Below are 56,198 nucleotides of genomic sequence, written 5' to 3'. Positions count from 1 at the left end.
CGGCGCACGCCTGCCGGAAGTCGTACGCCTCCAGGGCCGCCGCGATCCGGGCCGGGCTCTCCTCGCAGGCCCGCGCCAGCTCCGGCGCGACGGGGCCGATGCCGTGGCCGACGGGCGGGCGTCCGTCCCGGTAGCGGTGGACCATCGTCACCACCCGGTGGACCAGGTTCCCGATGCCGCCCGCGAGGTCGGCGTCCGCGCGGGCGACCAGGCGCTCCCGGGTGAAGTCGGCGTCCCCGGTGCGCGGCACGTCCCGCAGCAGCCACCAGCGGACCGCGTCCGCCCCGGTGTCGGCGGCCAGCTCCGCCGGGTCCACGCCGGTGCCCGCCGATTTGCTGATCTTCCGTCCGCCGACGGTCAGATAGTCGTGGACCAGGATGTCCGTGGGCAGCGGCAGCCCCGCCGAGAGCAGCATGGCGGGCCAGTACACCGCGTGGAAGCGGATGACGCCCTTGCCCGCAAGGTGGACGCGCCGCCCCTCGCCCGCCCACCACTCCTCGAAGGCCGGGTCGCCGGTCCCGTAGCCGAGGCTGGTGACGTAGTTGCCGAGCGCGTCCCACCACACATAGACGACCTGGTCCGGGTCGCCGGGGACGGGGATGCCCCAGCCGCGGGCGCGGCGCTGGGAGCGGGAGACGGAGAAGTCGCGCAGTCCGCCGTCGATCAGGGCGAGGACCTCGTTGCGGCGCGAGGCGGGTTCGATGCGCAGGGTGCCGTCCGTGATCAGGGCGCGCAGGGGTTCGGCGTAGCGGGAGAGCCGGAAGAACCAGTTCTCCTCGGCGACCGTCTGCGGTGCGGTGCCGTGGTCGGGACAGCGCCCGCCGTCGAGGTCGCTCTCGGCCCAGAACTGCTCGCAGCCGACGCAGTACAGGCCCTCGTAGTGCTTGCGGTAGAGGTCGCCGGCGTCGGCACAGCGCCGCCACAGGCGTTCCACGCCGGCGCGGTGGCGGGGGTCGCTGCTGGTGCGGATGAAGTCGTCGAACGACAGGTCCAGCGGGCCGCGCAGCCCGGCGAATGCGGCGGCGTTGCGGTCGACGAAGTCCTGCACGGGCACGCCCTCGGCCTCGGCGGCCAGTACGTTCTTCAGCGAGTTGTCGTCCGTGCCGGTCAGCAGCCGGACCTCGTCGCCCGCCTGCCGGCGGTGCCGGGCCAGCACGTCCGCCTGCACCAGTTCCAGGGCGAAGCCCAGGTGGGGGCGGGCGTTGACGTACGGGATGGTGGTGGTGACGTAGGTGCGCGCGACAGCTGGGCGCGCGGTGGTGCCCGGGGTGGCGGTGGCAGTGTCGGTGTCGGTTGTGGCGTCGGTCGTCATGGAAACCCTCTCCTCCTTGTCCCGGGGAGCGGGCTCCGGCTGCGCACACGCGGACGAGGCCCCTTCCCGGGGCCTCGGCACGTCACACGTCCGACTCAGCAGCCCCGTCGGCGGGGCATCATCGAGAACGGCGCATGCGTGATCATGCGGGGAGGCTAGCAGCGGGCGCCCGGTCCGCCCCACCGGGTTTCCGGTCGCCCCCACCGAGTTTTACCGGCACGGCCGGCGGACCGCCGTCACCGTCACCATCCTCCCCATGGGCGGCAGCAGCCTGCTGGTGGGTCTGACGCCGACGTACGCGGCGGCCGGGGTCCTCGCGCCCGTGGTGCTGGTGACCGCGCGGCTGTTCCAAGGGCTCTCCATGGGCGGGGAGTTCGCCGCGTCCGGTGTGGCCGCGCTGATGATGAGCACCCTGGACGAGGCGGCGATGGACGGCTGGGGGTGGGCGGGCACGGCGGTCTCGGCGGCCCTGTGCCTGGTGTCGTCGGCGGTGTACCTGCGGCTGCCGGAGACGGCGCACCGGGAGCTGGAGCGGTGAGGGGGGCCGCGCCGGGTGCCGGCCGCGCGCCCGGCGTCAGTCCCTCCGTATGTGCGCGGGCAGTTCCACCCAGTGGTCTGGCGGCCCGCTGACGGCACGCGCGTCCGTCAGGCGCAGCCCCGCGTAGGCACAGGCGTGGGCCACCGCACGGTAGTGGTACAGGTATGCGAAGAAGACCTCCTCGGCGGCGTCCCAGACGGTCGGGCCCCCTCCGGGGTGGAGGTCGAAGCCCTCCTGGACGCCGTCGCGGACGATGCTGCCCTGGTTGCCGCTCTTGGGGTTGGCGTAGAGGCCGTAGCAGACGGTGCCTGCGGAGAGCCGGTTCATCACCTCGGTCATCTGCGGTGCGTAGCCCCACGGTTGTGTGACGACGCAGCCTCCCGGCACGGTGGTCACACCGACGACGCGCATCTCCGGATCCACGTCCCACCACCCTCCGTCCCGCACGGCCTCCGCCATGCCCTCGGGCTCGGTGACCTCGCCCTCCAGCCGGCGTATCGCCTCCGCCGCGTCGATCCCCGCCACACAGGCGAGGCCCGCGCCGTCGTAGTAGACGCTCCCGAGTGCCGCGACGAGGCGCCCGCGTTCCCGGGCCATGGCCTGCTGAGCCTCGGTCAGCCCGGGTTCCCCCTCCGACAGCGCGAAGAGGCCCGGCGTCGGCCCGGCGAGGGCGAGCCGACCCGCCGACCATCCCCCGAGCTGCTCCCGCCAGGGGTCCGCCCCTGCGGCGGCGAGGGCGGCGGCGTTCCCGGGGAGGTCGTCGACGACCGCGTGCCAGAGCGCCGTGGTCCCGTCCTCGTCCACCGCGTCGACGTCGGCGACGCGGCGGGCCAGTTCGGCGACGACCTCGGGCGAACCGACCGTCGCCACATGGTGGAGCAGCGGTGTCCCTCCCCTGCCCTCCGGGTCGGCGCCCCGGTCCAGCCGCCGGACCACCTCGTCGTGGTCCGTCCAGCCGTCCCGGGCCATGCCCTCCCAGCCGCTCGGTCCGTTGCCTCCCCGTCCCCGTCCCCACCCCAGGAATACCCCGTTGCTCATCCCGACCTCCCCCGAAGGCCCCGGGCCCGGCCGTGTGCCGTTCCCTCTGCGACCCACGGTCTCAGACACCACTGACAACGGGCCTGCGCCCGGCCGGCCTCACACGTCCGGCCCCGCGCTCCGGCAGCGCCACAACGCATGGAACCATGGCCATGAACAGGGCACTTACCCCACACCGCCCTGTTCGAGGGGGAATCGGCATGACCGTCACCTGGCGCGGCTCCACGCACTACGCGTTCCTCGTCGTCGCCCTGTCCTGGCTGATCGGCCTGGGCGTCGACCTCACCTTCGCGGCGGCGTCGGGCGGATACCAGGGTCTGCGCACGGTCAGAGCCGCGGACTCGTGGGAACTCCTCTTCCCCGCCACGGCCTTCGTGGCCCTGACCCTGGCCCGCCGTCTGCTGCCACCGCTCCCGCGCTGGCGCGTGATCCTGACCGACGGCGCCCTCTACACGGTGGTCCTGCTGGTCTGCGCGGGCATCGCCTCCTGGGCTGCGGGCTACGACGTCCCGGTCGACGGGGCGTTCGCGATGGGCGTCGTGTCCCTGTTCAACCTCCAACTCCCCACCGCCTGGCTCCTGTCCACCTGGCGCGCGGGCCGCCTGGAGGTGGTGGCCGGAGGGACGGGTGCGAGACTCAATGCGGGGACACGCCGGGGACCGAGAGGGCCCCAAACTGGTGGGACCGCCTCGTGGACGACCTTCGACGAGCGAGGGAAGCGCTGCACCGATGCAGGACCGCATTGACCCTGTGCAGGCCCCCGACTCCCACGTCCGCCTTCGCCTCCGCCTCCAGCGCGATGCCATCGACCTCCTCGGCCGCGCGCTGCACGGCACCACTGAGGACGCTGCCGAGCCTGAGGACGGAGCCGCCCACCGCTTTGTGCCGAACCGGTCCGCTGACGTTGCCGCTGAGGTTGAAAGGGTGGGGTGACGGGGCTACGGGGTTTCCAGCCCGAGTCCGGTCTCGGCGATGAAGCCGTCGAGGGTCTCGGGCCGGTGCTGGATGCCGCGTAGGCGGTTCTTCACGAGTGGGGTGAGGTCGTCGATCGTGCGGGGTGCGAGGTTGGCCAGGGATTTCTTCAGGTGGGCCCATACGCTTTCGACGGGGTTGAGGTCGGGTGCGTAGGGCGGGAGCTTGACGATGGTGAGCCAGTCGTTGTTGCGGTCGCAGAACTCCCGCCAGGCCTTGGCGCGATGGGTGCTGGCGTTGTCCCACACCACGATCAGCGGGGCACCGCCGAGCTGTCGCCGGGCGGAGGCCAGCAGGTCTCCATGCGCCCAGGAGCCGGGCTGCCCCCCCTACCCGCGACCACTGCCCCGTCCGCCACCGCTCGACGGCGCGCTCGACGGCATGGTGCGCGGGGACTTGTGGTGACCAGCCCAGCCGGTGCAACAGATACGACACCCCGCGGGGGGTGTACCGGTGCCCCAACAGGCGGTGACTCAGCTCCGCGACCCTCGCGAGCGTCCACCGCTGGCCCTCGCTCCAGCCGTCCGCGCCGGGCCGGCCTCCGACTCGGCCTGCAACCGTTCGGCCTGGGCATCGTCCAGGCGGCACGGAAAGCCGCCGGCTCCTTTGGAGGCCAGTGCCGCCCTTCCACCATCGCGCCAGGCGGCGTATCAGGCGTACGCCGACTTCCGCGACACCCGTAACCTGCGGGCCACCTCCGCCGGCCGCACCTCCAGTTCGATCATCTCCACGGCCTCAAACGCACCGCCCCACGCTTCGCCCCGCCCCGCAGTAGTCAGACCGCCGCCATCCGCGTACCTCATGACGAGGATGCAGCACCGCCAACGCCCGCTGTCACCCACCCTTTCAACCTCAGCGTCAAGACGCCAAGAGGCCGCCATCGGGATTGGCCGATGGCGGCCTCTTGGCTTGCCGCATGCTTCCTACCCAAGGACTCTCTGTTAATCCAGAGCCAAGGGGCGTCACCCGGGGAGGGCTAGCGCATCAGGAACGAAATTCGCGAGACCACAAATTCTCCGTAGGAAAATTCGCGCCCCAGCTCTACGAATCTCGCATACAAATCATGGTCGATCTCACACGAATACTCCATGAGGAATCTCAGGAGGACCCTAAAGGCGAGCTCCGGGCAGATATCCGAGGCGCACACCCTCAGCGCCGATACGGCGCCCGGGATACCCTCCATTGGATTGTTTGTGATCGCCTCATCCAGAGCAGGCTCAAGCTCGTCGATTTCCGCGACAACCCTGCCCGTGAAGGCGCCGTACGCACTTTCACCGACTTCGAGGTTTGCTTGTACGCCGGCTTGAGCGAGGCCCCTTGCGCAGATATCTGCAACTTCCCGGAACCAGTCCAATCCACTGACCGAATCGCCGTTGAGGCGATGATAGGAGCCAGTTGCACCTTCCCAGAGGGTGGCAACAGTGTCAGCGTCACCACTGGCTGCCATCCTGAGTGCATCCTCGGCGAGCGCCAGAACGAACGGATCTGACGTCTGGGCGACGTAGCTCATGACCACATCGCGCGCGCTCCCCGATTGCCTCCAGTCTTGATGGAACATAGAGGCTAGATGCGTGACACCGAAGTCATCCTCGGTAAACCTGATCCCCACAGAGAACACCTATCTCGGATATGCGGTCGACACGTAATATCCTCCCGGATGCCCAGCCGCACGCTGAAGGATTATTGTATACGCGTTACTTGTGGGGGTAATACTTCCGCTCGCGTCAGCCCTCACCCCAATTGGGTTATTGGCACCGAATCTCCCCTTGATTTCAAGCGGCCCTACGCCACCACCTCGAAGCCAGTTACCGATGCGCTTCTGATTCGACGCAATACCGTAGTCGACGACTTGCTGGGCAGTCTGGAGATCGGTAAAGCGAGACTTCACTCCCGAGGTTTGCGCCATTTGAATGAGCTGCTGATCACTTACATTCACATGCTCGTCGAGAACGTGCGCGGCAGGGAATCGAGCGTCATCAGCAGTCAGGTTGCTGCAGTTGTGCACCAGGACCGGTGTAGCCCCCGCCAGCACATAGTACGTGTGGATGTCGCGAACCGTCAGGTCATTGGTGCGCTGGCGCTGCTCGAAGGCGCGGGACGCGGTGAGCTCGGCCGTCCCGCCGTCGGCGGTGCGGAGGGTCATCCCCGGCTTGAGGTCGCCGGCCTTGATCCACTGCCGCTCGGAGGGGGACCAGAAGGGGTGGTTGACGGTGGAAGTGAGGCCAGCAGTGGAGGGGTTGCCGTCCGTCTTGACTGCCGCGTTCAGCGGCCCGCGAGCAACCGACTTCCCGGTCTTGGCGTGCGCTCCCTGGCGCTGTGTGGTGATGGAGAGTTCGACGAAGTCCTTGTCGTCCTCGGTCGTGATGGTCCGGTCGACCTCACGAGGGCCCGTCTTGCCTGTCTTGGGGTCGGTGGCGACGACCTTGTCGCCGAGCTTGAGGTCCTGGATCTGTTTGGTCTTGCCGTTTGCCGTGAGGACCTTGGTACTCGGCAGGAAGCTGTGTGTTTTGCACCCTACGGGTTGCCCTTCCCCCGGGCGCTTCTTCGCTGCCTCCAGGGCTGATTCCGCTCGGGCCATCGCCTCCTTCGCCTTGGTGATCTTCTTGGACGCGCTGAGCATGTCCATCACGCCGCTGACGATGTCGTCCGCAAGCCCGACGACTCTCTTGGCGAGTTGGCTTGCCTTGTCCCACTTCCAGGGGAGGCCGTACTTGGCCAGGAGCTTCCCGGCCATACCACCGGCGAAGCTTCCGGCTATGTTGAGGAGTGTCTCCCCACAGGAACCGACATCTCCGGTCGAAACGCAGTCGAGTCCAGCGGTGATGCCGAGCTCGTCCATGAGGATCTTGCCAAGAGCCTTGCCCGCCTGCAGGGTGCGCTTCTCGGCAGAGGAGTACTGCTGCTCCGCAGCTTGTTGGTCGGCCCTGGCTCCGTCGACGGCCTTCTCCGCATCCTCCACCTTCACGTCATTGCCACTCTTGAGCGGCTTGCGAGAGCAGGAGCGGGGGTCGATGGCACCACAATCCCTGTACAACCCGGTCGGGTCGGAGAGGGTGACCGGGGAGTTGTCGGCGTAGGCGCGTAGCCGTTGATCTGCTGGGGACTGGTGTAGTCGATGATGGGGTCGACAGAGATGAACTTGCCGAGATGGGGATCGTACGAGCGGGCGCCGATGTGGGTGAGGCCCGTGGAGGCGTCGATGGTGCCGCCGACGAAGCCCTTCTCGCCGGGCCAGGCGCCGTTCGCCCGGCCGCGGTCGACGCCGTAGGGGTCGGAACGGCGCTGGGTCACCGAGCCGGTCGCCGCGTCGATGGCCAACTCGCCGGTGCCGTGGTGGTCGGAGGCGAGGAAGGACAGCTTGTTGTCGCTGGTCCGGATGGCGACGGTCTGGCCGGCGTGGCTGTAGTAGCGGGTGGCCTTGACGGTGCTGGAGCCGGCGGCGAGGGAGAGTTCCATGCCGGGCAGGTAGACGGTGGTCGCCTTGGGATCCTTGCGGATCATGCGGCTGCCGTCAGGACCGTAGATGAAGGTCGTGTCACCCGCCGACGTCTTGATCCTCGCGGGCTGGCCGGTGGCGTTCCAGTCGAGGGTCTGGGTGTTGCCGCCGATCACACGGGTTCTTGTGTTGCCGGCGTCGTCGTAGGTGTAGGTGGACTGGTTGTCGCCGGTCGGGGTGTTCTCCACGACCTTGGTGACCTGGTGCGGGCCGTCGCCCTGGGTACCCGCGCCGCCGTAGGTGTAGGTGCGGGTGATGTCCTTCGCCGGGTTCCCGGTGGTGTCGTGGATGACCTCCTTGGTGCGGTTGCCGATCGCGTCGACGGTGTAGGACTTCCAGTAGGCCGCGGGTCCGCCCAGGCCGTTGGCGCCCGGCGCGGCGTTGCAGGCGGAGGGCTTGGAGCCGTCCAGACCGTTGCTGCCGACGGTGCCCGCGCCTTGGGCGGTGCCGGCGGTGGCGGTGGGGGTCCAGGCATCCTTGAGGCGGGCGCCGGTGTCGTAGGCGAAGCACTGGACGTCGATCGACGCCGAGGAGCCGGTGTCGGCTATCGACAGGACGTTGCCGGACTGGTCGTAGGAGTAGGAGGAACGCTTGGCAGGTGCGGCGGCGCCGGCGATGTCGACGGTCGCGGTACGCAGGCGGCCGGTCCCCGCCTCGTACTCGAAGGTCTTGCCGACCCTCTTGCCGCTGCCGGCGTACAGCTCCATGCCCATGATCTGGCTGATCCCGGAGTATGTGGTCCCGGTGACATAGGAGTTGGTGCCGGTGAGCGTCGTGGGACGCTGGAGTTCGTCGTAGCCGTGGACGAGGGCTTCCGCGGGCAGGCCGCCGGCGGCGGGCAGGCCTGAGCCGCGGACGGTGCCGTCCCGGTTGTACGTGGTGGTGAACTCGTAGGTCCCCCCGAGTGCGCCCTCGGTGGTCGGTACGGCGTAGGTGCTCTTCAGAGGCCGGTAGAAGTCGTCCATCGCCGTGACCGCGGAGCCGATGTACTGCGTGGCGTTCACGTAGCGCATGGAGGCCCAGGCCTGGCCCAGCCAGCCGGCCTTGTCGTACCTGGTCTCGGTGAGTTTGGTACCTGTCGTCGGTTCGCCCTCCCAGGTGAAGGTGGGGCGTGACAGGGAGTCGTACTGGGTGGAGAGCTTCTTGCCGTTGCCGTCGGTGGTCCAGGAGACGCGGTCGAGCTCGTCGTAGTGCGTCTCGGAGGTCCCGGCGTCGGGGTCGACGGCCTTGGTCTTGCGGCCGAGCTGGTCGTACTCGTAGCTCCAGACGTTGTTCTTCGCGTCGGTGACGGTCTTGAGCTGTCCGTTGAGCGTGTAGGTGTACGTGGTCTCGTCGAAACCGAGCAACGGATCGGGGCGGTCACCGTGGTAGTGGCGCAGGGCGGTGGTCCGGCCCTCGGCGTCGGTGACGGACGTGGTGGCGACGCCGCCGGCCGGCGGGTCGACATGCACGAGTTCGCCGTCGTAGCGCGTGGTGCTGCGCCACTGCTCGGTACCGGCATGAAGGCTGATCGCGGCCACGGTGCGGCCGAGACCGTCGTATTGGGTGCGGGTCTGCGCGCCTACTTCACCGTTGGTGACCGGCAGCAGTTCGTCGCCGGGTGCTCCTTCGGCCCGGTAGGTGGCATTGGTCTTGGCGACCTTGCCGGTGGCGTCGTACCAGACGTCGGCCACCATGCGGGTGCCGTCGGGGCCTTCGGTCTGCTTCTGACGGCCGCGCAGGAGACTGTCGAAGAGTTCGTACTCGGTGCCGTACGAGCCGTCGACCTCGACCTTCTCGGTCTTCACGGCCGTGGGCTTGTTGGTGCGGACCAGGTACGAGTACTTGATGCTGGGTGTCTGCGACGTGGCCCGGTCGGGCAGCCAGACGGAGGTGAGACGGCCGATCGCGTCGTGCCCGAGTACGGTGCGCTTGCCGTTGGGATCGGTCTGGCCGGTGGATGCGCCACGGGCGGGGTTGTAGTCGGTACGGGTGACGTGCCCGGCCGCGTTGGTGAGACTGGCGCTGGTCAGCAGCCCGTTGGTCTCGGTGTACTGGGTCTTCGTCTCGTTGTTCTTCGCGTCCTTCTGCCACAAGGGACGTCCGAAGGAGTCGTACCCGGTCGTGCCGGTGGTCTGGTACGTGGCGGTGGTGCCGCTGTGGGCGGTCAGCCTCTCGGTCCTGGTCGCGTCGCCCTTGGTGGGGGCCGCCCCGTAGGCACCGTTGTCGTAGGAGGTGCGCTCGTCGGCCAGGATGTGCTTGGAACGATCAGGTGTGGTGGCGCACTTGACGGTGACGACTTCGCTGCGGGACGGCAGGGACAGGATGTTCTTGTCGGTGTTGTCGGCGTAGTAGGTGCGGGTGCAGGTGTCGTCGGCGGCGGTGGAGACGTCCCCGAGGTCCTCCACCCGGGTGGGCCGTCCCGTGCGGGTCGCGGTGTCGTAGGTCGTGACGGACTTCGTCTCGCGCCAGCCGCCCGCCGACAGCGGGGTGAAGCCCCGCTGGACGCGCGGCTTGGAGATCACCGCGTGGCGGATGCCCCAGTCGCGGGTCTGGGTCGCTGTCGTGTGCTTCCAGGGCTCGCTGATCGTGCGGGAGACGATCTTGCTGCCGTCGTAGGTGACCGCCTCCAGCTCGTGGCCGGTGTACTCCTCGGCGTCCGTGTGCTGGGTGCCTTGGGAGTCCGTCACGCTGACCTTGCGGGTGGCACCGTCGGCGTCCTTGTCGCCGTCCATGCCCTGGAGGTACGTGTAGTCGACGCGCGTGCTCTGCTTGTCCGCGGTGCCGCTGGTGACCGAGACCTTGCCGTAGCCCTGCCAGTTGCCCCAGGTCAGGAACTTGTTCTCGGTGATGCCGTCGGGCTTGGCCTTCCGCCATGCGGCGTTGCCCTGGTAGTTGTAACGCGTCACGCGGCTCTCGCTGCCGCCTGTGCGGTCGGTCTCGATGACCTCGGCGACGACGTACTTGTGGAACCAGTCGGTGGTCGGCTCCAGGTAGCCCGGAGGCGCCCACTTCACCGGATAGCAGCGCTTGACCGACTCACCCGGCTTGGGCAGGTTGGCCTTGGCGCAGTTGGGGTCCGCGTAGTTGATGTCCAGCTGCGAGCCGGTCTCGCTCAGAACCGTCGAGAGCCGGTAGCGGTGGAAGGGCGCGATGTTGTCGCCGACGGCGTCCACCCGATTGGCCCGCTGCTCGCCCAGCAGCTCGATGGCCGGCATCTTGACGGCGGTGCCGTCCCGGCCCTCGTGCTGGATCTTGTGCAGCCACAGCGCCTTGGAGTCGTCGCCGTTGTCGTGGAAGCGGTGGGTGAGCGACCAGTGGTCCACGTCCCGATAGGTGGTCGCGTCCTTGCGGATCCGCGTGGTGATGCCGGTCAGCCGCTTGGTGGTGAAGAACGTCTGGCCGACGGTGCACTTGGCGCCCGACGCGCATTCCTGATCGACCGGGACGTCCGGCCAGTGCGCGCTGTTGGCCTTGGTCCGCTTGGACGTCGCACAGTCGAAGGTGCTGGTGGGCAGGCAACGCTCGGCCACTGTGAAGGTGACACGGGCCGGAGCCTTGGCTTCGTAGACCTTACCGTCACGCTGACCGTAGTCGACGCGCTTGAGGTAGCCGCCGCGGTGGTAGGCGGTGCCGACGACGTCCGTCTTGCCGTTCAGGGCGTAGTAGTTGGTCTCCGGCTGGTAGAAGTAGGACAGCACGTTGCCGTGGGTGTCCTTGACGTAGTCCAGGCTCCAGCGCCAGGCCTGCTTGCAGTGGGCTGCGGTGAAGGTCGTGTTGTAGCAGTGCTCGCCCGGGTCGTCGCCGAAGACCGGGGCGGTCCAGGTCGACTTGGTCTCCTCGGCGCCGCTCGCCCATCCGGGCAGCCGGTTGAGGCCGAAGTGGTACTCGGTGCCGTCGCTCGTGGTGACGATCCAGTGCTCGCCGTCGTTGTCCCCGTTGGTCGCACCGGTCTTCTTCTCGACCTTCGCGCCGTCGTCGCTCGACAGATGCCACGTCTTGGTCTTGTCGTCCTGGATCAGTTCACCGGACTGTCCGTTCAGCAGGATGGTGGCGTTGTCGAACGCCCAGCACTGCTCGCCGGATTCAGGGTGCCCGTCCTCGGAGCACGGCTTGTAGCGGCGTTCGATGTACCCGGGGTCGTAGGAGAAGCCGTCGCCCACCCAGGAACCCTGGTTGTTGGTCACCGAGGTCCGCCCGTCGGCGGCCTGGGAGGAGTAGCCGAGGCCGACCGTCGGGACCAGCCCGCCGGGGGTGGGCACCGCCTTCAGCGGATAGCTCCAGGAGAAGGCGCCCGAGGAGGGAGCCGTGCTCCAGCTCGACGACGGTGCGAGCGCGGTTGCTTTGTAGGTGCCCTGGGGCGAGGACGGGCCTGCCGCCACCGCGAAGAGGCTCGCTGCGCCGGCCGTTGCGGGCGCGGAGCCGGAGGCTCGCGGTGCGGCGGTCACCTCGGCGGACAGGGTCCGAGTCCGCGGGTCGTTGATAGTGGGCAGAACCTTGGGCTTGACTGGGCAGGCCTTGCTGCCCGGGGTCGATTCCGCCGCGCATGCGGGCAGTTCGACCAGGTTCAGACGCGAACCGTAGGAGCCGCCGTACCCCTCCGCGAAGGACGAATAGTCCACCTTCAGGCGCACCGGCGCGGGACGCGATGTCTTGTCGGCTCTCTTCACCTTGAGCACGACACTCGCACCGAGGCGCTTGGCCTCGGCCTCGCCCAGGACGTCCACAGCGATTCTGTTCGGCGTCGTCGCCTTCCCACCCGTCGCGGCAGTAGCCGTGACGGGCAGCGAGCCGACCTTCTTCGCAGGTGGTGCAGTTGCCGCCGTCTCACCAACCGTGATCTCCGCGCTGGCCCTGCCCGGCCAGGAAGGAGTGTCCAGTCGCGGGTCGACGGTCTTCTTCATCACGTCGGCAGGCCGCTTGGCCGCCGCCTTGCCCGGCTTGTTCTCGACGACGGGAACCGGGTCCTCGGCACGCTCCAGCTCCGCCGGCTTGCTCTCGGCGAACGCCACCGGCGGCACGAGCCCGACGCCGAACGCGAGGGTCAGGGCGAGTGCTAGCGAGCCCGCCACCCGTCTGGGTATGAGCTGGTCGGCCAACCGGCCTCGGAAAGGCATCAGTACTCCACACATCGGTAGCGGCGCGACATGCGCGCGGCCACGTCGGCCGAGCGCATGTATCAGGCAAGAAGGAAGGAAGGGAAGGACGCGAGAAGGATGAGGGGCAGGACCGCGCGGTCCCACCCCTCACTCGGCTACATGTCCGGCACGGCGGTCGCCTGCGACATCTGGTTGACCACTGTCGGGTCAACGGCCCCGTCGTAGGCGCGGACCTCATCGATCGCTCCGGCGAAGAACTCCGCAGAGCCCACGGCAGAACGGCCGATCTGCAGGCCCTTCACGGTGGACCACAGCGTCGTGTCCCTGCCGTAGGCGGTACTGGCGAGCCGGCCTTCCACATAGAGACGGATCTCGTTGGCGACGGCGTCGTAGACCACCGCCAGGTGCTGGCCCGAGCCGCCCGTGTCGGGTAGTTCCTGATCGTCCTGGAACACCTTGACCGCCGCCGAGGCGGAGTCTGTTCCGGCTACCGCCAGCTCCCAGCGCGAGTCGCTCCCGCCCTTCGGATCGGGACGGAAGCGCACCTGCACCCGGTTGGCGGCCACACCTGGAAGGGAGAACACCGTTTGCGGGACAGTGCCGTCGATGGCGGTCAGCTCGGCGCGCGCGCTGACGGTGAAGCTGCCCGCTCCGCTGGACGGAGCTGCTGCCGTGGCCGCGTAGTCTCCCGCCCCGTCCAGGAGCAGGTGGCCGCCGCCGACCAGGGCCGGCGGATCAGGCGATGCAAAGGGGTCGTCGGGGTCGCCGGGCTTCGGCTTGTAGACCTTCGCGTTACCCGCCAGCGTCAGCCCCTGCCCGCCACCGGTCTCCGGCGATCTGCCGCCGCCGGCCTCATCGAGCTGCCAGTACCCCTTGCGTGTTGGTTTGACCGTCATGAGTTCCGCGACCTGACCTGCCGGCAGGACTCTGTCGAAGACCCGCACTTCGGCAAGATCGCCCTTGAAGTGGTCGCGGTATCCGCTCTTCGCCAGGGTCCGGCCGATCTGAAGGGGACCGTAGGTCTTCCAGACGGAGCGGCGCTGTGCGGTTCCTACGGACGTCTTGTTCATATACAACCGGAGTTGCGGCCCGCCGGACGCGGTCGCGTCGAACACGCCGGTCAGCAGTATCCAGGCACCGACGGGCGGAGCAATGGCCTTGCCATCCGCTCCCCTGGCCACTGCCTTCCACTCGCCGAGCGTGTCCGCGTCCGTCACCGATGTCCCGAAGGCCCAGGTGCCGGCCGAGGAGTCGTAGCCGAGCCTGAAGCCGGGTACTCCGGTGCCGTCCTGGCTGATGACGGTCATGTCACGGCTCAGATCCGTGGGCCGCGCCCAGGCACTGACGCTGAAGCTCTTGGTGGTGTCGAGGACGGTGCTGCCCGAGTCGAGATAGGCATTCGGTGTGCCGTCGAAGGAGGCCGCGAGATCGGCCTTGCCACCCGGCCCGGTTGCTCCGAAGGCGACTCCCGAGCCCTTGTCCGCCGCGAACGCGCCGCGCTCGTCGTGTGCCGAGGCGCTGCCCGCCTTGTCCGCGAGGTTCCACTGTGCGGCGGCCGGCTTGCCCTCGCTCACGAGGAATTCGTAGCGAGCCTTGGTGCCGGGATTGCCCGCCTTGTCCACTGCGACGACCTCCACCCAGTTCCGGCCCCATGTCGAAGGCGTCCATGTCACCGAGGCCGGCGCGCCCGGCTTGGACGGTTTGGCGAGTGCGGTGGGGTCGGCGTCACTGTTGAAGCCGTACCGGAAGGACACCACGTCGTCGTCCGGAATCGTGTCGTTCGGGTTCGGCGCGAAGGTGAAGGTGCCCGCCGTGCCCACGCCGTCGCGCTCGGTGGTACCCGAGGGGTACTCCAGCGAATTCACCAATGGCTTGCCCGGCTTGGACTTGTCCAGAATGAACTCGCAGCGCTGTGGGTCACCGTCGGTGCTCCACGGACCCCAGCCGTCACCGTCGTGGGCCCGCGCACTCCAGTAGATGACCACGTCTTCCGGAATGGACGTCTTCACGCGGTGCCGAAACGGCGTGGTGGCGGTCGGCGACGAGTACGGGGTGTCGTATGTATAGGAACTCTCGGCCGTTGAGCCCTTGGGCTTCCACGCGACCTTGAACTGGACCTTCACCTTGTCGGTACGACCGCTGCCGTGGTCGGGGTCCGAGGCGAAAGTGGTCAGCATCGGCGGTTCTTGCGCGTACGGACGGGTTGCCCCCCACTTGCAGGAGCCACCCGGGTCCGACGACATCTTGGACGTCGGTATCTGCCGGGGAAGGTTGTTGTAGCTGATCGACAGGTACGCGTTGCCGCAGATTCGCTTCCACTCCGCGAACCGCGACTCGTCCGCAGCTCGCAGCCCCAGAGTCATCGACGACCAGCCGTCCGCCGCGGCCGCCTTGACCGCCCCCGTCAGCTCGCCGGACGGACCACTCTCGAAGTGCAGGTTGGCCTGACTGCTGCACGAAGCCGGTGAGATCGCCTTGTCGACGGTCTCCAGGTGGTCCACCCACTCGTCCTTCGTGTTGCTCCAGTTGCTGGAGGACGACAGAGCGCGGTTCTTACCGCCGACCCGGTACAGGCGGATCGGCTCAGCCTTGGGAGTGGCGCTGTAGATGTGGGCGACCCTCGCGGAGAACGTGGTGCCCAGGATCTGCTTCCCCTTGTAGAACGACATCGGCATCGTGAAAAGCAGCCGGCGTACCCCGACTCCGTTGCAGGAGACCGGGTTGTAGTCGGTGGGGCATTTGCCCACGCCTGCGTCGCCGGAGTACTTCCAGTCCTGCTCGGACGGCATCCCCGACATCACACCGGTCCACGACGTGCGTGACGTGGTCCGCTGGATCGGGTCGATCACCACCGGCCATACCGTGTCGGCGCCTCTGAGCAGAGCCTGGTCCGGTACAAGGGTCAGGGTGTCCTTGCTGAGCTCGACCTCCAGCGGTGCGGTACGGCCGCCGCCTCCGGGCCCCTCGAGGGCCGGATCGGACTGAGCCTCACTCGTTCGCGAAGCCGTCGCGAGCGACCGCTTGGCCGACGACGGGCCGTCAGGACGCGACGCGGTTTCAACGGTGGCGGCCGAGTCCCACATCGCGGGTCGCCCTGCCTCGAAGACCGTCCCCTCGACCGCTTCGTCCTTCGCCACGATGGCGCCGGAGGCGTCCTCGGTCACCTTCAGCCCGGATGTCCTCAGGCCGAGATCGATCGTCGCGATCTCCGGACTCGCCGCAGCCTCCGGTGTCTTCACCACCAGCAGATGCCCGAAACCGTCGGCCTCGGCGCGTACTACGAGGTCGACCCCGGGGTGAACCTCTGAGTACGTCGCGGTGTCCCCCTCGATCCTCGGGGTGGGAAGCATGCCGTCCGGCCAGGTCAGTGACAGCTCCCTGCCCGCCCGCCGCAACGTCACGAACGGTTCGTTCTCCCTCCCTCCCGCGAAGGACAGGTCGGCGGTCGCGGCCTTCGGCCCCCACCGTCCGTCCTCCCGCTTCACCAGCGTCTCGTCGACGGCGACCCATTTGCCCGCCCTGACCGTGCGGACGGGTTCCGTGTACTCCCGTGCCTCGAACGTCCCGTCCGGCTGGGCGAAGACCTCTCGGCGCTCCGAGCGCAGCGCCACCACCTCGACCGGTTCGCCGCGCTGGTCCGCCGCAGTCAGCGCCGCAGACTCCGTCCGAGCCGGGCCCGAACTCGCCACCGGCGCCTGGCCGTCCGCGTCCGGGCGCGGCGCACCGTTGACGGTGAGTCCCGCGGCCACCACCGCCCCGGCGAGCGTGGCCGCCACAGTGGCACGCAACACGACCCCACGGCCCGTGGGCCTGGACAAGGTTCCGCCCTCCGCGAGTCGTCGGAGTGCTTCGAAGGCGTGAGAACCGACATGTCTCTGCGTCATCACTTCACCACCGCGCCGAACGCCTTGCCGCCGGCGGGGATGCCACCGGTACCCGGTCGGTGGCTCACTGTGGGAGCGCCAGCGCTGGTCACTTGCCAGGAGAAGCCGTGTACCGCTCTGGAATCCGGCTCCCCGTAGGGAACCCCGACGTAGAGAAGACTCGGTGTGGACGCAAGACTCAGGCCCACGTACATCTGCGGCCCTGCCGCGTCGCCCACACCGTGACCTGGTTCGATCCAGCGGTCGTCCGCCCCCGGGGGCCGACCAGCGGCACGATCTGGACACCACCGCTCTCGCGGTCCTCCTGCTGCGAGTCCTCACCCGGGACACCGATCGCCACCCTCACCGTGTTCGCGCTGCCAGTGGTGTTCGGAGCGGAGTTGACGGCCGCGAGTTGCTGACCGAAGAAGACCCCTGCCTCCGCCTCGCCCTCCACGCCGTCCCAGTTCTGGTCGACCCATGCCGTTTGCGTCGCCGTAGTCGCGGTGACCCGGAAGAAGTGCACCGCCCCCGCGTCCACCGTGGTCACCAGGTCCTCGCCCGGTACCCCCACCGCCAACAGAGACTCAGTGGTGCTGGTGGCACCGGACGGCCGGTAGGGAACCATTGCGAGTGCGGTTCCGAACCGGTCAGCCGTCTCCCCTTCACCGCTGATGCCCTCCTGGTCCTGCGCCAGACCGACAAGTGGCTTGGGCGAGTTGGCTGTCAACGTGTGACTGAACACCGTCGCACCGCCGGCGAAGGTCACTGCGCCGAGCGCCTCGCCCGGCACTCCCACCGCCAGATGGGTCGGCGTGGCGGCGAGCGAGAACCCGAAACGGTCGTCCTGCTCCGCGACGCCCGGCACGTCGCCGGCCACTGCGGTGTCCTGGTGCACCGTCACCTTCGTGAGCGCGGTACCTGACATGTAGTAGACCGCACCGGCGTCCACGATCGTTCCGATGTCCTCACCGGGGCCGCCGACCGCCAGGAACGGAACCCCGCTCGAAGACTTCCCCGCCGCAAGCGAGTAGCCGATCCAGTCTTCGTCCTCGGCAACGCCCCCGAGATGCCTGCCTTCACCCTCGTAGATCTCCTTCGCCGCCACACCGGCTCCGAGCCCGGCGGGAGCGCCGTAGTAGATCTGCACCAGCCCGGCGTCCCGGTGGTTCACCGACCCACCCGACTCCGTCGCCACCTGCAAGTCCTCGTAGGGGATGCCCACCACGAGGTCACTGCAGCCATCGAGGTTCGCGTCGTACACCGCAAGGGAGTGGCCGAACCGGTCGCCGACCTCTGCCGTCCCCGGTGCGCCCGCCGAGTCCTGCGACAGCTGCAGATTGCCCTTGCCGCCGCCGTAGATGACGTGCACGACGCCGGCGTCGGCGTGTCCTGTGACCGTCGCCTCGGGATCGGCTATGACCACATCCCGCTGTCCGTCCCCGTTGAAATCCGACTCCACGCCGGACGGACACGCCATCGCGGCCGCGGCCGGAGTTGCCGCGGTCCGTCCTCCCGCAGCCATCACACACGCCACGCTCACCCCGAGCCAGCGCGCACGTAGGCGCCCCATCCCCGCCCCCGTATGCCACTTGTGAAAGTACTGTGACCAAAAGTGAGCGAAGATTACCGTTCGAGATCAACTTCTTGTCAAGCAGTCACAGAGGTCCGACGTACGTTGACCTGGGAATCAGCCACACATGGGCCGAATCAGTCCTGCACAGGACGACCACAACTCATCCTTCAGGAGGCAACGGACGCACGGCAGTCCACCCTCATCCGGAGCCACCGGCCGCGGGATTGCCCTTGAGCTCGCTCAACGCCAGTGCCGTGACGCACGCACCCCCGCCCACCTCACGACCTGACTCCGACGGTGGAGCCGGCAGCGACTCCACCGTCCCGGCAGCGGCAGGCGCTCAGATGCCCATGGACGCCATCTCGATCGGCGAGCGGTAGTTCGCGGCTGTCGCGACGACGCAGGCGCGGTACGTGCGGTTGTCCTTCACGACCAGGAAGTAGTCGCGGATCTGCTTCCAGTACTGGCGCAGATAGCTCGGTCCGGGGAAGAACGCCGGCGGGCGCGGGACCAGGGCGAACGCCTCCGAGCAGCGGAGGATCTCGCCGGTCGCGGTCGAGAGGATGGCCTCGACCTCGCTGTTCATGTTCCATCCGGCCGCGAGCTGAGGCGTCCAGATCGAGCCCGCGATCTCCCGCAGGCGCTGCTCGTCGGGCGTCGTGTCGTCGGCGGCGGCAACAGCGGGCGTCGTGTCGTCGGCGGCGGCAACAGCGGGTGCCGTGGCGGCGGTGGCCCGGTCCGGTGCGGGCTGCGCGACCGCGACTCCGGCGCCGAGCACCCCGGCCAGCAGCCCCGCGGCCGCGGTGGCCGCGACGGCACCGCGGACGGCCCGTAAGGCGCCTCGGCCCGCGGATCTGGTGCGGGTGAGCGTGGTGGTCATGGTGTGTCCCTCCCCTGGTCCGCCCGCCCCCGGTCGGAGACGGGAGCGGCACGCTCGCACGCGGGCCGGGGACCGTCAACGGCGCCCCCGGCGCAAGCGGCCGGAAACCTCCGCCCCGGCCCGGCGCCCCGCGTCACCCGCCCGCCACGACCACCGTCCGCTGCGCGGAGAAGTCGCCCCACTTGCCGTCCGGGAGGCGGGCGCGGAGTTTGACGCTGTAGCGGGTGCCGGGCGGGTCCGTGACCGTCATGGTGTAGGTGGCCCGCGGTCCGGCCGGCGGGGTGCCCCAGACGATGGTGGTGGCCAGTTCTCCGTTGAGGTGGAGCTGGTGTTCCGTGACCGGTTCCCCCGTGTCCGGCGGGGTCCAGGTCAGGTCGACGGCGCCCTTGCGGGCGGTCGCCGTCAGCCCGGTCGGTGCGGTGTTCGGCTCCTCGTCGCCCGGGGCGCGGTCGGTGGTGAGGTCCACGGGCGGGCTGTCCGGGGAGGAGTTCTCGGCGGCGTCCCGGGCGCGGACGGTGAAGGTGTAGACGGTGCCGGGGCGCAGGCCGGTGACGCGGGCCCGCGTCTCGTCGCCGCCCACGCTGTGGATACGGGCGTCCTCCTGGTAGATGTCGTACGCCGTGACGCCGGTCGCGTCCGTGGCCGGTGACCAGGTCAGGGTGACGGCCCGGGGGCCGTCGACCGTGCCGCGCGCTCCGGTGGGGCGGGTCGGCGGGGTGCGGTCGTCGGGGGTCCGCTCGGGGGTGGTGACGGACGCCGGGGTGCTGGGCCCGGAGAGGTTGCCCGCCGCGTCGCGGGCGCGGACGGTGAAGCGGTACGCGGTCTCGGGCGCGAGGCCGTCCACGTCGACCATGTGCTTGGTGGCGGGGAGGGACATGACCCTGCGGCCGTTCTCGTACACCTCGTACGCGGTGACGCCGGTGTCGTCCTCGGCGTGGTCCCACATCACATGGACGGATGTGGCGCTGCCGGCCTGGGCGGTGAGTCCGGCGGGGACGGACGGCGGCCGGGTGTCCTTCTCCTTCCCGCAGGCGGTGAGGAGAAGGGCTGCTGCACAGGCACAGGCCAACACGGCCGGGGTGGGGGGACGTTGCACGATCGGGCCTCCGCGGGCGGCGAGCGGGCTGACGGGGAGCCATGCTGGCAGCCGGGCGGGTATTGGTCCAGACCTGTACGGCGAAAGGTGCGGGGCCGCAGCGGGCTACCCCCGGGACCGCGCGGGACGTCCACCGCGCCCGTCCACGGCTCCTCCACTCCCCCGCCTCAACTCGCCGTATTCGTCAAAGCTTTGGCTGCCCGGTGAACGCGCCCTAGCGTGCTGACTGTTGCTGGGGAACGGGGGGAACCGGCACACCGGCGCCTGCCTGGAGCGGGCCGCCGGCGCACCCCCGCGGCCTCGGTGAATGCACGTCCTGAACCTGAACAGATCCGGACGAACGATTCACCAGGAGGAACGCACCATGAAGCTCCGCATCGCAGCACTCGCGGCCACCGCCGCGACAACGGCCGTCCTCTCCGTACTGGCGGGACCGGCCCACGCCGTGGACCGCGACGTCACCGTCGCGAGCGCCGGCACCGAAGTCCGCCCGCTCGCCGGGGACGACGCCTGCATCGGGCTCTACGTCGGCGGCATCCTGACCGGGACCGGGTGCTTCGTGTCCTACGGGGACAAGATCTGGGCCGAGGACAACCGCAGCGACGGCCTGCGCGTCGTCGTGGAAACCAAGTTCGACTACAACCGCCCCAACGGCGAGTGCCACCAGTCCGGCGGCGCGGGCGTGGGCGGCTACTGCAACTACAACATGCGGGAGGACGGGAAGGTCAGCTTCCGTGTCCTGACGCGGAACGGGGCCGACGGCCCGAACAAGAGCGTCGGCGCCTGGTCGCCGTGGCTGCGGATCGGCTGACGGGCGGACGACCGCCTGGCGATCTGCCGGGCGGTCTGCCGGCGGGGGCGTGGGCGGGGCACCCCACCCGCTCCGGCCGGGGCACCCCACCCGCTCCGGCCGGGGCACCGCACCCGACCCGGCCGGGGCACCGCACCCGCTCCGGCCGGGGGCGCACACCCGACCCGGCCCGGCCGGCGCGAACGCTCAGGTCAGGCCCCGGACCGCGGGTCCGGGGCCACCCGCAAGGAGATCCGGCCAAGATCGTTTCACGGGATCTTGGCGTGACTCTTATGGCTTCTTGAAGAAACCGGCGGGCGGCCCCTGACGCCCCGCACCCCGTCATACGATCTCCGCCAACCCCCCACGAATCCCGGTGGGCGCGGTCAGCGCCTGCCGGGATTGTGCTTGACGTCGATCATCGAGGTGCATTCACGTATGGGTTCCCACCGGGCCGACAGCCGAGCCGACAGACGACAGCCCCGTGCGCACGCGCGCCCCAAGACCGGGGGGCGGGCACGCGGGGTGGCCCTCGCACTCGGAGCGTTCACGGTGGCCGCCGGTGTCGGCGTCACCCTCACCAGCGGTGGCAAGGGCGGCGAGGCCGCCAGCGTCGCGGCCGACCTCCCCGACCCGAACGCCGGTGCGATATCCGGCACGGACGCGGCGGGCGGGGCCACTCCCCTGGTGACGCCCTCCGCGTCCACCAGCCCCAGCGCCTCGCCGCTCCCGAGCATGACCGCGGCCGAGGCGAAGGAGAAGGCCCGGGCCCAGGCGAAGGCCGAGGCGGAGGCCAAGGAGAGGGCCGAGAAGTCCGCGGCGGCGGCCAAGCGGGCCGAGCGCAAGGCGACGCGTACGCCGGTCGCCGCCCCCTCGACGCAGCAGGCCCCCGCCGGTCCCGGGACGGGCGTCGGCGGTAGCGGCGGCGGCGCGGACCAGGGTTCGGGCGACAGCCCGAACGGGCCGGAGGCCCAGGTCCTGGCGCTGGTCAACAAGGAGCGGGCCGCGGCCGGCTGCGGCCCGGTCACGGCGAACCCGCAGCTCACGCAGGCGGCCGACGACTACAGCGATGTGATGGCCGCGTCCGGTGTCATGTCCCACACCGGCCCCGACGGCTCCACGATGACGAGCCGCGTCGAGGCGGCGGGCTACGCGTGGTCCAACCTCGGCGAGAACATCGCCCGTGGCCAGGCCGACGCCGAGTCGGTGATGGAGTCCTGGATGAACAGCCCGGGCCACCGCGCGAACATCCTGAACTGCTCCTTCGACGAGCTGGGCGTCGGTGTCCACATGGGCGACGGCGGCCCGTGGTGGACCCAGAACTTCGGCGCGGGCCGCTGACCGGCCACCGCCGACGCCCCCACCACCGCCCCTGCCCCTGACGGCGGAGCCCCGAGCGGGGTCCGCCGACGGCAGACGCCCGCCCGGCCGGTCGGATCCCTGCCCCGGCCGGGCGGAGCAGCGCCGCCGCCGGTCCCGTGCACCCGGCGGCGGCGCGCCGTCGTTTCCGGACCGCTCCCGCGCTTCCGCCCCCCGTCGCTCCGCGCGACCACGGAGGTGACTCACTCACGGCCACCGCCCGCGTTGCGGCCCGCCGCGGGGTGGAGTTCGTCGCCGGCGTCCGGGAGTTCCGGGCGGGAGGCGTCGGCGGCGGCCTGCTTCGCACGGCCGGCGGCACCCCGCGTCTCGTACCAGGAGACGGCGAAGGTGACGGAAAGAACCGTCACGATGAACGACAGGGAAGCCCAGATCGGCACCTTGTAGACATCGGTGAGAAGCAGTTTCACGCCGATTCCCGCGAGAATCACGCCGAGGCCCGTCTGGAGGCGCCTGAATCGGCGTGCGGCACCGCTGATGAGGAAGTACGCGGCCCGCATTCCGAGCAGGGAGAAGGCGTTCGCGGCGAAGACGATGAACGTGGTCTCCGTGACAGCGAAAATCGCGGGAATGCTGTCGACGGCGAAGACGACGTCCGTCGTCTCGACGACCAGCAGGGCCGCGAAGAGCGGGGTGGCCATCAGCACGCCCCGGGAGCGGACGAAGAAGTGCTGGCCGTGCAGTTCCTCGGTGACCGGCATCGTCCGCCGCAGTCCGCGCAGCACGATGTTGCGTTCGGGACGCACCTGCGCGGCGCCGTGCCGGAGCACCTTGTAGGCCGTGAACAGCAGCAGGGCGCCGAAGACGTAGAGGGTGACATGGAACGCGTCGAGGAGGGCCGCGCCGACCGCGATGAAGAGTCCGCGCATCAGCAGGGCGCCGACGATGCCCCACATCAGCACACGGTGCTGGTAGCGGTCCGGAATTCCGAAGTAGCCGAAGATGAGGGCGAATACGAAGATGTTGTCGACGGACAGGCTCTTCTCGATGAGGTAGCCCGCGACATACTCCTCGGCCGCGACGTGCCCCTGCCAGAGGTAGAGAATTCCGGCGAAGCACAGTCCGAGGGTGACCCATACGGCGCTCCATATCGCCGCTTCCCTGATCGGGATGACCGCGGCCTTTCGGTGAAAGACGAAGAGGTCCAGGACCAGCACAAGGGCTATGAAGCCGATCAGGGCGATCCAGGCGAATAGCGGGACGTCCATACCGTCCCCGTTCCCGCTTTGCCCTTTCTTTAACATTCGGGGGCGTATGGGTTCCTGAATGCCATGGCCATGCCGGGCCGCGCGCCCGCCCTTCCGGGCCGCACGCCCACCCTTCCGCGCCGCCTACCCCTCCGGCTCCGACTCCGCCAGTGAGAACGAGACCGTCACCCGGGCCCCGCCCAGGGGGCCCCGGGTGATCGTCAGTTCGCCGTCGGCCTCGCGGGCCGCGCGGGCCACGATGTCGAGGCCGAGGCCCGTGCCGCCCCCGCCGCCGGTGCTGACGCCCCGGGTCAGCGCGGCCTCCGGGTCCGCGACGCCGGGCCCCGCGTCGTCCACGATCAGGACCGCGTGCCGGTCCGCGCGTTCGACCCGGACGGCAAAGGCGGTGCCCTGCGGGGTGTGCCGGAAGACATTGCCGATCAGCGCGTCGACGACCGCCGCCAGATCGTCCTCCGGGAAGCGGACGGGCACCGCGCGCGGGGTCAGCGAGCGCTCGCAGACACGTTCCTGCTGGGCCGCGAGCACCGACCAGAAGTCCAGCCGCAGGGCGACGACGTCCGCGAGTTCCACGGGCCTCGTCGGCGCTCCCCCGCCGCTCTGGCCGGCGGCCAGCGGAGTACGGGCGGCCGCGATGATCGAGTCCAGTTCACGTTCGAGCTGTGCGACGGCCTCCCCGATGCGCCGCGCGCCCGGGGTGCCGCTCATCAGGTCCGCCTCCAGATAGAGGGCGGTGAGCGGGGTGCGCAGCCGGTGGGACAGGTCGGCGACCATCTCCCGTTCGACGGCGAGGAGTTCCACCACCCGGTCCGCCATGGTGTTGAACGCCTGCCCGGCCTCCTGGAGCTCCGGCGGGCCGTCCGGCCGCACCCGGACGTCCAGGTCGCCCGAACCGAGCGCCAGGGAGGCGCTCTTCAGACCGCGCGAGGAGCGCACCACCCGGGCGCCGAGCCGGTCCGCGACGAGGACCGAGCCGCCGACCAGCCCGAGGGCGAGCAGCGCCATGACACCCCAGGACGCGGCGACGCCCCGGGTGAGGTCCGCGCCGGGGACGTACGCCTCGACCACCGCGACCCGGTCCTCGGGCAGGACCACCGGCTGGAGGTGGACCCAGCCGTCCGCGGTCTCGACCGAGAGGGTCTCCCGGTTGCCGACCGCCCGCTCCAGGGCCTCGGGCGGGGCGTGGGAGGTGCCGACGAAGCCGCCGTCGGGCAGCCGCACGGCGAGCTGGTCGCGGGAGCCCAGCTCGGTGACGGCCTGCTGCACGTCCGCCCGCTCCGTGGTGAGGGCGAGGACGGGCGAGAGGGCGGCGGCCCGCTGCTCGGCCGCGGTGGTGACGCGGTCGCGCGCCTGCTCGCGGACGAGCAGGGCGAGCGGGATGAGGAAGGAGAGCGCGACCATGGACGTGACGGCCAGGGCGATCCCGGCGAGGGCCCGCCTCATGGCGTGGTGACCAGTTTGATACCGATTCCGCGCACGGTGTGCAGATAGCGCGGATCGGATGCCTTTTCGCCCAGTTTGCGGCGAAGCGCCGAGAGATGGACGTCGACGGTCGGTTCCTCCAGGTAGGGCTGCTGCCACACCTCGACGAGGATGCGCTTGCGGGAGATCACCTGGTCCGCGTTGGCGGCGAGATAGGCGAGAAGATCGAACTCACGCCGGGTGAGGGAGAGTTCACGCCCGGCGAGATGGGCGGTCCGGGCGGCGGGGTCGATCCGTAGGTCGGCGACCTGGACGACGGGCTGCCGGTCGCGCTCCTCGCCGGACGGCGCGGAGCGCCGCAGCACGGCGGCGAGACGGGCGGCGAGCTGGCCGCCGGAGAACGGTTTCACCATGTAGTCGTCGGCGCCCGCGTTGAGGAGCCGGATGGCCTCGGTGTCGTCGTCACGGGCGGTGGCGACGAGGACCGGGACCCGGGATATGCCGCGAATCATCCGCAACACGTCCAGACCGTCCAGATCGGGCAGACCGAGGTCGAGTACGACGATATCGGGCGGGTCCTGGGTGACCTCGCGCAGCGCTTCGAAGCCCTGGTGCGCGGTCTTGACCGCGTAACCGTGGCCCGTGAGCACCTCGATCAGGGCGGCTCGGATCACCGGGTCGTCCTCGACGACAAGTACGGAGGCCATGAGCAGGCACGTTAGCCGGTCCGTCACTATGGTGTCGTGTCCCGTCTCCTGCGCTACGTGATCATCTGGCTGTCCTGCACGGCGGCGAGCGTCACGGCCGTGATGATCACCGTCCACTTCGTGGTCGGTTCGACCCGGCCCACCGCTCCGGTCGCGCAGTCGGCACCGGACGGCTTCTCCCCTGCCCCGACCGCCACGGTCACCGCCTCCCCGTCGCCGTCCCCGAAGCCCAAACCCAAACCGAGCAGCCCCAAGCCCTCGCCGAAGCCGACGCGGACGGCGGAGCGCCCGGCCACGACGCCGAGCCGGCCGGCCCCCTCGACGCCCCCGGCCCCGCCCGCCGGGTCCGGGCAGGGGGCGGGCTGCCAGCAGGAGGGCGGCTCGGGCGTGCACACGATCGCGTCCCAGGGCGGGAAGGCGACGGTCCGCTTCGGCGGGGGCGGGGTGTGCCTGATCTCGGCGGTGCCGAACCAGGGGTTCACGGCGAGCACGACGCAGGGCGAGCAGCGGACCCTGACAGTGACCTTCGCCGCGGACCGGCACCGCTCGGAGATCACGGCCTCGACGGAGCCGTCGGACCGGGCGAGCGTGCGCGAGACCTCGTTCTGACATGCGCGGGACGTTCCGACGTGCGCGAGACCTCGCCCCGAGGGGGGTGCGACCTCGTTCCGAGAGGGGCGACCTCGTTTCGAGAGGGCGGGGCGCGGGGGGCGCTCTGCGGTGACCGGTACACCCGGGGCCACCGCAGAGCGTGTGAAGAATGGTTTCTTCCGACGTCACATCTCGTTCAGCACGCTGCGCCCGCCCCGTCCGGCGTCGTAATCGGCCCAGATGGACTCCAGGTCCCACCGGCGGTCCTCCTCCGCCGCCGCCCGGAGAGGCGCGTCCGGTTCCCACTGCGGAACCGTTTCCTCGGATTCCGGGGCCGCCCCGGAGACCTCGGTGTCCTCAATCCCTCCGAGCCGCCGCTCGAATTCGGCCTGCAACCGGTCCAGGGTGTCGAGAAAGCCGTCCAGCGACTCGTCGGCGAGCAGGTCGAGGCGGTGGGGGTGGTGGCCGGACAGGGAATCGCCGGCTCCACAGGTGCAGTCGGACCGGGTGCTGACATCGAAAGAGACAGGAACGTTCATTGCCATACCCCCACAACGACGTCTGTCCCCAAGGAGAACGAGCCATTCGGGTGACGCTTCCGGCCGGCTGAGGGCATCCGCTCAGAGGTACCGGCGGATGGGCAGCACCGCGCTCTCGCGCACCCGCTGCACCACTGACCGGCGCTTCCACCGGCCGGGGCGGATGCGGTCGCTGACGGCGAGGTCCTCGTCGAAGTGGCCGTCGAGGGTGGCGGTGACCTCGCGGTCGAGGACCGCGAGCATCACCTCCTCGTCGTGGTCGAGGGAGCGGCGGTTGAAGTTGGTCGAGCCGATCAGGGAGGCGACCCCGTCCACGGTCATGATCTTGGCGTGCATCATGGTCGGCTGATAGTGGTGGATCTCGACCCCGCAGGCGGTGAGGGCTTCGTAGTGGTGCTGGCCGGCGAGTTGGCAGACCCGCTTGTCGGTGTGCGGGCCGGGCAGCAGGATCTGCACCTCGACCCCGCGCGCCGCCGTGTCGCAGAGCAGCTCGACGAAGTACGCGTCGGGCGAGAAGTACGCGGTCGCCAGGCGCAGCCGCCGCTGCGCGGACTCGGCCATCACCCGGATCAGGGTCTGCATGTCCTGCCAGCCGAAGCTGGCCGAGCCGCGGACCACCTGGACGATCGAGCCGCCCGTGGCCTCGTGGTCCACGAACCGGTCGCGGTCGTCGAAGAGTTCGGTGTGGCACTCGGCCCAGTTCTGCGCGAACGCGGCGGCGACCCCGTCCACGGCCGGGCCGCGCACCTCGACATGGGTGTCCCGCCACTCGCCGGGGCCCCGCGCGTCGCCGCACCACTCCTCCGCGATGCCGACGCCGCCGGTGAACGCCCGCTCCTCGTCCACCACCAGCACCTTGCGGTGGCAGCGATGGTTCTGCTTGAACGGCGACAGATACAGCGGCTTGCGGAACCAGGCGACGTCCACGCCCGCATCGCTCATGTCGTCCAGCAGGTCCTTCTCGATGAGCCTGCTGCCGAAGCCGTCCAGCAGCAGCCGCACCCGCACCCCGGCCCGGGCCCGCCCCGCCAGGGCCTTCGCGAACCGCCGAGCGATGTCCCCGCGCCAGTAGACGAAGGTCATCATGTCGACGGTGTGCCGGGCGCCCTCGATCGCCGCCAGCATCGCGGGGAAGATCTCGTCCCCGTTGCGCAGCGGGAGCACGGTGTTGCCCTCGGTGGCGGCGATGCCGATGAGGCGTTCCAGTCGTCTGCGGATCCGGGATATCCGTTCGTCCGGATCGGCGGTGCCGACGGCCCCCGGGTGCCCCGGACGGGTGTCGCCGCCGGGCTGCGGGGCCTGCTGGACGGACGTCATACGGACTCCTCTCGGTCGGGGCCCGGTGCGCGGGCCTCTGCCCGTCTACCCCCGCGCGCGCGATCGGCACAGACAGGTGTTCGACGTCACCCGGCGGCCGAGGGGAGGCTGCGCCAGGGGCCCGGGGCGCCTGGCGCGAGTTCCATGTCGGCGCGCACGGCCTTGTAGTAGCGCTCCCGGGCCTCGCGCTGCCCGGTGAGCAGCGCCGACCACTCCTCGGGCGCGCGCCGCGCCTCGCGCAGGAACGCCTCCATCTCCAGGACCACGGTCAGCCACGCCCGCGCGGCGGCGACCACCTCCGGCGAGCCGAGCATCAGCAGGGCCTCGCCGGACGGGTCGCGGGCGTCGCTCGCGTCGGCGAGCAGCGGGGCCGCCTCCTCGGGCGTGAGGGGGTGCGGATGCGGGTCGTTGCCGAGAAAGGCGGCGACGCGGTAGGAGAGCGTCACGGTCTTCTTCAGTGACCGGGAGTAGTCCGAGTAGACGGTGAGACGGCGCTCCTCCCACCGCGCCGCCTGCTCCCGCCCGAACCGGGCCCGGTCGGTGCGGGTCAGGGCCAGATAGGAGCCGAACGCGCCGATCACGACGCCGAGCAGGGCGGGGAGCTGCTGTATGAAGGCGGACATGGGCGTCACGGTAGCGGGCGTGGTACGCCAACGGCGGCGCGAGACCGGGCTGTTGGCCCGCCCCGTCGGCGCGCGCCCGGGGCGGGTCCGGTGAGGTGCCCGGCCTCACCCGTGGCCGGTGGCGGCCTTGAGCTCGTGCGCGGCCGCGTCCGCCGTGCCCCGGTCGGGGTGGTGGTCGCGCAGGGCGGGCAGGACGCGGGCGAGGACGTCCGGTTCGGCGCGGGCGAGCGCGGCGACCAGGGCCCGGCCGCCGCCCGGCCAGGTCCCGGCCGCCGCGTCGAAGGCGGGCAGCAGGGACGCGGGCGGAATGTCCGCGAGCAGGGCCCGGGCGCGCTCCGGGTCCTCCTCCGCCTCGGCCGCCCGCAGGGCGTCGCGCAGGTCCTGCGACCAGCGGCGCTCCAGCTCCTCGGCGAGCAGCACGGCCCGGGCGGTCAGGGGCACGGCGCTCTCGTCGGGGGCGGTCTCGTCGTCGGCGGCGGCTCCGGTTTCGGTCCCGGCCGGCGTCCCGGTTCCGGTTCCGGTGCCGCGGGAGTGGAGCAGCCGCAGCGCGTGGGCGCCGAGGACCGGGTGGGTGAGCGCCGACCGCAGCGCCGTGTCCGGGACCCCGGCGCGCTCCAGCAGGGCGAAGCAGCCGAGGAGCCTGCCCCCGTGGCCCCCGGTCGACCGCTGCGCGGCGATCTCGTCGAGAAGCGCCGCCCACGCCTCGTCGGTACCGCCGTGGCGGGCGGCCCAGTCGCCGAGGGTGGCCGCGCCCACGGCCGGGGGCCAGTTGACGACGGCGGCGACCGTGGTGCGGGCGTCCCAGGCGGCGATCTCCCCGGCGTCCGGGGCGGTCAGTTCGCCGGTGGCGAGGACATGCCGCATCACGGTCGCGCCGAGCGGGGTGAGCCCGTACGCGTCGCCGCGCCGGAAGACGCAGCCGGTGCCGGCCAGGCCGTCGACGAGCTGCGCGAGCGCGCGGGCGGGCGGGTCCAGACGGGCCCGGTCCTCCTCGGTCGGGGTCCCGGTCCCGAGCAGGACGCCGAGCTGCTCGGCGGACGGCGTCTCGTACGCGGCGGGCCGGACGGCGGGCAGCGCCACCGGCTCCTCCTCCTGCTCGGGGGCGACGTCCGCGCCCCCGGCGTCGGGGCCGGACGCGTCGGCGACCTTGCGGACCACGGAGTCGGGGGTGCTGCCGCGCTCGTAGAGCGAGTAGAGGAGGTGGGCGGCGTCCAGGGACCAGTCCCCGTAGGGTTCGACGCTCACGGCCGGGAGGCTCTCGGCGCGGGCGGCGAGGATGTCCGCGGCGAGTTCGACCAGGTCCTGCGGGGTGCCGGAGTCCCAGACGGCGCGGGCGTCCGGGAAGCCGCAGCGCTCGGCGAGGGCGCGGGTCCCGTCGTCGGCCCCGGACCCGGTATCGGCGGCGGGCCCGGTCCCCGACCCGGTGTCGGCCCCGGTCCTGGCGTCCGCCCCGGCCCCGGTCTTGGTATCGGTCTCCGCGAGGGCCTTCGGCAGGGGCGCGGCGTGCAGCAGGGCGCGGACCTCCTCGGGCGCGGCGGCGCGGGCGGGCGGCGGCAGCGGGATGCCGGAGTGGCCGTAGTAGTCGAGGTGTTCGCCGAGCATGCGGTCGGCGAGCTCCCGGTGGGGCAGGGTCTCCGGCCCGGGCGCGAGCCGGGCGTGCGGTCCGGCGAACGCCTCCGTCAGCCCGTATGCGCTCCACCGGTCGGTCAACGCGTCGGCCAACGCGCCCAGTTCGGCGCCGAGCGCGTCCTCGGGGTGGTCGTCGTCCAGCGGCGGGGCGGGCAGCAGCGGACCCGCAGGATGGGGCTCCCGCGTGTCCCGGGCGAAGGCCGCGAGCAGCAGTTCGTCGAGCGCGGCCCGTACCGCGAAGGTCCGGTCGGCGACCTGGGCGCGGCGCACGCCGTCGGGGAGCGCGGTCCGGTCGGTGTGCGGGGCGCGGGCGTACGCGTCGAGCCAGGCGGCGACGGCCGCGGGGTCGCCGGGGTCGGTGCCGTCGGCGCGCAGCAGGGAGGCATACCAGCGGTGCCAGGTCAGCCGCGCGGGGTCGGCCATGGCCCGGCGGAACGCGGGCTCCGCCTGGTCGACGGCCGCGAGGAGGCGGGCGTGGCGCTTGGCGTTGAGCCGTCCGGCTTCCCGGACCCGGTCCGCGAGGGCGCGGAGCACCTCGGGCACGGCGTCGGTCTCCGCCTCGTCCGCCCCGAGGAGGGCGGGCAGGTCGCCGCTGAGCACCTCGGCGACGAGCGCCGGCGTCGGCTCGGGCCCGCCCGCCCGGCGGTCGGCGCCGCGCAGGGCGAGCAGGGCCAGCACGGCGTCGGCGGGCCGGGCGGGCAGCGCCCTCCCGCTGCCCCGCGCGGCGGCCCAGGCGAGGAAGTCGTCGAGTCCGGTGTTCAGCGGGGAGGCGTGCGGGGCTGCGGCGGCGGCCGCGTCGGCGGCAGGCGTGGTACGGGTCACGCGGGGAGCGTAGGGAACGCGGGCGTCCGCGCGCGCCGTTGCGGACCTGCTGTACGCCGAACGGGGGACGCGTTGGTCCGGAAGGCGCCCGGCGGGGCCGGCTCGGGGTCCTGACCTGCGGGGCTGCCGCGCATCCGGGAGAGCGCCATGGGAGCCCCGGCCGGTCGCCCGCATCCCGCCGGTTCTCGCCGTTTCCCGCCGATGAGTTCGCGGGGCGGGCGCGGTCACCCCTGTATGAACGACATGGACGGCATGAACGGCATGGACGGCATGAACGACTCGGCGATGAACACCTCGGCACAGGCCCCCGACCCCGCGCCCGGTTCCGCCCCGGCTTCCGCTCCCCCGGACCGGCCCGACCTCGGACCCGTCGCGGAGGGCGTCGCCCGGCTGCTGCCCGGCGTCCCCGACGAGCGGCTCGACGGGCCGACGCCCTGCCCTGAGTACGCGGTCCGGGACCTGCTGGGCCATCTGCACGGCCTCTCCGCCGCCTTCCGGGACGCGGCCCGCAAGGACCTCGGCCCGAACACCTCCACCGACCCGGGGTCGCACCGCCCGGTCCTGCCCGCCGACTGGCGCACCTCGCTCCCGGCCCTCCTCACGGACCTGGCCGCCGCCTGGCGCGTCCCGGACGCCTGGGACGGGATGACGCAGGCGGGCGGCGTCACCTTCCCCGCGTCGGACGCGGGCATGGTCGCCCTCAACGAGCTGTTGGTCCACGGCTGGGACCTGGCCCGCGCGACGGACCAGCCGTACGCCCCGGACCCGGCGAGCCTCGCCGTCTCGCGCGCGCTGCTGACACCCCAGGAGCCGGACGGACCGGACGGGGCGAGCGAGCCGGACGGGGCGGGGAACGGTCTCTTCGGCCCGGTGGTCCCGGTCCCGGACGACGCGCCGGAGCTGGACCGCGTGGTGGGGCTCAGCGGCCGCCACCCGGACTGGACGCCGCGCCCCTGAGCCCGCACGGGGAGCGGCACTGCGCACACGGCATACGCTGTTGCCCATGACGCAAAGTGTCGGCACGCAGAGCGACGGCGATCTGGACGGCCTGGTGCGCAAACGCATCCGGGCCCTGCGGGTGGCGCAGGGCTGGTCCCTGGAGGAGCTGGCCGGCCGCGCCAACCTCAGCCAGTCGACGCTCTCCCGGATCGAGAACGGCCGGCGCCGCCTCGCCCTGGACCAGCTCGTCACCCTCGCGCGCGCCCTGGACACGTCCCTGGACCAGCTGGTGGAGACCGCCTCCGACGATGTCGTCACCAGCCCGGTCGTCGACGTCGCGCACGGGCAGCTGCGGTGGCCGGTCAAGGGCGACCCGGGCCTGACCGTGGTACGCCGGCGGATGACCGATCCGCCCCCGGACAACCCGGCGCGGATGCGCGCACACCCCGGCCGGGAGTGGCTCGTCGTCCTCTCCGGCACCGCGGTCCTGCTGCTGGGCAACCGCCGGCTGCGCATCGAGACCAACCAGGCCGCGGAGTTCCCGACGATGCTGCCGCACGCCATCGGGGCGGAGGGCGGGCCCTGCGAGATCCTGGGCATCTTCGACCGCGACGCGCGACGCGGGCACCAGCGCGACGAGGTCGGCGGCGGTGGACCCGAGACGGCCGGCGGTCACGGCAGCCCGTGACGACCCCGGTCACCGCGGCCCCCTTGCGCGCACGGCACCCCTGACGGCCATCCTCTTGCGCATACGGCAAGCACCCGTGCCCCAGGCGCATGAGGGTCGTAGCGTGGACGTATGACCCACACCCACCCGCACACCCACGGCGGCCCGCACCCCACGCACCACACACAGCACAAGCAGCACACCGCCGACGAGCTCGCCGACCAGGCGGAGATCCTCGACCTGGACGCGGAGGTCCTCGCCGGGCACATCGCGGCGATCACCGCCTGGCTGCCCGCCGAGTCCGCGCCCCGCCGGATCATCGACCTGGGCTGCGGCACGGGAGCGGGCACGTTCGCCCTGCTCGACCGCTTCCCCGAGGCGCAGGTCACCGCCGTCGACTCCTCGGCAGAGCACCTCCGGCGCCTGCGGGAGAAGGCGGGCGCGGCGGGGGTGCTGGAGCGCCTGCGCACCGTGCAGGCCGATCTCGACGCCGCCGACTGGCCCGAGCTCGGCACACCGGACCTGGTGTGGGCCTCGGCCTCGATGCACCACCTGGCCGACCCGGACCGGGCCCTTCTCCGCGTCCATGAACTCCTCGCGCCGAGCGGGCTGTTCGCCGTCGTGGAGCTGGCCGGCTTCCCCCGGTTCCTGCCCGCCGACGCCCCGGCGGACCGGCCCGGCCTGGAGGAGCGCTGCCATGCCGCGATCGAGCCCCGCCACGCCGAGCACATGCCCCACCGCGGCGCGGACTGGGGGCCGATGCTCACCGCCGCCGGGTTGACCGTGGAGGGCGAACGCACCGTCACCGTGGACATCGACGGCGCCGGTGACCCGACCGTGGGCCGCTACGCGCTCGCCGGCCTCCGGCGCCTGCGGCACAGCGTGGCGGACGCCCTGCCGCCCGAGGACCTGGCCGCGCTCGACCGGCTGCTCGACACCGACGGCCCGCACAGCGTCCTGCGCCGCGACGACCTCGCGGTCCGCACCGAACGCACCGTCTGGGCCGCGCGCCGCCCCCGCTGAACCACCGGGTGCCTGCCGGCGCCCATGGGCCCGGTCAGCCGGCACACCGGTCACCGCCCGGTGGCCCCGGCGCGGGGGTTACCGGGCGGCGCCCAGCCGCTCCAGCACCCGCGCGCGCAGGAGCAGGTACTCGTCCTGCAAGCGGCGCAGCTCGGCGAAGGGCGGCCGGGGCACGACCACCCCCTCCGTCACGACCTCGTGCGGCGCGAACTGCTCACGCGTCAGGTCGATCTCGACGCCCTCCCCCAGGCGGTTCCACCAGTGGAAGTCCACCCGCCGCCCGTCCACCTGCACCTCGCCCCGCAGCAGCTCCCCGCCGAGCAGATCGTTGACCACCAGTGCCGTGACCCCGCACTGATCCCGCGCGGGATTACCCGCCGTCCACCGCGCCCGGTACTCGGGCGTACAGGTGTCGGCGTCCCAACTGCCGCGGACGGCCTGCTCGATGTCGGTGAGGAGAAGCGGTGTTGTTGTCATGGGCGGAGGATGCCACGGGGCACTGACAACGGCCCGCCCCGCACTCTGCTCCACCCTCCTCAGCGCTGCCCGAAGCGGCGGCGTTTCGCGGCGCGGCTCCAACCGCGCGGCGGGCCGGTGGGGGCGGAGGCGTCCGCCGGGGGCGCGTCCGGGCCCCGGTCACCGTCCGGATCGGCGTTACGGCCGGGGTCCACGACGCGGCCCGGGTTCACGACGCGGCCCGGGTCCACGACGCGGCCGGGGTTCCGGTGCGGGCTCGGGCGGTGGATCAGGGTCACCCCCTCGTGGTCCACCGGGTGCCACGCGTGGTCATGGGTCCGGAAGGTGAACCCCTGCTCGTTGTCGGTGGTGTGGGCGAGGAGCGCGCGGCCCTGGCCCGCGTACTGGCGGACCTCGTCCCACAGCACGTCACGGATGCGGGCCGACGGGTTCCCGATGAAGACGCCCGCGGAGATCTCCAGCAGCCAGCGTGTGAGGAAGCCCCGCAGCCCGGCCGGGCAGTTGGTGAGGACGATGACGGTCACCAGCTCACCTCGTCCCAGGCCCGCTCGCCGTCCGGCCCGTCGTGGTTGACCCCGGAGGCGACGACCTGCCCGCCGTCGGTCTGGAGCGTGACGAGGTCCGTCTCCGGTTCCGCGGCGTGCTCCGAGCCGGCCGTGCCGGGCAGCAGCAGCCGCTTGATGTCGTCAACGCAACGGTCCAGTAGCGCGGTCTCGTTGATGCGGTCCCGCAGGGCCCGCCGGGTCCGTGGGCCGATGTCCTCGTCCCCCTCGGCCGCCACGTCGAACGCGACCGGGATGCCGAGCCCGGTCTTGTAGAGGTCGGCGATGTCGAGGACGAACGACAACTCGTGCCCGGAGTGCACGAAGCCGAGGGCCGGGCTGAGGCCGAGGGAGGCCACGACGGCGTGCGCGACGCCGTACATGCACTGGGCGGCCGCGGTGACGGCCTGGTTGGGCGCGTCACCGCTGGTGAAGTCGCCGGGCACGTACCGGCGCCCCCGCCAGGGGACGCCGGTACGGGTCGCCTGTGCGCGGTAGCACTCCTTGACGCGTCTGCCCTCCCGGCCGAGGAGTTCATGGCGGGTCAGGCCGGCCGGGTCCTCGTCCGGGAAGCGCAGCCGGTACATCTCGCGTGCCACGGCGAGGCGGTTGCGCGCGTTGGCCCACTGCCGCGCCTGTGCCTCCATCAGGGCGGAGGAGCGGGTGAGCGCCCGGCCCGCCGCGTAGTAGCGCACGCCCCGCTCGCCGACCCAGCACACGGAGGCGCCGGTCTCGCCGAGCACGCTCATCGCCTGGTGGGTGACGCGGGTGCCGGGGCCGAGGAGAAAGGTGCCGATGGTGGCCGACGGGATGTGTGTGACGCCCTCGGCGTCCTCGGCCGTGATGGCGTTGGCGTCCCGGTGCACCGTGCAGCGCTCCAGGTAGACGAACGACAGCCGCTCCCCGACGCGGGTCAGCTGGCGCGGGGTGAGTGCGCCGCGCCGGGAGACCGTGGTCATGAGGCGCGGGCCGGTGCGGCGGCGGGCATCGGAGCGAGGGTGATCAGCCCGCAGCCGTATGCCCGGGCCCGCCCGACCCCCTGGGTGAGGGTGCGGCGCAGGGCGTCCGGGTCGGTGACCTCCAGCCTGCCGTCGTAGGTGGCGGTCACCAGGGTCACCGGTGCTCCCCGCCGGCGCCCGTTCGTGTCGCGGGTCTTGGCGAACGACAGGTCGCGCCCGCCCCCGACGGTGACCTCGTAGCGGTCGCCGTGGTGTTCGTCCTTGCCGTGGTAGGTCCGGCCGCCCGGCAGGAGGCGCTGGTCCGCGGGCTTCTCCAGGACCCGGAAGCCGCAGCGCTCCTGCCGCTGGAGGAGCCAGCGGATCTGGTGGACGGCGGTGACATGGGCGGTGATCTTGCGCGGTTCGTCCGGGGTGCGGCGGATGGTGTGGACCGGGTTGGCGGTGAGCCGGAACGCCCAGCGGTCGCCGGCGGCCAGCCGGTCCAGGAACGGTGCGTAGGGCCTGGTCTGCCAGCCGGGGCGCGCCGGATCGGCGGCCGCGGCGGCGGGCCAGCCCGCCTGTTCGACGAGGTGGGTCAGATCGGGCCGGCCGGGGCCGACGATGTACAGCAGGACCTCGGCGCGCCCCTGGTGGTCGAGCCGCCAGAGGACGCGCGGCCCGTCGGGGGCGGTGGGCTCCGACGGCAGCAGGTCGGGGAAGGCGGCCATCACGGCCGCGTGCAGCGCCTGCGGTGAGGAGAGGAGGCGTCGGGCGCCGGGGCGGGCCGTGTTCACACGGAAGCGGGTGAGGAACATCAGACGTTCTCCTCCTCCAGGGCGGCGAGGGGGTCGTGCCATACGGGCGCTCCGGACGGAACGGGGACCGGTACGCGGGTGGTGACGACGGTGCGCAGTGCGTGGCGGCGGTGCTCGGCGGCGAAGCTGAGCGGCTGGTCGCGGAGCGTGTCGGCGTCCGCGGTCTCGCCCGCGCCCGTCGCCTCGCGGAGGACGGGAAGTCCGGCGGGCGGATCGTGGCGGCGCTGCCTGCGGTACCAGGCCGACGCCTGCCAGGGCACCTCGGCGAGGACGTCTCCCAGTGAGCGGTCCTGGTGGAGGCCGAGGTCCAGCGGAGCGGACGGCGGGCAGGAGCGCCGCCCGAGGAACGGCGGGTACACGGGTGCCCGCACGGCGGCCCGCAGCCCGGCGAGCAGTTCGTGGTCGCCTTCCACGGCCGCGACGAAGACGGCGTCGGCGAGGTAGAAGCGCTCGGTGAGGGGCATGGACTTGCCGGTGACGGCGTGGTGCGCGGTGTGGAAATCCCGGATGCGGGTGCCGGGCTGGTCGATCCGGACACCGAACCGCAGTGCGGCGAGCGGGGCGAGACGGGTGTCGTCGCCGCGTTCGATGCCGGCCGCGGCAGCCAGGAGGCCGACGACTCCGCTCTTGGTGGGCGCGGACTCGGTGGTGCGACGGACGAACCGGGAGGCGGCTCCCCAGGACTGCAGGGGGCCGGCAAGCCGGAGGGCGAGCACGCTCATGCGGGCTTCTCCAGGAGTTCCGCGACGGCCTTGCCGACGGCGGAGACCAGGGTGCCCAGGTTCTCGGCCTCGGTGCCGAGGTCGGCGAGCTTGAGGGTGTTCGGGCCGACGCGCAGCACCCAGGTGAGGGTGGACTCCTCGTCGCCGTAGGCCCGTTCGATGTCGGGGACGTACGCGGCGAGCCGGTCCGACGCCTCGCGTACATGGCCGCCGGCGTCGCCCCGGACGGGGTCCTCGAAGGCGGCGACGAAGCTGATGGGCCGGGTGGTGCGCAGCTTGACGACGACGGCGTCGGGGAGGGTGTGGTGCCCGAAGGTGTTGATCTTTCCGGTGGGCAGGGAGGCGACGAAGCCGTGGACGAACGCCTCCACGGCGCGGCGGACCGGGTCGGTGCGCGGCTCGTCGTCGCGCAGGCCCTGGCCGAGGGTGGCGGCGAGCTGGTGCACCCCGACGGCCGCGTAGCGGTACAGGGTCGCCGAGTTGAAGTCGACGGTGCCGATCATTCCGGCGCCGGTCTCCTCGTCGGTGTTCTCGTCGTCGACGGCGGTGTAGTAGTCGGACTCGTTCTCCACGCGGTGGACGCCGATGGCGTGGGCGACCTGCACGGCGGCGTCGACGTTGATGTCGGCGGCGTCGGCGACCATCCGGCCGAAGAGGGCGATGTCGACGGAGTGGCGGCTGTCCGCGATCTCCCGGACCTTCTCCTTGGTCTCCTTGGCCTTGAGGTGGGCGGTGATGTCGGCGGCGCCGTCGACCGCGATCCTGGCCAGGCCGTCGAGCTGGCGGGCGCTGAGGAAGACGAGGTACTTGGCCTCGGGCGCCGGCCCGGGACCGCCGTCCTGGGTGGCGGCGTCCGGCGCGTTCGCCGCCTTGTCGGCCTTGCGCTTGGGGACCTCGGTCTTGAGGCCGGTGGCCTTCACGGTCTCGTCGGCGAGCCGGATCGCCGTCTCCCCGGCGGGGGCGGCGTCGAGCTCGGTGATCCGTGCGGCGAGGACCTCGACGACCTTCTTGGTCCGCACGCCCAGCTCGCTCGGGTCGAGCAGGTGCTCCTCGTGGAAGTACGTACGGGTGGCGCGCTTCCACGCCTGGCTGGAGACCCGGGCGCGCGGCACTCCGCCGTACACGGCGGTCTTGGGCGCGCCGGTGTCGTCCCGGTTGAGGTTGCTGGGCGGGACGGTCTGGAGGGCGTGCACGTCCAGGAAGATGCGGTTCACGAGGCGGCGTCCTTGTCGGTGTCCGTGTCCGGGTGGGCGTCGGTGGCGATGGCGGCTGTACCGGGGGCTCCGGCGAGGGCGTCCCCGGTGGTGTGCCGGCGGTCGGAGCGGTCCTGCCAGGCGTGGAAGGACCGGCCCCATTCGCGGCGGACCGCGGCCGGCCCGTCGGGCCACTGCCAGGTGTAGAGCTGACCGGCGAGCAGCCCGTAGTCGAGCGGGAGGTCGGCGCGGCGCAGCAGGACGACGAGGTCGCGGAGCCGCTGCGCGAGTGCGGTGAGGTCCGGTGCGGTCCCGGCGCGGACGAGGCGTTTGCGGACCGCCTCGTCGATGCCGTCCGCGGGCATGAGCCGGTGCACGGCCGCGCCGAGGCCGCGCGGCCGGTCGCGGCGGTGCGTCTGGTGCATGCGCACGGCGCGGGACGACTGCTGGTGCAGCGCCCAGAGGGTGAGGGTGGTGTGCAGGGCGTTCTCTGCGTGCGTCAGTTCCCGCTCACCGAGGGGCCGTTCGCCCTCCGGCGCGAGGTGCAGGGGCGCGGTGTCGATCAGATTCCACAGATCGGGCACCTCCCCCGCGTCCCGTCCGGCTCCCCGGCGAAGCCGGGCGAGGGCGGCCACGGCCCTGGGGCGGTCGCGCAGATAGCCCTCCTGCCAGGGGGTGATGTGCGCGACGGCGAGTACCGCGACCCGGGCGCGGACGGTGGGCGGTGTCACGGCCGACGCGGCCGCCGGTGGAGCCGTGGTGTCGGGTGCGGTCGTGGCCGTGGTGGCGGGCGGCGGGGCGGTCATGCGTCCACCTTCGTCGGGTCGGTCGTGGGACGGTCGGTGTGCGGGGCGTCCGGGGTCCGCGCGGCCTGCGGGTCGTCCGAGGCGGGTGAGGAGTCCGCCCCGTACGGGTCGCCCAGGAGCTTGAACAACCGGATGCGGAACCAGCGTTCGGCGAGGCTCGCGTCGAGCCAGTACGCCGCCTTCTTGTCGGTGACCTGTCGGCCCTCCCAGGCGGCGTCGCCCGCGTTCGCGACGAGGGCGCCGCCGAGGCGGAGGAGGGCGCGGTGCGCCTCCTGCTGCCAGGCGAGGCGCGCCCCGGCGGGGTCGGCCGCGTCCGCGAGTTCCAGCAGCCATGCGCGGTAGCGCCCTTCGAGGGCGTCGAACCCGGCGCTGCGGGCGGCCGAGCGGGACGAGTCGCCCTCCGAGCCCGCCGCCCGCGCCAGGTCCGTGGCCAGGTCGCCCAGGGCGCGGACGGCCGTCTCCGCGTCCTCGGCGGCGTGGACGGCCGCGTCGGCGTAGGAGCGGTGCCGCTTGTGCAGCAGGACCACCTTCATGCCGAGGTGGTCGTCGACGATCTCGTCGATCACGGACTGCTGGGTGCCGTACGCGGCTCCGACGATCCGCGCGCGGATCGGGTGGTCCGGCGTCAGGTCCCCGTCGGTGACCAGTCGGGCGACCCACTCCAGGATGCCGGGCCGCAGACGGCTCGGTGGTTCCGCCCCCTGCGGGGGCGCCGCCCGCCCGGCGACGAGGGAGCCGATGCCGCGCCAGGCCGCGCGGGCGGGGTCGTGGTCGCGCGGCAGATAGACGGGCTTCTCGCGGAGCTTCTTCTCCTGCGGCTCGCTGCGCCGCCAGGCCGTCATGGGCTCCCGCCCGTGCCGGTTGCGCGCGCGGAGCGGGTCGCCGTAGCCGAGGACGACGCCGTGGACGCCGTCCGCGTCGAAGTGGAGCCGCACGCGCCGCGACTGCCAGGTGTAGAGGTCGCGGACGCCGGTCGGGACGCGTTCCGCGCCGCCGGGCCCGCTCGGGAGCCGACGCCAGGCCGGGGCGTCGTCCTCGTCGATCCGCACCTCGGGGGTGTCGGCGGCGACGAGGTTGAGCAGCAGCGTCTCGCGCAGGTCGCGGCCCTCGACGAAGACGCCGCCGAGCCCGCCCGCCCAGCCGGTGCCCAGGGGATACACCTTGCCGTTCTTCATCCGGTCGTCCCCGACCGCACCGGACTTGATGCCGGAGGTGTCATAGGCGTGGGCGTGGACGACCCAGCGGGCGGCCTCGGCGAAGGTGAGCCGGTCGACGGTGGGCATACGGGCACTGAGGAACGGCTCGCCGTTGGGCACATCGGCCACGATGCGGTTGAGCGAGAAGACCTCGTCCTTCGCGGTGCGCAGACCGGGGGTCTGGAAGAACGGCGTCCCGGGGTGCAGGAGGTCGAACCGCTCGCGGTGCCGGTCGAGATACTCCCCGACAGGCGCGAAGCAGTCTTCCTCCGCCTGTGCGGCCGCCCAGAGCTCGCCCCACCCCTCGGCGTCCTCCGGCCCGTCGAGCGCGTCATGGGCGACGGCCAGCAGCAGGCGCACCAGGGCGAACTCGACCGTCGGCAGCTCGGCCGTGATCCTCCGTAACTCCCCTGCCCGCGCGAACACCTCACGGAGCGACAGCTCGTGCTGCCCGCCGTCCAGCCCGAGGACGCCTATCCACGGCCGCTCGGTCAGGTCGAAGGACGGCATGCCGTGGGCACGGGTCGTGGTGGGTTCAGCCATGGGTCACCTCCAGACCGTCGGACGGGCTGTACCTCAGAGAAAATCCTGCCAGCCGGGTCTGACAGTCCTCGTCGAGCGCGAGAACGAGCTGGTCGGAGAGCCAAGGGCTGTCCTTGCCCTGCCACGCCGGCACATACAGCTCCTCCAGTTCCGCGAGGGCGGCGTCGGCGGTCTCCGCGAACGAGAACTGGACCGGGAGCCGCAGTCCGCAGCTCGCGGCGGTCCGCGCGGCGAGGGGCACGGGCCGTGCGTCCTGCGGGAGTTCGAGCCCGGCGCGCCGTCCGCCCCTGCGGTCCGCCGGCAGCCACGGCAGGGTGGCGAGGCTCCCGTCGGCCCGGCGCTGCACGACGACGACCTCCAGGCCCTCCCGGCTGTCGCGGACCTGGGCGCGGCCGGTGCGGGTGTCGTCGGCGTCCCCGACCCCGGCGGCGACCCAGCCGAACAGGGGCCGCCCGGGACGTCCGACCTCGCCGAGCCGGAAGGCCGAGGCCCCGTCCTCCTGGCGGGCCCGGTGCTCCTCGTGCGCGGCGCGCGCCTCGTCCAGCGCGGCCGCCCAGTGGTCCGGGCCGACCGGCCCGTCCCCGTAGGCGGCCTGCACGAGCGGACTGATGTCCGCGGGGAGCCGGACGGGCCGGTCCGGGCCGCCGTCGAGGTGCGGGAGCAGGACGGCTGCGGACCGCAGCAGCGCGTACGCGCCGTACACGGTCCTGGAACCGCGCACGGGCACGGGCACCTCGGCCGCGCCCCGGCCCCCGGCGCCCTCGTCCTCCCTGACGTTCTCGACACCGGTGACGAGGCAGCGCGGGGTGCGCAGCCGCTGGGGCCGGTCCATCTGCTCCGCGCCGCCGCGCGGGTGGCGGTGGAGGCGGCCCATGCGCTGGAGGAGGAGGTCGACGGGGCACAGGTCGGTGACGAGCAGGTCGAAGTCGACGTCGAGGGACTGCTCGGCGACCTGGCTCGCGACCACGATGTGCCGGCCCGCGGGCCGCTCGTCCGTCTTCTCCGGCGGGCCGAACAGGCGCAGCAGGGCGTCGTCCTTGGCGGCCCGGTCGAGGTCGACGAAGCGGGCGTGCGCGACGGTGACGTCCGCGTCGCCGAAGCGGTCCCGCAGGACGCGGGCCGTGTCCAGGACGCGCTGCACGGTGTTGCGGACGACGAGCGCGCAGCCGCCGTCGGCGAGTTCGGTGGTGAGCCGGTCGGCGAGGACGTGCAGGTCGTCGGAGAGGCGTTCCACGACCACGTCGGCGGCCCGGCCGGAGACCGCGGGGCGGCGGACGACGGGTTCGCCTCCCGGGGCGACGGCGGTCAGCAGCGGGTAGGCGCCCTCCCGCGCGACCGCGTCGTAGGCCGGGCCCGTACCGCCGGCGTACGCGGCGAGCAGTTCGCGGCGGCGGGCGGCGGGAAGCGTGGCGGACAGCACGACGACCGGGACGCGGTACGCGCCCAGCCAGGACAGCACCCGGTCGAGGTAGACGTTCATATAGGCGTCGTAGGCGTGCGCCTCGTCGATGACGACGACCTTTCCGGCGACGGCGAGGTGACGCAGCGCCAGATGCCTGCTCTTGAGCCCGGCGAAGAGGAGCTGGTCGATGGTCCCGGCGACGAAGGAGGCGAGCATGGCCTTCTTCCGGCCGCGCAGCCACGCGTGGGCGACGAGTTCGGCGCCCGCGTGCCCGGGGCCCTCGGCATGCCGGCGGGGTCTCGCCGGGCGGGGCGCGTCCAGGTCGACGGCGACGACGCTGCTCGCGTCCGCCATCAGCCCGGTGAACTCCTCGTTGAGGGCGGCCTTGGAGTGGGCCAGCTGGATCGAATGCCGGTCGCCGTCGCGGGCCGGCAGGTGCTCCAGCCAGCGGCGCAGGCGGGGGAACATGGCGTTGCCGGTGGCCATGGTGGGCAGCGCGAAGAACACTCCGCCCGCACCGGACCGCGCGGCGAACACCTCGGCGACGGCGAGCGCGGCCTCCGTCTTCCCCTCCCCCATCGGCGCCTCGATCACCATCAGTCCGGGCGCCGCCGTCTCCCGCGCCAGGGCGAGGGCGGCCTCCTGGACGGGCCGGACCTTGGCGCCGGGCGGGAGTCCGAAGCGGGAGGTGAACAACTCCTGTGCGTCGGCGGCCGGTTCGCCGGCGCGCCAGGCCGGGGGCAGGTCGAGCCCGTGCCACGCGGCGGCGAGGCGTTCCTCGTCGCCGCGCGGGGTGTCCTCGGGGAAGAGGGGGAACAGGTCGGGGTTGCTGGCGATCCAGTCGGAGACGATGACGAGCGAGGTCAGGAGGACCTGTACGGGCTGCGGGAGCCTGGCCCCGCGCCATGTGTCGCCGCCGAGCCGGGCGGTGACGCCGTACGCGTCGGCGCAGGCGTCCAGCAGTTCGTGCTGCACCCGCTGCCAGAGGTCCCGGCTGGGACCGGGTGTGCGGAGCAGTTCCTCGTGGGCGTACAGTGCGGTGATCTGGCCGGGCTCGGGCGGCACGCCGTGGTGGCCGCCGACGGCGACGGTGAACTGCCCGGTCTGCCGGGGCGCCCAGCCGTGCCGCTCCGTCAGCCACTGGCCGAGCAGCACCTGCCCGGCCAGTCCGTGCGGCGCGAGCCGCCGGTCCGGGCCCATCGCCTTCGCGGAGCGCATGGCCAGTCCCTCGTCACGCATCCGGTCCGGGAGGTCGCAGACGCCGTCGAGCTGGGAGGCGAACGCGGGTGTGGCCTTGCCGATGTCGTGGACCCCGGCGAGCCAGACGACGAGCGCGCGGGCGTCGGGTTCGCCGCCGGGCAGCGCGTCGGCGATCAGCCGCCGGACGCCGCGCGGCAGCCACTCGTCCCACAGCTTCCCGGCGACGGCGGCGCTGTCCGCCATGTGCCGCCAGAGCGGCATCCACCGGTCCGCGCCCTTGGCCCGGTCGTTGTCGTGCTTGGCCCACACCGTCCGCGCGGCCGCCGACAGCCGGCGGTGGAGGACGGGGTGGGTGACTCCCCCTGTGCTCATGGGAGATGGATACCGGGCGGGCGGGGCTCCGGTGGGCGGAATTTCGTGATCGGGTGCGATCTGCGGCTGATTTGTTCCTACACGCCCCGTGGGGCGGCGCCGAGGCTTAATTTGATCGGTTTGCCCGGACTCCGCGGTGGGCGCTTGACCTCAACCACGCTTCAGGTTGAACGCTGTGGTCATGACGTCCTTTTCCCTGACGGACCACACCGAGATCGCACTGCTCGTCGACGACTTCTTCCGGGCCCTGGACGAGCGCCCCTTCACCGACGACCGGGCCCCCGCCGCTTCTTCACCGAGGACGCGCGGACGGTGACGCCGCTGGGGGTGTCGGAGGGCGCGGAGGTGATCGGCGCGGAGGTGATCGGCCGGAGGTGACCGGCGCGGACGCCCGGGTGGCCCTGGAGCGGTACGCCCGTACCCGGCACCTCGCCACGGCGGTGCGGGGCGCCGCCGTCGACGGGCCGGACCGGGCGACGGTCCGGTGGAACGCGCTGATGACGCACATCCACCACGAGTCCACGCGGTGGGGGCACGGTCAGGACGCCGATCCGGAGTTCGTGGTGGCCGGCACGTACGAGGCCGAGCTGCGGCGCACCGCGGCGGGCCGGCGGATCAGCCGGATGACCATCGAGGTCGAGTGGACCACCGGGCGACCCCCGGTGCTCGCCTGACCGGGAGGGGTCCGCCATGGCCCGCGCCACGACCGAGGCGGTGACCCACCGGATCGCCCGCCGCGCCCGCCGTGCCCGCCCTGTCCGCCCTGTCCGCGCACTCGACGTCGATGGGCCCCTCACCGATCTGCTCCCGCCGGCCGGGCGTGCCCGCGGCGCGGGCCGTGGCGGCCGTCGGCTCCTCGGCCCGCCAGGCCCGGGAGTTGGGCGTCCTCTCGTCCCGGGTCGCGCGGCTGCTCGTCGGGGAACAGGGCTTCCGTGCGGTGATGGGTGATGTTGGAGGGCGACGCCCCGGCGAGGGTCGGACTCGACGCGTACGTCCGTACCGGCGCGGGCGACCCGAGGCGGCTGCCGGCGGGGGCACGTCCCTTCTGGCAGACGGAGATCCTGCGCCTCGTCCACCGGATGCGCGCCCACAACCGGGACCGGCCCGGGCTCCGGTCCGCTTCATGGGCTCCAACCGGCGGGGGCGTGGAGGGAGGAGGGGAGAGGGTGGCGGGTGGCGGGTGGTGCCGCGCGTGGTGGCCGGAGTGCTTGGTTACGCGTTCGACTTTGAGTGGAGAGGGGCTGGATCGGGCCGTAGGCTGCGGGGGACGGTCTGCCGATGGGGCTGCGTACGCGAGGGGGAGGAATGAGCAGTTTGCCGGATTACGCGAAAGTGCGCGAAATCGCGGTACCCGCGCGATAAAGCCACAGGTCACGCAGCCTGCTCCCCGCGCGTGCGGGGGTGTTCCCCCGGACGCACACCCCGAATGGACCGGACACTGCTGCTCCCCGCGCGTGCGGGGGTGTTCCCGGCCGCCGTATCCACCCCGCCCGGCACACCCTCTGCTCCCCGCGCGTGCGGGGGTGTTCCCTGGGTCTTGGCGAGGGACTGGGCGACGAGGTGCTGCTCCCCGCGCGTGTGGGGGTGTTCCCCGGGCGGGGTCGAAGTCGCCTTCGAACTTGGGCTGCTCCCCGCGCGTATGGGGATGTTCCCGGGTCGTCCTTGGTGAGCAAGCCCTCACGTGCCTGCTCCCCTCGCGTGCGGGGGTGCTCCGCGTGAGAGTTCGCCCCCGTCGACGCCGATTTCGCGCTCCCGCCGGAAGGGGACCGAGACCGTTCAGCGGACCGGGGTGTCGACGGGCCTTGACGATTCGCGACAGGAAGCCGCCAGGTGTTGACGATCCGCGCCACTAGCCCCGGCCCCGCGCCGAACAGCCCTCCGCCATGTCATGGTCCCGCCGACGACATCGAATTCACGACGGAGGGCACCAGCATGCGCATCCGAAACAGGGCGACCGCGCTCACGTCCGCGACAGCGATCGCCGCCGGAGTGCTGTTCACGGCTGTCGCTGCGGCCCCGGCCCAGGCGTACAGCCCCAACCCGACGACGTACATCACCCGACAGGTCACGGACAACTGCCCGTGCACGTATGGCGATCTGATCGACGGCACGTACTTCCAGAAGGACGTGGGCGGCACGGCCGTCAAGATCATGGGGACGGTGGGCAAACCCTCCAACATCGTGGGCAAGGTCGAGTTCCACCCCCAGGGTGAGAAGCTCTGGATCTACGACACGAAGAACGACGGCGACGCGCTCTACGTCAGGGTGGAGTACACGATCGACGGCTCTCTGAGGTCAACCGACATGTACAAAGCCCCCGGTACTCCAAAGGAGATCGATGTCCGGACCGTCGATCTGAACCTTCCCGAGGGAACTTTCGTCACGGTCCTGTGGTACGACGACGCCGATGGCGACGACCTGATCGCGGTAGGGAGGGGACGGGCCTGACGCCAACTCGCACCTACCGAGCCGGAGAACCCGCCCGGGCCGCTGCCCCGGCGGGACTCCCGGGGGCGTCGCGGAAGATGTCGACAAGCAGCCAGGATGTGAAGCGTCAAGAGGCGCGGGCGCCGGTCCGGCCCGGTGCGCCTTCATTGCCGACGACCGGCCTCCGACCGCCGCGCTTGCCGATCCTTCCCGGACCGACGCGGCTTCCGGGCAGAGGCCTACCCCCCTCGTCAGGGTTTCTCCGCACGCGACAGCGAGGCAGGGGGCGCTCGGCGTCACCCGCAAGTCGTATGCGGCGGGCCTACACTGAACGATGACCAAACTGGACACGCCACGCGAAGGGCGCGCCCCCTTTTGCGGCCTTTGGCCGACTCCGCAGTAGTGGACAGAATTACGCCACTCACTCGATAAGGCCGCGGGTCAGAAAGACTGCTCCCCGCGCGTGCGGGGTGTTCCTTGCTCCAGCCGCCGCGCGAGGATCATCGCGGCCTGCTCCCCGCACGTGCGGGGGTGTTCCCGGGGCGGCGGACATGCAATCTCCGAACAGTCAGCCCCGCACCTGCGGGGCCATCTCCCTAGGGCTTGTCTGACAAATGATCACCGAGAGGGTGCGTGCTTGGTCCAATTGCCTTGTCGTCCTGACGCCAGTCAGTGATTCTGGGCAGGTGCCAGGACAGGGGAAAAGAAGGCGGCGGCAAGAGGACGCGCGGCAGCGGCTTGCTGCTCGCACCGCGCCGGACGCGGGACAGTGGGAAGTGGTCGTTGAGACTCCGGACCGGGCGGAGATGCGTACGAAGTTACGCCGTCTTCGGGAAGCAGGAGTCGACGGGTCGATGATCCGGATCGACACGCTGTGCGGACGCCTGGCGGTGCCGACCACCTACCGGCTGAGCCGTTTCATGACGGACCCAGCGCAAGAGTCCGAGCACAAGCACTCTGATCATTGATCTTGTGGCAGGTCGAGGCGAGTTGACGGAAGCGGCGTGGGACCGAATAGAACCCCTGTTGCCGCGAGTGGATGGACGTGGCCGTCCGTGGCGTGATCACCGACAGGTGGTCAACGGGGTGCTGTGGCGGCTGCGGACCGGGGCTCCGTGGCGCGACCTGCCGGAGCGGTACGGACCTTGGCAGACCGTCTACGAGCGGTTCGCCCGCTGGGAAGCGGATGGGACCTGGGCGAAGCTGCTGGAACACGTCCAGGTCTGCGACGACGCGGCGGGCCGGGTCGAGTGGACCGTCGCCGTCGACTCCACGGTCAACCGTGCCCATCAGCACGCCGCCGGCGCCCGTAAAAAGGGGCCGCGGACGGGGACGAAGTGGAAGATCCGGGCCGCTCGCAGACGCACCAAGCACTCGGCCGGTCCCGAGGCGGGCTGACCACCAAGGTCCACCTCGCCGTCGATGGCCGGGGCCTGCCCCTGTCCATCGTGCTCACGTCCGGCAATGTCAACGACGCCACCGCCTTCGGCCAGGTCCTCGACGGGATCCGCGTTCCGAGAGCCGGCACCGGCCGCCCGCGCAGGACACCGACCCGAATCCTGGGCGACAAGGCCTACTCCAGCCGGGCGATCCGGCACCTGCTGCGGCGCCGCGGCATCGCCGTCACGATCCCCGAGCGCCGCGACCAAGCGGCCAACCGCCGGCGCCGAGGGCGCCTCGGCGGCCGGCCGCCCGCCTTCGACGAGGAGGTCTACCGCGAGCGCAACGTGGTCGAACGATGCTTCGCACGCCTCAAGCAGTTCCGCGCGATCGCGACCAGATTCGACAAGCTCGCCGACCGCTACCGTGCCGGAGCCGTTTCGGCCTCGCTGATCCTCTGGCTCCGAGAAACCAGTTCGTGATCATTTGTCAGACAAGCCCTAGGCTCCCGCGCGGCCGAAGAACGGGCCGGTCCACTTTTCGCGCGGCCGGGGGCGCCCGGTACGCGCTGGGTACCCTGGTCCGGTAGTTCAGCACTCCCCGCCCGCGCGGGGGTGCTTCCCACGAGTCCCGTCCCCGGTTCGCCTGCCACCTGCTCCCCGCCCGCGCGGGGAGAGACGGAGCCCCGCATGCATGCTCTCCCGCACGACCGCACCGGTGCGCGCATCAAGAGGCTTCGGCTTGAGCGGCATCTCACCCAGCGCGCGCTCGCCGACCTGTCCGGCGTGTCGTACAGCACCCTGACCAAGACCGAACAGGGTGTCATCGCCGCCTCCCCCTACCTGATCGCCTGCATCGCGCGTGCCCTGCGCGTGGACGTCTCCACCGTCACCGGACAGCCCTACGTCACGGAACTGCGCACGGACGAACTCGATGTGCTGATACGGCCCATCCGCGAATCGCTCGACGTGTACGACCTCGGCGCCGACCCCGAGATCCAGCCCCGCGCGCTCCTTCTCCTCAAGGCAGACGCGGAGGCGCTTCTCAGGGCGGTACGCGCCGGTGAGATCAAGCAGGCCGCAGGGCCGCTCCCAGGCCTCGTCCTGGAGACCACCACCGCGGCCCACACCGCCGACTCCACCGAGGGCTGGCTCCTGCTCGCCAGCACCTACCGGACGGCCTATGACATCGCCGCGAAGCTCGGCTTCCCGGATCTCGCGACGATCGCGCTCTCCCGGATGGAATGGGCAGCGCAGCGTGCGTCGGACGCCGTGGTCGGCGGTATGTACCGCTACATGCGGGCGCTGACCTACCTGCGAAGCGGTCAGTTCCGCACCGGCGAACGCCTCGTCTCCCTCGGTCTCGGCACGCTCGGCCAAGCGGACGACGGACGTGTCCGGGATGTCGTCACCGGACAACTCCACCTGGGCGCGGCCGTGATGGCTGCCCGCGCCCAGGACCACATGCGGGCGGATGACCACCTCGCCGAGGCAGAACGCATCGCCGAGTCGACGGGCGAGGCGGTCGACGTCCACTGGCTCTCGTTCGGCCCGACCAACGTCCGCGTCCACCGGGTCAGCGTTCTCGCCGAACTGGACCGGTACGACGAGGCTGCCCGCGCGGACCAGGGGCTGCGGATTCCGGGCGACTGGCCGGCCTCGCGGCGGTCGCACCACTACGCGGAGGTGGCACGCGCCCAGATGTGGACCGGAGACCTGGACAACGCGTTCGCGAACCTCCTGCGTTCCCGCAAGGCGGCCCCTCAACAAGCCCGTTACCACCAGACCGTACGGGAGACGTACGCCGGACTGGAGGCTGCGAAGCGTCGACTGCCCGACAGTTTCCTGTCGTTCGGCAACTGGCTCGGAGCCTGACGCCCGAGCGAAGCGTTGGCCCTGACTATCAACAGCTCCTGATAGTCAGGGCCTTTGCACGGGGCGACGATGGCGTGGCCGCCGGTGAGGACCCGACGGTGCAGCCCCCGCGACCGCGCCAACGGCCCGGGGGCATGGCCCACGCTTACGAGGAGCGTCGACATGCAGAACGATACGACCGGGCCCCCGCCGCCCGGCCCGGCGGCCCCTGAACCGGGATCGCCGCCCGCCGGGGTCGCCGGTATGCGGGACGCCGCGCGGCGGGTGCTCGCGCTCGGCGGGGCGCCGCCGTCGCGGGAGGACCTGGAGCGGCTGACGGACACCCTGCACGGGTACGTACGGCTCCTCGTCCCGGAGGTGCGCGCGCTGATCCGGGCGCGCCCTGCGGACGACCCGCCCGCGCGCGTCGCGCAGGTCGGCGTCGACGAGGCGTGGCGCCGGCTGCACACCGCTCCCGGCTTCGGTCCGGACGCGGCGCTCCGGCACGCGTGCCGGGTGGCACGCTCGGTGCAGGCGCTCTGCGACCACTACGAGACGCTGAACCCGCCGATCACGACGGGGATTCGGTGACCGCGTCGGTCGCGGACGGCGAGGGTGCCGAGGACGGCGGGGGCGGCGACGGCGTGGCCGCCCGGACGGTCACGCGGCGGTTCGGCGTCTGCCTGTTCTGTCCGGAGCCGGCCCCGGACGTCCTGCTGGACGTGGAGGACGCCGGTTCCGGTCCCGGCTTCCCCGTCACGGCGCACCGCGCGTGCGCGGACCGGCACCGCGAGCCCGTCATCGGCGGTTACGACCCCGAGCGCTGGGCCCGCGCCTGGGGCGTCCCTCAATGAGGGACCGCCGCACACCACCCCATGGCGACCGCAGCGGGGCAAGGGTCGCACGGGCGGGCCGAGGTGACCGACCGGAACGTCCGCCCACGTCACGACACATCGAGCAGTTCCGAGGAGACAGCATGAGTACGCACCACATGGATGGGTCCCACATGGCGACGGCCGGCAACGGGGGCGGCGGGGACGGTGGTGACAGCCTGCCCGGTCAGCCCTGGCCGGGGCCGCCCGTTCCGCCGTCGCCCGACGGTGGGCCGAGGGCGATCTGACGTGTGTGCCGCGCACATGGGTGGGGAGCGGCCCGGCCTGGGCCGCTCCCCCGCCGGGGTCGACCCGGTCTCGGTGCCGGAGTGGGCCGACGCGTACCGGGCCGTTCCGCGCGGACCGTTCCTGCCGGACGTCATATGGCCGCACGACATGGAGTCCGGCACCACTATCGCGGTCGACCGTGTGGTGGAACCCGCTATGTGGCAGGGGTATATGGAGGCCGACTGCCCAATCGTGACGCAGTGGGACGACGGGGCTGGGGACGCGCGGGAGCCCGGCACCGCGCCGACCTCCTCGGCGTCCATGCCGTCCGTGGTGCTGCGCATGCTGGACGAGTTGGACGCCCGCCCCGGGCACCGCGTCCTGGAGATCGGCAGCGGCACCGGCTGGAACGCCGCACTGCTCGCGCACCGGCTCGGCGCCGACCGCGTCGTCACCGTCGAGGTCGACGCGCGGGTGGCGGAGCGGGCGCGGACGTCCCTGGAGGCATTCGGGCTGCCGGTGCGGGTTGTCACGGGTGACGGCGTCCTGGGGTGGGCGGACGGCGCGCCGTACGACCGGATCGTGGCGACGGCCGGTGTCCGCGACATCCCGGTGGCGTGGCTGAGGCAGACCCGCCCGGGCGGTGTGCTCCTGGCCCCGTGGGGCACGCACTTCGGGCATCACGACGCGCTGGTGCGGCTGGTGGTGGCGGACGACGGACTGAGCGCGACGGGTCGGTTCACGGGCCCGGTCCAGTTCATGAAGCTGCGCGCCCAGCGCACCTCGTTCGCGGGGCACGGGGCGTACGTCCCGGACGGGGTCGGCGGCGCCGAGCGCTCGTCTGCGGAGGTCTCGGAGCAACGCCTGCTGGGTGACGGGCCGTTCGCGCCGCTCCTGTTCGCGATCGGGCTCCGGGTGCGGGCCATGTGCCACCAGCCGGCGGCGAAACGGGACGGCGCGCGGCCGGTGTGGTTCTACGGCCTGGACGAGAACCACGGCCACCGTTCCTGGGCGTGCGTGATGCTCCGCGACGGCCACGAGCACGCGGACGTCTGGCAGTCGGGCCCACGCCGCCTGTGGGACGAGGTGCGCGAGGCACTGGAGTGGTGGGAGTCGCAGGGGCGGCCGGGCTACGACCGCTTCGGCCTGACGGTGTCGGCAACGGAGGGCCAACGGGCTTGGCTGGACGACCCGTCGGCGTCCTGGGAGCGCTGAGCAGCGCCGACCGGCCGAGCGCTGATACCGGGCAGCGCTCCGTTGCGGGGTGGGCGGGGCGCGGCGGGGCGTACGCTGCGGAGAGTGGAGGGGGCGTGGGCGAAGGTGGCTGGGGGCGTGATGTGGCAATTGCCGGATTCTTCGATAGTGGGGGAAATCGCAGCACCTGTGCGGTGAAGCCGCAGGTCACGGAGTCTGCTCCCCGCGCGTGCGGGGTTGTTCCCCGGGCCTGCGGTGCCCTGACAGCGGGCGCATTCCTGCTCCCCGCGCGTGCGGGGTTGTTCCCAGGTCGACGGCGATCAGGTCGTCGTGGCGGAACTGCTCCCCGCGCGTGCGGGGTTGTTCCCGGGAAGAAGACGAAGCAGTTCACGTGGCGGGCCTGCTCCCCGCGCGTGCGGGGTTGTTCCCGTTGTGAGGCGTTCCTCGGGGAGGCCGCGGCGCTGCTCCCCGCGCGTGCGGGGTTGTTCCCCCGTGGAACGTCTTCTCCTCGATCACGCTGGACTGCTCCCCGCGCGTGCGGGGTTGTTCCCGCCCGCGCCGTTCTCGACCGGGCCCCGCGCCCGCTGCTCCCCGCGCGTGCGGGGTTGTTCCCTACGGCGGCGGTGGGAAGATCACGCCGACCGTCTGCTCCCCGCGCGTGCGGGGTTGTTCCCACCGAGCGAGGCATCAGGAATCCGGCGCCCATCTGCTCCCCGCGCGTGCGGGGTTGTTCCCCAGTCCTGGAGGGCCGTGTACAGGGCGGTGGGCTGCTCCCCGCGCGTGCGGGGTTGTTCCCTACTGGGACGTCGAGTCCGGGATGCTCCCTCCCTGTTCCCCGCGTGCGCAGGGATGTTCCTGATCGCCGCCCCCTCGCGACCGGGCCGGGCCCGGACGCATGGCCCGGCCCGGTCTCACGGCGGGAGCCGCTACTCCTCGATCGCCGTGCGATACACCGCCGCGTTCAGGAGCTTGTCGAGTTCGGCCGGGTCGGTGGGGCGGAGCTTGAAGATCCAGGACGAGTAGGGTTCCTCGTTGATCAGCTCCGGGGATTCCGAGACCTCCTCGTTGACCGCGACGACCTCGCCGCCCACCGGGGCGTAGAAGTCCGAGGCCGCCTTCACGGACTCGACCGTGCCGACCGGGTCACCGGCGGAGTGCTTCTTCCCCACGTTGCCCGGTTCCACGAACACCAGGTCACCGAGGGAGAGTTGCGCGTGGTCGGTGAGTCCCACGGTCACGGTGCCGTCGGGCTCCAGTCGGGCCCATTCGTGGGAGTCCGTGTACCTGAGTTCATCCGGGACGTTCGCCATGGTCTTCCCTCGCTCGGTCGTGCCGATCGTTGCGATCGACGCGACCAGGATGAGGACGCGGGGCGCCCGTTCGAACGGAATCCGCCAGGTCGGGGTGGGTGGCCCGCCGGGTAACGTCCCGGCGGGGCGTCCTCGGCGCGGCCCGCGACCCCCATCGCCGACCGCGTCCGCCCCGGCGCGAGATTGCCCGTATCTCGCCGGTGCGCGCCGCCGGACGGGTCAATCCGTGTTCTATTCGCGCGGCTCACGCCACATGGACCACAGCACCGGCCCCTCCCCCGGCAGGCGCAGTTCCTCGCGGACCGTGAAGCCGAAGTGCTCGTAGACGGGGATGTTGGACGGCCTGGAGGACTCCAGGTAGACGGGCTGCCGCGCCGCGTCCGCCCGGGCGAGGCCCGAGCGGAGCAGTGCCGCGCCCTGGCCCTGCCCCTGGGCGGCCGGGTCCGCGCCGATGACCGCGAGGGACCAGTGCGGGTCACGGGGTGCGTGGGTCGCCGCCAACTCGACCAGTTCGCCGAAGAGTTCGGCGCGTTCGCCCAGGATGCTCCGCAGTTCCCCGATGGTCTCCGCGTCGGGGACGGCCTTGGCCTGTGCCTCCGGTGCCACCCAGAACGCGGCCGCCGCGTCGGTGCGTTCGCACACGCCGTGATGGACGTACTGCCGCGTGAGGATGGTGGCGAAGTACCGTTCCATCGCCGGTCGGCGTGAGGCGTCGTCGGGGAAGAACCAGCGCATCATCGGGTCGTCCTCGAAGGCGCGGGCCAGGACGCGGCTGACCAGCGGGGCGTCGTCGATCGTCACCGTTTTGGGCGCGTTCGCTATCGGCATACGGGCCATTCTGCCCGTGATGATCTTGGGCGGTGCGGCGGGGTGCGGAGGGGGTGCCCGGCAGGTCCGGGCGGGCGGGTGCGGGCCTGCCGCTCTGTCCGGAGACCGGCCTATTCGGCGAGGTCGCCGTCGCCGCCGAGGTTGGCGACCATCCGGCGCAGGACGTTGATCGTGGTGATGTAGTCGGCGGGGTCGACGCCCTCGTGGGTGCGCTCGTGCACCCGCAGGTTGCGCTCCCGGGCGCGGAGGCGGCCCGCTTCGCCCGCCGCGCTCAGGGTCATGGCGGCCGACGCGTCCTCGGTCAGCCAGCCTCGGGAGACCAGGTCGTCGAAGACGGTGTCGAAGTCGATGCCCAGGTCCTCGTAGGGGGTGAGCCGTTCGACGAGCGTGGCGCGCGTCCAGGTCGCGGGGGCGCCGGCGACGTGGTTGAGGGTCCACCAGTGGGGCTGGGTGAGGCCCTCCAGCGCCAGCTCGGCGCGGAGGGCGCCGACGACGCGGCGGTACGCCTGGCCCGTCCACGCTCCGACGGGCTGGGCGGCCACGCGCTCGCGCGGGTACTCCTTGATGGTCATGGTCACGCTCCCCTGTCTGTCGATTGCCTGTCGACGCCGGACACGGTGAACGTAGATCCTCAAGTCTGCTTGAGGTCAAGGGTGGCGGGTGGCCCTCGTGGCCGCCGAAATGGCCGTGCGGGGGTGCGCTGCGGGCTGACATGCTCGGCGCATGTCAGCCACTGCGGAGCCCAGGCGCGCGTCCAAGCCGAAGCCCAAGACCAGCGTCTACATCTCCGTCGACGTGGAGGCGGACGGGCCCATCCCGGGGCCGTACTCGATGCTCAGCTTCGGGGCGGCTGTCGCGGGGCGGCAGGACGGGGACGGGTTCACGCCGGTCGCGGACCCGGCCCGCGACACCTTCTACCGGGAGTTGCGGCCGATCGCGGACGCGTACGTGCCCGAGGCGCGCGCCGTGAGCGGCCTGGACCGGGCGCGGTTGGGGCGGGAGGGGGCGGAACCGGGCGTGGCGATGGGCGAGTTCACGGCGTGGGTGCGGGGTGTGGCGCGGGCGCACGGGGCGCAGCCTGTGATGTGCGGGTATCCGGCCGCGTACGACTGGATGTTCCTGTACTGGTACCTGATCCGCTTCACGGGTGACAGCCCGTTCGGGCACTCGGGGTGCCTCGACATGAAGACCCTGTACGCGACGAAGGCGGGCGTGCCGCTGCGGTCGGTGTCCAAGCGGTCGATGCCGGCGGCACTGCTGCCGGGTCGCCGGCACACGCACCACGCGCTGGACGACGCGGTCGAGCAGGCGGAGTTGTTCGCGAACCTGATGCGGTGGGGTGCGGTGGAGTCCGGCTGAGGGCTGGGCAGGGTCACCACCGCGTCGTGCGTCACGGGAGCGGGTGGGGGCGGGCTGCGGGGTACTCTGGGCGACGGCGGCCGGGAAGGGAAGCATCGGGATTGATGTCCACTATGACGGGAATGACGGAGTCTTCAATAGTGGACGAAATCGCGACCTCCCTGCGGTAAAGCCGCAGGTCGGGCAGACTGCTCCCCGCGCGTGCGGGGGTGTTCCCCAGATCGGTGACGCCGTCGGAAAGAAGTCCGGCTGCTCCCCGCGCGTGCGGGGGTGTTCCCGCACCGGAGCCGCACCCGGCCTCCAGCACCTCCTGCTCCCCGCGCGTGCGGGGGTGTTCCCCCGGACAACTGGCAGGCCCCAGACCGGCTCGCCTGCTCCCCGCGCGTGCGGGGGTGTTCCCGCCACCCCCGACGACACACCGATCGGGCACCCCTGCTCCCCGCGCGTGCGGGGGTGTTCCCGCGCCGCCGACGAACTCGGCATCCACGACCCGCTGCTCCCCGCGCGTGCGGGGGTGTTCCCGGCCCGCGTCGGTGAAACCGGACATGCCCAGGCTGCTCCCCGCGCGTGCGGGGGTGTTCCCCCGATCCTGGCAGGGATGACACTGATCCGGCACTGCTCCCCGCGCGTGCGGGGTGTTCCCGACTGGGATCGGTACGGCCACCGGCAGCTCGCCTGCTCCCCGCGCGTGCGGGGGTGTTCCCTGGGCGTGGGGGGCGATCGTGGTGGGGGCCGCCTGCTCCCCGCGCGTGCGGGGGTGGGTCATGTCCCCTGTGGTGGTGTAGCCGGACCGATCTGATCGTTGTTGGGGTAGATCTTGTCCATGCTGCCTTCGGGGAGGTAGCGGCGGGGGAAAGCGATCCACTCGTCGTGCATCTCGATGAGCACGGCGGTGGTGAGTCGTTCGAGGGCGTCGGGGTTGGGGAAGATCTGCACGACGTCGGTCCGGCGTTTGATCTCGCGGTTGATCCGCTCCAGCGGGTTGGTCGACTGGATCTTCTTCCAGTGCCGATCAGGGAAGTCCGCGAACGCGGTCAGGTC

General features: G+C 71.9%; 44 protein-coding genes, 6 pseudogenes and 3 CRISPR repeat arrays (1 of these 53 running past the window's edge). Of the genes and pseudogenes, 18 read left to right on the top strand and 32 right to left on the bottom strand.

The features are described 5' to 3' along the window. Positions 1-1,312, bottom strand: the 5' portion of a protein-coding gene (metG, locus tag ABZ457_RS09515) for a methionine--tRNA ligase (protein WP_359155709.1). Its footprint begins 275 nt before the window's first position; the window shows 1,312 of its 1,587 coding nt (coding positions 1-1,312); its start codon is at positions 1,310-1,312; the stop codon falls past the left edge of the window. A gap of 214 nt (positions 1,313-1,526) precedes the next feature. On the opposite strand from metG, the pseudogene ABZ457_RS09510 reads away from it, so the two are divergent. After that, a pseudogene (locus ABZ457_RS09510) lies at positions 1,527-1,757 on the top strand (MFS transporter); the annotation flags it as partial. A gap of 129 nt (positions 1,758-1,886) precedes the next feature. Here ABZ457_RS09510 and ABZ457_RS09505 read toward each other — a convergent pair. Next, positions 1,887-2,888: an ankyrin repeat domain-containing protein gene (locus ABZ457_RS09505; protein ID WP_359155707.1), complete on the bottom strand. Its 1,002-nt coding sequence runs from the start codon at positions 2,886-2,888 to the stop codon at positions 1,887-1,889. Between the two features lie 200 nt (positions 2,889-3,088). Between ABZ457_RS09505 and ABZ457_RS09500 the strand changes: the two genes are divergently transcribed. Then, positions 3,089-3,634 (top strand): hypothetical protein, encoded by a 546-nt coding sequence (locus ABZ457_RS09500; RefSeq protein WP_359155705.1) that lies wholly within the window; start codon positions 3,089-3,091, stop codon positions 3,632-3,634. Positions 3,635-3,826: 192 nt separating this feature from the next. On the opposite strand, the gene ABZ457_RS09495 is transcribed toward ABZ457_RS09500, so the two are convergent. From ABZ457_RS09495 to ABZ457_RS09455, 9 genes and pseudogenes are all read right to left on the bottom strand, one after another. Further along, a complete protein-coding gene (locus ABZ457_RS09495) occupies positions 3,827-4,153 on the bottom strand; it encodes a transposase (protein ID WP_359155856.1) in 327 nt (108 codons plus the stop codon). A 127-nt stretch (positions 4,154-4,280) separates the two neighbouring features. Beyond that, positions 4,281-4,448: pseudogene (locus tag ABZ457_RS09490) on the bottom strand (winged helix-turn-helix domain-containing protein); the annotation flags it as partial. Positions 4,449-4,836: 388 nt separating this feature from the next. Next, entirely contained in the window at positions 4,837-5,370 is a 534-nt protein-coding gene (locus ABZ457_RS09485) for a hypothetical protein (protein ID WP_359155703.1), read from the bottom strand. Between the two features lie 108 nt (positions 5,371-5,478). Then, on the bottom strand, positions 5,479-6,825 hold the full coding sequence (locus ABZ457_RS09480) for an RNase A-like domain-containing protein (protein WP_359155701.1): 1,347 nt from the start codon (positions 6,823-6,825) through the stop codon (positions 5,479-5,481). Further along, positions 6,822-12,452, bottom strand: a complete 5,631-nt coding sequence (locus ABZ457_RS09475) for an RHS repeat-associated core domain-containing protein (RefSeq protein WP_359155699.1) — start codon at positions 12,450-12,452, stop codon at positions 6,822-6,824. Before ABZ457_RS09475 ends, ABZ457_RS09480 begins: the two co-directional genes overlap by 4 nt. A 137-nt stretch (positions 12,453-12,589) precedes the next feature. Then, on the bottom strand, positions 12,590-16,210 hold the full coding sequence (locus ABZ457_RS09470; RefSeq protein WP_359155697.1) for a LamG domain-containing protein: 3,621 nt from the start codon (positions 16,208-16,210) through the stop codon (positions 12,590-12,592). 286 nt (positions 16,211-16,496) lie between these two features. Beyond that, a complete protein-coding gene (locus ABZ457_RS09465) occupies positions 16,497-17,759 on the bottom strand; it encodes a VCBS repeat-containing protein (RefSeq protein ID WP_359155695.1) in 1,263 nt (420 codons plus the stop codon). Between the two features lie 454 nt (positions 17,760-18,213). Continuing rightward, complete coding sequence (locus ABZ457_RS09460) at positions 18,214-18,753, bottom strand: hypothetical protein (RefSeq protein ID WP_359155693.1); 540 nt, start codon at positions 18,751-18,753, stop codon at positions 18,214-18,216. Between the two features lie 133 nt (positions 18,754-18,886). Further along, complete coding sequence (locus ABZ457_RS09455; RefSeq protein ID WP_359155691.1) at positions 18,887-19,849, bottom strand: fibronectin type III domain-containing protein; 963 nt, start codon at positions 19,847-19,849, stop codon at positions 18,887-18,889. A 364-nt stretch (positions 19,850-20,213) separates the two neighbouring features. On the opposite strand from ABZ457_RS09455, the gene ABZ457_RS09450 reads away from it, so the two are divergent. Continuing rightward, positions 20,214-20,660: a hypothetical protein gene (locus ABZ457_RS09450; protein WP_359155689.1), complete on the top strand. Its 447-nt coding sequence runs from the start codon at positions 20,214-20,216 to the stop codon at positions 20,658-20,660. A 504-nt stretch (positions 20,661-21,164) separates the two neighbouring features. Further along, positions 21,165-21,980 (top strand): CAP domain-containing protein, encoded by an 816-nt coding sequence (locus ABZ457_RS09445; protein ID WP_359155687.1) that lies wholly within the window; start codon positions 21,165-21,167, stop codon positions 21,978-21,980. 221 nt (positions 21,981-22,201) lie between these two features. Here ABZ457_RS09445 and ABZ457_RS09440 read toward each other — a convergent pair whose 3' ends face one another. The 4 genes from ABZ457_RS09440 to ABZ457_RS09425 all read right to left on the bottom strand — a co-directional run bounded on the left by ABZ457_RS09440 (position 22,202) and on the right by ABZ457_RS09425 (position 25,745). Further along, positions 22,202-23,224, bottom strand: a complete 1,023-nt coding sequence (locus ABZ457_RS09440) for a TerC family protein (protein ID WP_359155685.1) — start codon at positions 23,222-23,224, stop codon at positions 22,202-22,204. A 123-nt stretch (positions 23,225-23,347) separates the two neighbouring features. After that, entirely contained in the window at positions 23,348-24,664 is a 1,317-nt protein-coding gene (locus ABZ457_RS09435) for a HAMP domain-containing sensor histidine kinase (RefSeq protein ID WP_359155683.1), read from the bottom strand. Continuing rightward, complete coding sequence (locus ABZ457_RS09430; protein WP_359155681.1) at positions 24,661-25,350, bottom strand: response regulator transcription factor; 690 nt, start codon at positions 25,348-25,350, stop codon at positions 24,661-24,663. The genes ABZ457_RS09435 and ABZ457_RS09430 overlap by 4 nt, the downstream gene beginning before the upstream one ends. A 53-nt stretch (positions 25,351-25,403) precedes the next feature. Next, positions 25,404-25,745 (bottom strand): hypothetical protein, encoded by a 342-nt coding sequence (locus ABZ457_RS09425; RefSeq protein ID WP_359155678.1) that lies wholly within the window; start codon positions 25,743-25,745, stop codon positions 25,404-25,406. On the opposite strand from ABZ457_RS09425, the gene ABZ457_RS09420 reads away from it, so the two are divergent. Next, entirely contained in the window at positions 25,738-25,959 is a 222-nt protein-coding gene (locus tag ABZ457_RS09420) for a hypothetical protein (RefSeq protein ID WP_359155676.1), read from the top strand. The two genes, ABZ457_RS09425 and ABZ457_RS09420, sit on opposite strands and share 8 nt — an antisense overlap. A 167-nt stretch (positions 25,960-26,126) precedes the next feature. Here ABZ457_RS09420 and ABZ457_RS09415 read toward each other — a convergent pair whose 3' ends face one another. The 4 genes from ABZ457_RS09415 to ABZ457_RS09400 all read right to left on the bottom strand — a co-directional run bounded on the left by ABZ457_RS09415 (position 26,127) and on the right by ABZ457_RS09400 (position 30,871). After that, complete coding sequence (locus tag ABZ457_RS09415; RefSeq protein ID WP_359155674.1) at positions 26,127-26,486, bottom strand: hypothetical protein; 360 nt, start codon at positions 26,484-26,486, stop codon at positions 26,127-26,129. A 75-nt stretch (positions 26,487-26,561) separates the two neighbouring features. After that, positions 26,562-27,797 carry a phospholipase D-like domain-containing protein gene (locus ABZ457_RS09410; RefSeq protein WP_359155671.1) on the bottom strand — a complete coding sequence of 412 codons (1,236 nt, stop codon included), beginning with the start codon at positions 27,795-27,797 and terminating at the stop codon, positions 26,562-26,564. An 86-nt stretch (positions 27,798-27,883) separates the two neighbouring features. Next, positions 27,884-28,420: a hypothetical protein gene (locus tag ABZ457_RS09405; RefSeq protein WP_359155669.1), complete on the bottom strand. Its 537-nt coding sequence runs from the start codon at positions 28,418-28,420 to the stop codon at positions 27,884-27,886. Between the two features lie 105 nt (positions 28,421-28,525). After that, a complete protein-coding gene (locus ABZ457_RS09400) occupies positions 28,526-30,871 on the bottom strand; it encodes a hypothetical protein (protein WP_359155667.1) in 2,346 nt (781 codons plus the stop codon). A gap of 270 nt (positions 30,872-31,141) precedes the next feature. On the opposite strand from ABZ457_RS09400, the gene ABZ457_RS09395 reads away from it, so the two are divergent. The 3 genes from ABZ457_RS09395 (at position 31,142) to ABZ457_RS09385 (ending at position 33,500) form a co-directional block, all read left to right on the top strand. After that, positions 31,142-31,828: a TIGR03086 family metal-binding protein gene (locus tag ABZ457_RS09395; protein WP_359155854.1), complete on the top strand. Its 687-nt coding sequence runs from the start codon at positions 31,142-31,144 to the stop codon at positions 31,826-31,828. 46 nt (positions 31,829-31,874) lie between these two features. Further along, positions 31,875-32,498, top strand: a complete 624-nt coding sequence (locus ABZ457_RS09390) for an XRE family transcriptional regulator (RefSeq protein ID WP_359155665.1) — start codon at positions 31,875-31,877, stop codon at positions 32,496-32,498. A 111-nt stretch (positions 32,499-32,609) separates the two neighbouring features. After that, positions 32,610-33,500 (top strand): class I SAM-dependent methyltransferase, encoded by an 891-nt coding sequence (locus ABZ457_RS09385; RefSeq protein WP_359155663.1) that lies wholly within the window; start codon positions 32,610-32,612, stop codon positions 33,498-33,500. A 78-nt stretch (positions 33,501-33,578) separates the two neighbouring features. On the opposite strand, the gene ABZ457_RS09380 is transcribed toward ABZ457_RS09385, so the two are convergent. The 9 genes and pseudogenes from ABZ457_RS09380 to cas3 all read right to left on the bottom strand — a co-directional run bounded on the left by ABZ457_RS09380 (position 33,579) and on the right by cas3 (position 43,706). Continuing rightward, the gene (locus ABZ457_RS09380; RefSeq protein WP_359155661.1) at positions 33,579-33,977 is read right to left on the bottom strand and encodes a hypothetical protein; all 399 of its coding nucleotides are present in this window, start codon (positions 33,975-33,977) and stop codon (positions 33,579-33,581) included. 248 nt (positions 33,978-34,225) lie between these two features. Continuing rightward, positions 34,226-34,501, bottom strand: a pseudogene (gene cas2e / locus ABZ457_RS09375) (type I-E CRISPR-associated endoribonuclease Cas2e); the annotation flags it as partial. After that, positions 34,498-35,478 (bottom strand): type I-E CRISPR-associated endonuclease Cas1e, encoded by a 981-nt coding sequence (gene cas1e, locus ABZ457_RS09370; protein WP_359155659.1) that lies wholly within the window; start codon positions 35,476-35,478, stop codon positions 34,498-34,500. The gene cas1e and the pseudogene cas2e, both read right to left, overlap by 4 nt. Then, positions 35,475-36,272, bottom strand: coding sequence for a type I-E CRISPR-associated protein Cas6/Cse3/CasE (gene cas6e / locus ABZ457_RS09365; RefSeq protein ID WP_359155657.1), 798 nt, complete (start codon positions 36,270-36,272; stop codon positions 35,475-35,477). Before cas6e ends, cas1e begins: the two co-directional genes overlap by 4 nt. After that, entirely contained in the window at positions 36,272-36,994 is a 723-nt protein-coding gene (cas5e, locus tag ABZ457_RS09360; RefSeq protein ID WP_359155655.1) for a type I-E CRISPR-associated protein Cas5/CasD, read from the bottom strand. Before cas5e ends, cas6e begins: the two co-directional genes overlap by 1 nt. Beyond that, positions 36,991-38,208 carry a type I-E CRISPR-associated protein Cas7/Cse4/CasC gene (gene cas7e / locus ABZ457_RS09355; RefSeq protein ID WP_359155653.1) on the bottom strand — a complete coding sequence of 406 codons (1,218 nt, stop codon included), beginning with the start codon at positions 38,206-38,208 and terminating at the stop codon, positions 36,991-36,993. Before cas7e ends, cas5e begins: the two co-directional genes overlap by 4 nt. Beyond that, positions 38,205-38,993: a type I-E CRISPR-associated protein Cse2/CasB gene (gene casB, locus ABZ457_RS09350; protein ID WP_359155651.1), complete on the bottom strand. Its 789-nt coding sequence runs from the start codon at positions 38,991-38,993 to the stop codon at positions 38,205-38,207. Before casB ends, cas7e begins: the two co-directional genes overlap by 4 nt. Beyond that, entirely contained in the window at positions 38,990-40,732 is a 1,743-nt protein-coding gene (gene casA, locus ABZ457_RS09345) for a type I-E CRISPR-associated protein Cse1/CasA (protein ID WP_359155649.1), read from the bottom strand. Before casA ends, casB begins: the two co-directional genes overlap by 4 nt. Continuing rightward, complete coding sequence (gene cas3 / locus ABZ457_RS09340; RefSeq protein ID WP_359155647.1) at positions 40,725-43,706, bottom strand: CRISPR-associated helicase Cas3'; 2,982 nt, start codon at positions 43,704-43,706, stop codon at positions 40,725-40,727. Before cas3 ends, casA begins: the two co-directional genes overlap by 8 nt. 181 nt (positions 43,707-43,887) lie before the next feature. Between cas3 and ABZ457_RS09335 the strand changes: the two genes are divergently transcribed. From ABZ457_RS09335 to ABZ457_RS09295, 9 genes and pseudogenes are all read left to right on the top strand, one after another. After that, complete coding sequence (locus ABZ457_RS09335; RefSeq protein WP_359155645.1) at positions 43,888-44,022, top strand: hypothetical protein; 135 nt, start codon at positions 43,888-43,890, stop codon at positions 44,020-44,022. A 58-nt stretch (positions 44,023-44,080) separates the two neighbouring features. Beyond that, positions 44,081-44,380 carry a nuclear transport factor 2 family protein gene (locus ABZ457_RS09330; protein WP_359155643.1) on the top strand — a complete coding sequence of 100 codons (300 nt, stop codon included), beginning with the start codon at positions 44,081-44,083 and terminating at the stop codon, positions 44,378-44,380. Positions 44,381-44,653: 273 nt separating this feature from the next. Continuing rightward, positions 44,654-44,758, top strand: a pseudogene (locus ABZ457_RS09325) (erythromycin esterase family protein); the annotation flags it as partial. A gap of 328 nt (positions 44,759-45,086) precedes the next feature. Beyond that, a CRISPR array of direct repeats spans positions 45,087-45,420; the repeat unit is 29 nt; unit sequence CTGCTCCCCGCGCGTGCGGGGGTGTTCCC. Positions 45,421-45,638: 218 nt separating this feature from the next. After that, complete coding sequence (locus ABZ457_RS09320) at positions 45,639-46,154, top strand: hypothetical protein (protein ID WP_359155641.1); 516 nt, start codon at positions 45,639-45,641, stop codon at positions 46,152-46,154. Between the two features lie 951 nt (positions 46,155-47,105). Further along, a pseudogene (locus ABZ457_RS09315) lies at positions 47,106-48,017 on the top strand (IS5 family transposase). A gap of 185 nt (positions 48,018-48,202) precedes the next feature. Then, on the top strand, positions 48,203-49,387 hold the full coding sequence (locus ABZ457_RS09310) for a helix-turn-helix transcriptional regulator (RefSeq protein WP_359155639.1): 1,185 nt from the start codon (positions 48,203-48,205) through the stop codon (positions 49,385-49,387). A 162-nt stretch (positions 49,388-49,549) separates the two neighbouring features. After that, positions 49,550-49,957, top strand: coding sequence for a DUF6415 family natural product biosynthesis protein (locus ABZ457_RS09305; RefSeq protein WP_359155637.1), 408 nt, complete (start codon positions 49,550-49,552; stop codon positions 49,955-49,957). Then, the gene (locus ABZ457_RS09300) at positions 49,954-50,220 is read left to right on the top strand and encodes a hypothetical protein (RefSeq protein WP_359155635.1); all 267 of its coding nucleotides are present in this window, start codon (positions 49,954-49,956) and stop codon (positions 50,218-50,220) included. Before ABZ457_RS09305 ends, ABZ457_RS09300 begins: the two co-directional genes overlap by 4 nt. Positions 50,221-50,502: 282 nt before the next feature. Beyond that, entirely contained in the window at positions 50,503-51,681 is a 1,179-nt protein-coding gene (locus tag ABZ457_RS09295) for a methyltransferase domain-containing protein (RefSeq protein ID WP_359155633.1), read from the top strand. A gap of 195 nt (positions 51,682-51,876) precedes the next feature. Continuing rightward, positions 51,877-52,517: a CRISPR direct-repeat array (repeat unit 29 nt; unit sequence CTGCTCCCCGCGCGTGCGGGGTTGTTCCC). A 69-nt stretch (positions 52,518-52,586) separates the two neighbouring features. On the opposite strand, the gene gcvH is transcribed toward ABZ457_RS09295, so the two are convergent. From gcvH to ABZ457_RS09280, 3 genes are all read right to left on the bottom strand, one after another. Continuing rightward, positions 52,587-52,970 carry a glycine cleavage system protein GcvH gene (gene gcvH / locus ABZ457_RS09290; RefSeq protein ID WP_359155631.1) on the bottom strand — a complete coding sequence of 128 codons (384 nt, stop codon included), beginning with the start codon at positions 52,968-52,970 and terminating at the stop codon, positions 52,587-52,589. Positions 52,971-53,201: 231 nt separating this feature from the next. Continuing rightward, entirely contained in the window at positions 53,202-53,798 is a 597-nt protein-coding gene (locus ABZ457_RS09285; RefSeq protein ID WP_359155628.1) for a GNAT family N-acetyltransferase, read from the bottom strand. A 110-nt stretch (positions 53,799-53,908) separates the two neighbouring features. After that, positions 53,909-54,370, bottom strand: a complete 462-nt coding sequence (locus ABZ457_RS09280; protein ID WP_359155626.1) for a MarR family transcriptional regulator — start codon at positions 54,368-54,370, stop codon at positions 53,909-53,911. A 151-nt stretch (positions 54,371-54,521) separates the two neighbouring features. Between ABZ457_RS09280 and ABZ457_RS09275 the strand changes: the two genes are divergently transcribed. Continuing rightward, positions 54,522-55,157 (top strand): exonuclease, encoded by a 636-nt coding sequence (locus ABZ457_RS09275; protein WP_359155624.1) that lies wholly within the window; start codon positions 54,522-54,524, stop codon positions 55,155-55,157. A 188-nt stretch (positions 55,158-55,345) separates the two neighbouring features. Then, a CRISPR array of direct repeats spans positions 55,346-55,922; the repeat unit is 29 nt; unit sequence CTGCTCCCCGCGCGTGCGGGGGTGTTCCC. Positions 55,923-56,018: 96 nt separating this feature from the next. Here ABZ457_RS09275 and ABZ457_RS09270 read toward each other — a convergent pair. Next, positions 56,019-56,198: pseudogene (locus ABZ457_RS09270) on the bottom strand (transposase); the annotation flags it as partial.

This window comes from Streptomyces sp. NPDC005805, assembly GCF_040630445.1.
In the GTDB taxonomy this organism is placed as follows: Bacteria; Actinomycetota; Actinomycetes; order Streptomycetales; family Streptomycetaceae; genus Streptomyces.
The sequence above is the reverse complement of the archived record's forward strand: the minus strand, read 5'-3'. Positions and strand labels throughout refer to the sequence as shown.

Excerpts from the sequence above, each read along its gene's own strand:
- ABZ457_RS09505 (WP_359155707.1), bottom strand. The coding sequence starts at position 2,888 with ATGAGCAACGGGGTATTCCTGGGGTGGGGACGGGGACGGGGAGGCAAC.
- ABZ457_RS09500 (WP_359155705.1), top strand. The coding sequence starts at position 3,089 with ATGACCGTCACCTGGCGCGGCTCCACGCACTACGCGTTCCTCGTCGTC.
- ABZ457_RS09485 (WP_359155703.1), bottom strand. The coding sequence starts at position 5,370 with ATGAGCTACGTCGCCCAGACGTCAGATCCGTTCGTTCTGGCGCTCGCC.
- ABZ457_RS09475 (WP_359155699.1), bottom strand. The coding sequence starts at position 12,452 with ATGCCTTTCCGAGGCCGGTTGGCCGACCAGCTCATACCCAGACGGGTG.
- ABZ457_RS09460 (WP_359155693.1), bottom strand. The coding sequence starts at position 18,753 with ATGACCACCACGCTCACCCGCACCAGATCCGCGGGCCGAGGCGCCTTA.
- ABZ457_RS09450 (WP_359155689.1), top strand. The coding sequence starts at position 20,214 with ATGAAGCTCCGCATCGCAGCACTCGCGGCCACCGCCGCGACAACGGCC.
- ABZ457_RS09440 (WP_359155685.1), bottom strand. The coding sequence starts at position 23,224 with ATGGACGTCCCGCTATTCGCCTGGATCGCCCTGATCGGCTTCATAGCC.
- ABZ457_RS09435 (WP_359155683.1), bottom strand. The coding sequence starts at position 24,664 with ATGAGGCGGGCCCTCGCCGGGATCGCCCTGGCCGTCACGTCCATGGTC.
- ABZ457_RS09430 (WP_359155681.1), bottom strand. The coding sequence starts at position 25,350 with ATGGCCTCCGTACTTGTCGTCGAGGACGACCCGGTGATCCGAGCCGCC.
- ABZ457_RS09415 (WP_359155674.1), bottom strand. The coding sequence starts at position 26,486 with ATGGCAATGAACGTTCCTGTCTCTTTCGATGTCAGCACCCGGTCCGAC.
- ABZ457_RS09410 (WP_359155671.1), bottom strand. The coding sequence starts at position 27,797 with ATGACGTCCGTCCAGCAGGCCCCGCAGCCCGGCGGCGACACCCGTCCG.
- ABZ457_RS09405 (WP_359155669.1), bottom strand. The coding sequence starts at position 28,420 with ATGTCCGCCTTCATACAGCAGCTCCCCGCCCTGCTCGGCGTCGTGATC.
- ABZ457_RS09395 (WP_359155854.1), top strand. The coding sequence starts at position 31,142 with ATGAACGACTCGGCGATGAACACCTCGGCACAGGCCCCCGACCCCGCG.
- ABZ457_RS09390 (WP_359155665.1), top strand. The coding sequence starts at position 31,875 with ATGACGCAAAGTGTCGGCACGCAGAGCGACGGCGATCTGGACGGCCTG.
- ABZ457_RS09385 (WP_359155663.1), top strand. The coding sequence starts at position 32,610 with ATGACCCACACCCACCCGCACACCCACGGCGGCCCGCACCCCACGCAC.
- ABZ457_RS09380 (WP_359155661.1), bottom strand. The coding sequence starts at position 33,977 with ATGACAACAACACCGCTTCTCCTCACCGACATCGAGCAGGCCGTCCGC.
- cas1e (WP_359155659.1), bottom strand. The coding sequence starts at position 35,478 with ATGACCACGGTCTCCCGGCGCGGCGCACTCACCCCGCGCCAGCTGACC.
- cas6e (WP_359155657.1), bottom strand. The coding sequence starts at position 36,272 with ATGTTCCTCACCCGCTTCCGTGTGAACACGGCCCGCCCCGGCGCCCGA.
- cas5e (WP_359155655.1), bottom strand. The coding sequence starts at position 36,994 with ATGAGCGTGCTCGCCCTCCGGCTTGCCGGCCCCCTGCAGTCCTGGGGA.
- casB (WP_359155651.1), bottom strand. The coding sequence starts at position 38,993 with ATGACCGCCCCGCCGCCCGCCACCACGGCCACGACCGCACCCGACACC.
- casA (WP_359155649.1), bottom strand. The coding sequence starts at position 40,732 with ATGGCTGAACCCACCACGACCCGTGCCCACGGCATGCCGTCCTTCGAC.
- cas3 (WP_359155647.1), bottom strand. The coding sequence starts at position 43,706 with ATGAGCACAGGGGGAGTCACCCACCCCGTCCTCCACCGCCGGCTGTCG.
- ABZ457_RS09335 (WP_359155645.1), top strand. The coding sequence starts at position 43,888 with ATGACGTCCTTTTCCCTGACGGACCACACCGAGATCGCACTGCTCGTC.
- ABZ457_RS09320 (WP_359155641.1), top strand. The coding sequence starts at position 45,639 with ATGCGCATCCGAAACAGGGCGACCGCGCTCACGTCCGCGACAGCGATC.
- ABZ457_RS09310 (WP_359155639.1), top strand. The coding sequence starts at position 48,203 with ATGCATGCTCTCCCGCACGACCGCACCGGTGCGCGCATCAAGAGGCTT.
- ABZ457_RS09305 (WP_359155637.1), top strand. The coding sequence starts at position 49,550 with ATGCAGAACGATACGACCGGGCCCCCGCCGCCCGGCCCGGCGGCCCCT.
- ABZ457_RS09295 (WP_359155633.1), top strand. The coding sequence starts at position 50,503 with ATGGGTGGGGAGCGGCCCGGCCTGGGCCGCTCCCCCGCCGGGGTCGAC.
- gcvH (WP_359155631.1), bottom strand. The coding sequence starts at position 52,970 with ATGGCGAACGTCCCGGATGAACTCAGGTACACGGACTCCCACGAATGG.
- ABZ457_RS09285 (WP_359155628.1), bottom strand. The coding sequence starts at position 53,798 with ATGCCGATAGCGAACGCGCCCAAAACGGTGACGATCGACGACGCCCCG.
- ABZ457_RS09280 (WP_359155626.1), bottom strand. The coding sequence starts at position 54,370 with ATGACCATCAAGGAGTACCCGCGCGAGCGCGTGGCCGCCCAGCCCGTC.
- ABZ457_RS09275 (WP_359155624.1), top strand. The coding sequence starts at position 54,522 with ATGTCAGCCACTGCGGAGCCCAGGCGCGCGTCCAAGCCGAAGCCCAAG.